Below are 57,671 nucleotides of genomic sequence, written 5' to 3' on the forward strand. Positions count from 1 at the left end.
CCGTGTGGGCGAAGTCATCACCCGCACGTGGCAGACTGCCGACAAAATGAAGAAGCAACGCGGCCCGCTGCCCGAAGATAGCCCGGGCAACGATAACTTCCGCGCCAAACGTTATATCGCCAAGTACACCATCAACCCGGCCATCACCCACGGCGTGAGCCATGAAGTGGGGTCGATCGAGGTGGGCAAGTGGGCCGACCTGGTGCTGTGGCGCCCGGCATTTTTTGGGGTCAAGCCGACGCTGATCCTCAAGGGCGGCGCGATTGCCGCCAGCCTGATGGGCGATGCCAACGCCTCCATCCCCACCCCGCAACCCGTGCATTACCGCCCGATGTTCGCAAGCTACGGGGGCTCGCGCCATGCCACCTGCCTGACCTTTATCAGCCAGGCCGCCTTTGACGCAGGCGTACCCGAAGCGCTGGGTTTGCAAAAGCAAATCGCGGTGGTCAAAGGCTGTCGCGATGTGCAAAAAACCGACCTGATTCATAACGGTTATTTGCCCAAGATCGAAGTCGACCCCCAGACCTATCAGGTCAAGGCCGACGGTGTGTTGCTGTGGTGTGAACCGGCTGATGTGTTGCCGATGGCACAGCGCTACTTTTTATTCTGATGCGCTGCGTTTGCAAGGGATTGGCGGTTGTATTGAAAAGCTGCGTTTGACGTTAAGATGCGTCACCTTCCAATACAGCCGCTCTTGCAGCGAGGTTTGTGGCCATGCGCCTATCTGAATTCATCGTGCACAATGTTGATCGTATCGTCGATGAATGGGAGCAGTTTGCCGAAACCATCACACCGGCTGCCGATTCCATGACCAGCCTGGCGTTGCGCGACCATGCCAAAGAGATCCTGCTGGCCGCATCGCGGGACATGGACACCGCGCAAACGGCCAGCGAGCAGCAGGCCAAGGCCGAGGGTGAGGGGCCCGAAACAAGCCCCGCTCTGGACGAAGCCGCCGCCAGCCACGGCGAACTGCGCCATACCGTGGGTTTTGATCTGGTACAGATGACTTCGGAGTTCCGTCATTTGCGCGCCTGCGTGATCCGCCTGTGGGTGGCCAGCATCGACTCTCCGGCCCTCTCGCACATGCAGGACATGATCCGCTTCAACGAGGCCATCGATCAGGCGCTGGCCGAATCAACGGCGGCCTACGCCGAACAGGTCAATCGCTCCCGGGACATCTTCCTCGCCATCCTTGGCCATGACCTGCGCGCACCGTTGCAGGCGGTGAGCATGTCCACTGAAATGCTGGAGCGCAAAGCACGGCTCGACGCCGATGCGTTGACCTATGTGCTGGCGATCAAAAATGGCACCCGCCACATGGGCTCGATGGTCAATGACCTGCTGGAGTTTGTGCGCAGCCGTCTGGGCAGCAATCTACCGATCGAACCCCTGGCCATGGACCTAGCCGTCGCCTGTCAGGCGGCGCTCGATGAAGCCTGTGCCGGTCAACCGGACCGTGCACCGAGCTTGCAGGTTGAGGGCGACGTGCAAGGCCATTGGGACCCGCGCAGGCTGGGGCAGCTGCTTCAGAACCTGATCGGCAATGCGCTGCAGCACGGTGCCCGCAAAGGTAACGTGACGCTGACCCTGAGCGGGGACATGAGCAACGTTACCTTGCGCATCCACAACCTTGGCCTGCCCATTGCCCAGGACGCCATAGGCACCCTGTTCGACCCGCTGGTACGCAGCCCGAGCGAAGACATCACCCAGCCGGGAACGTCGACCAGCCTTGGGCTTGGCCTGTTTATCATCAAGGAAGTGGTGGACGCCCATAAAGGCAGCATCGAAGTGACCTCAAGCGAAGCCGACGGCACGACGTTTACCGTGGTGCTGCCAAGAAACGCCTGAGCCATCTGCAAACGCCCTCTGTGGGAGCGGGCTTGCTCGCGATGCAGTCGCCGCGGTTCAACAGGAACACCGCGCCGATACCATCACAGGCAAGCCAGCTCCCACAAAGCCTGTGGGCATGCTTCATTTATTGCGTCACAAAGCGCCCCAACTGCTGCTTGAGCCGCTGATTTTCGGCCCGCAGTTGCTGCACTTCTTCGAGCAGGTCCAGCGCCAGGGCGACGCCTTCCCACTCTATTTGCAGATCATCACGCAGCTTGGCCGCACGCCTGGCGATGGCCAGTTCGTAGTCTTCAAAACGCCACACGTCAGGCGTGCGGCCCTGAGGTTCGATAATTCCGTGTTCGACAATCTCTATCACGTAAGTGGCCGGGATATTGGCCTCTTCGCAGAACCTTTCCATGTCCAGCTGAACGATCAGGGTGCTGCTCATGATCAGTTACTCCATTGTTCTCTCGGATCAAATGCTGCTTTGTCGGCGAGTTCTTGCCACAGTGCTTTAGTGGCCTCGTCGGTATGCTTGGGCATGACTACTTTCAATTGGGCATACAAATCACCACGCTGGCCTTGCTTGTCCGCCAAGCCGTGGCCCTTGATCCGCATGCGCTGACCGCTCTGACTGTCAGGGCGAATAGTCATCATCACCTTGCTGGTCAGGGTTGGTATCGCCACCTTGGTACCCAGCGCAGCTTCCCACGGGGCCAATGGCACCGTGATTACCAGGTCATGGCCTTCGACATCGAACTTGGGGTGCGGCGCAAAACGGATGATCAGGTACAGATCACCATTGGCTCCACCGCCCATGCCCGGCGCGCCCTGCCCTTTAAGGCGGATACGCTCGCCGTCGGTCACACCGGCAGGAATTTTCACACTCAGGGTCTTGCTGGTATCGCCGATCTGGAAGCTGATCTGCTTCGACTCACCAGACAGGGTTTCTTCAAGAAAAATCGGCAATTCCATTTCTACATCCTGCCCGCGACGGCCCGCACTGCGGCCCGACTGCCCACCAAATCCATTACCGCGCGAACCGAAGATCGAGCTGAAAAAGTCTGAAAAATCGCCGTTGTTCTCGAAACCACCACTGGAATGACCCTGCCAGCCTGGCGGCCCCTGGAATGGCTGACCATGCTGACCGTATTTACGAATCTCATCGTATTCGGCGCGTTTTTCGGCACTTTTAAGTGCTTCATACGCTTCGTTGACGTCCTTGAACTTGCTCTCGGCGTCCTTTTCCTTGCTCACATCCGGGTGATATTTGCGCGCCAGCTTGCGATAGGCGGTCTTGATCGCCTTGTCGTCGGCCGTGGGCTCAACACCCAGGATCTTGTAATAGTCTTTGAAGTCCATGTAAGGATCACCATCCGTTATCAATATCGCGCTGTTCCAGACCACCCAGAATGCTCTGGTTGACCGGCCTGTCAATTGACCGGTCTCAATCGTGTGACGGAACGCCGCTGCAAAAGTTTATCGGCAGCCTACGGGCTTCACTCAGTCGCCTGACAACTACCAAACCAATGTCTGGAAGTTTGGGGGTGAAGGATAGTCTTTCAAGTGGATTAAAACCTGCGAATTAGCGAATCGTCGCCCTTCGATTCTTCGACGGTCTGACATACACTGCGCGGCCGTTTTTTAACCGGAACACGAAAGACATGAAAAGCGCCTCTCCAGCCCGTGCCTGCGGCATCGACTTCGGCACGTCCAACTCCACCGTCGGCTGGCTTCGTCCAGGCGTGGAAACCCTCATCGCGCTGGAGGACGACAAGATCACCCTGCCCTCAGTGGTGTTCTTCAATATTGAAGAGCGCCGCCCGGTGTATGGCCGTCTGGCGCTGCATGAGTACCTGGAAGGCTACGAAGGCCGCCTGATGCGCTCGCTCAAGAGCCTGCTGGGTTCCAAGCTGATCAAGCACGACACCAGCGTCCTGGGGACGGCAATGCCGTTCAAGGACTTGCTGGGGCTGTTCATCGCGCAGCTCAAAAAGCGCGCTGAGGCGACCGCCGGTCGAGAATTTGAAGAAGTGGTGCTGGGTCGCCCGGTTTTTTTCGTCGATGACGATCCCCTGGCGGACCAGGAAGCCGAAAACACCCTGACCGACGTGGCTCGTGCCATCGGTTTCAAAGAAGTGTCTTTCCAGTACGAACCGATCGCAGCGGCATTCGATTACGAGTCCACTATCGAACGCGAAGAGCTGGTACTGATCGTCGACATCGGCGGTGGTACGTCCGACTTCTCGCTGGTGCGCCTGTCGCCAGAGCGTCGTGGCATGGACAACCGCCAGGACGACATCCTCGCCACCGGTGGTGTACACGTGGGCGGGACCGATTTCGACAAACAGCTGAGCCTGCAAGGCGTGATGCCGCTCTTCGGCTACGGTAGCCGCATGAAAAGCGGCGCCTATATGCCTACCAGCCATCACATGAATCTGGCGACCTGGCACACCATCAACTCGGTGTATTCGCAAAAATCCCAGCTGGCGCTGGGCAGCATGCGCTACGACATCGAAGACACCGGCGGCATCGACCGGCTGTTCAAGCTGATTGAACAGCGTGCCGGTCACTGGCTGGCGATGGAAATCGAAGAAACCAAGATCCAGCTGACCCATAACGACAGCCGCCACTTGCCCCTGGACCGGGTTGAAGCGGGACTGAGCGTTGACCTGAGCCGTGGGCTGTTCGAAGCGGCCATCGACAATCAGCTGGAACGTATCCGCAACAGCGTGACCCACTTGCTTACCAGCGCAGGCGTAGGTGTCGAGCAGGTCGACACGGTGTTCTTCACCGGCGGTTCGAGCGGCATTCCTGCATTGCGCCAGAGCGTTGCCGCCATGTTGCCCAATGCCCGTCATGTTGAAGGCAATATTTTCGGCAGCATCGGCAGCGGTTTGGCGATTGAGGCTAAAAAGCGTTACGGCTAATCCCGTAATACTCATTCCCCCGTAGCAGCTGCCGAAGGAACGAGGCTGCGTTCGGCGGCGTAGCCGTCGTAAAATCAGATCACGCGGTTTACAGATAAACCGCGCGTTCAGGATTTGCGTTAAACCAACCCCACCTGCTTCAACTCGCTTTTCAAATATGCGTAATAAATCGGTCCGGCCACCACACCCGGCAGGCCGAACGCTGCCTCAAATACCAGCATCGCGAGCAACAACTCCCACGATTTGGCGCTGATCTGCCCACCCACAATTCTGGCGTTAAGAAAGTATTCCAGCTTGTGGATAACGATCAGGTAGCCCAACGCACCTACCGCCACCCATATCGACAGTGACAAGCCAACAATGGTGATGAGCGTGTTGGAGATCAGGTTACCGATCACCGGCAACAAGCCCAGCAGGAAGGTCAGCACGATCAGGGTTTTGGTCAGCGGCAAGTGAACGCCCATCAGCGGCAGGATCACGGCCAGGAAAATCCCGGTAAACGCGGTGTTGAGCAGCGCAATCTTGATTTGCGCAAACACGATATTGCGAAACGCCTGTACCAGCAGGTGCAGTCGCTCGAACAGCGCGGCAGACAGCGGCTTGCGACGGCTGATATCAGGAATGGTCTGCAAGGCCATGATTGCCCCCAGCACCATGCCGATCAGCAGGGTCACGAACATGTGCGCCGCGTCTTTGCCCACCAGTTGCAGATCGCTGAGATGCTTGTTCATCCACTGCCCGATGGCCACCCGGAACTCAGCAGCGCTGGCAGGCAGGTAACTGTCCAGAAACGGCGGCAATTGACCCCGTGCCCGATCGACCACGGCCATGAACTTGTTCAGTGAAGCGCCTGGATTTTCGGCTTCATGCAGCAAAAAGCTGATGGCTCCGGCAAAAATCAGCGCCAGTACGCTGACAATCAGCGTCCCCAGCAATGCGACCGCCAGCCAGCGCGCACGGCGCCCGGCAATCAGACGCTGCAGTTGGGGGGTGAGCATGTTGACCAGTTCGAACACCAACAACCCAGCCAGCAGGCTGGGCAACAAACGCAACGGGAAAACCAGTAGCAGGCCGCCAGCAATGATGATGTAGCTGGCCAACACGATGTGACGCTGGGAAAACGATGGCATACAGCCTCAAAACTGACAGCGTGAAAGGAAAGGCAGTCTGCCAGCCTTCGGCGGGGAGCACTAGAATTTGTGACCGGCGAGTGCTGAAGCCACACCTCAATGCCCCTGTGGGAGCGAGCCTGCTCGCGAATGATCTTCGCAAGCAGGCTTGCTTCCACAGTTGAAGTGTCTCGTCAGCAGCGACAAGAGCCCGCTTTATTTTTTCTTCAGGCACTCGCTCATAAAGGCTTTGCGCGCATCACCCTTGAGTTCCTGGGTACCGGCGGTGGCGTTGCAGGTTTTCATTTTTTCTTGCTGCGTGGCCGGTTTCGCCTTGAGGCAGGTGCTCATAAAGGCTTTGCGCTCATCCCCCTTAAGGGCTTTGGCACTCGCGTCAGCGTTGCAGGTAGTCATTTTGTTTTGTTGGGCAGTGGCCGCAAAACCCTGGGAGCACAGCAGCAGACCTATCAGCAGCAGAGGAACACGCAGCATCTTCATGGAGTTTTCTCTTTGTTGACGCGCCACGTTTCAGCGCGGGTAAATGCAGTGTAGACAAACCTAGTTACAACACTGACTCACCACTTCAAAGATGACGTGCCTGGCGCCGATACTGCTCTGGCGTACACCCGGCCTGGCGCGCAAACATCGCGATAAACGCCGATGAGGTGCTGTAGCCCAGATCAAAGCCCACCTCCTGCACGCTACGCGAGGACTCCAGCGCCTCGATCGCCGCCAGAAAGCGCAGACGCTGACGCCACTCACCAAAGCTCATGCCCAGTTCGCGCACAAACAGCCGCGCCAGGGTGCGCTCGCTGACATGCACCTGCTGCGCCCACTGGCCCAGCGGCCGGTTATCGCCGGGGGACAGTTGCAGCGCCTCCAGCACCAGTAACAAGCCAGGATGGCTGGCATAGGGCAAGAAACACTGATGCATCGGCGCCTGACGCAATTGGTCGACCAGCACCTGCGCCAGTCGAACATCCGCCTCGCTCTGGGGGATATTGATATCGCGGCGGGCGAAATCACTGAGGATTGCCTTGAGAATATCGCTGATGGCCAGGGTGACCGGGGTGGTCGGCAGGTGCTGGCAGTGAACCGCATCCAGATACACCGAACGGTAAACAATGGCCTGCGCATTGCTGGCGCTGTGCTCGGTGTTGGGCGGGATCCAGACCGCGTATTGGGGCGGCGACATAAAGCGCCGACCATCGACTTCAAAGCGCATAACCCCGTGGGCCACGTAGTCCAGCGAGCCCCAGGCATGGACATGGGGTACGGCATGGCTGTGGGCCTGAAACTCGGCGTAGCGAAAGTAAACCGGTGCAGGCAAGCCGTCGAACTCGGGGACGCTGATCAGATTCTTGCGCATGCTGTCTGGATTCGGTGTGAGATTGGCCGGATCGCAGTATAGGCTTGCAGACAGACAGGCGGATAATCGTCGCTCATTGAATGTATGGTTGTCCTGATGCAATACGCTTACCCGCTACTGGCCATTTTTATCTGGGCCGGCAATACCGTAATCAACAAGTTGGCGGTCGGGGCGATCTTTCCGTCCGAGATCGGTTTCTACCGCTGGCTGCTGGCCGGTCTGCTGTTTACTCCCTTCATGCTCAAACCGGTCATGGCCAACTGGCCGGTCATCCGCCCGAACCTGGGCAAGATCTTCGTCCTTGGCGTGCTTGGCATGGCGATTTACCAAAGCCTGGCCTACTACGCGGCGGCCAGGACCTCAGCTACCAACATGGGCATTATCCTGTCGCTGATGCCATTGATGGTGCTTGCGATGTCCATCATCAGCCTGGGCCAGAGCCTGACGGCCGGAGCATTGGTGGGCGCCATCGTGTCATTTGTCGGGGTGCTGGTGGTGGTGTCGAGCGGCAGCCTCAGGGCTTTGCTCGATCACGGCCTGAACCTGGGCGACGCGATGATGCTGGTCGCGACGCTGGCCTATGCGATTTACAGCACGCTGCTGAAGAAATGGCAGTTGCGCCTGCCGCCGCTGCAAATGCTGTACCTGCAAGTCCTCGTGGCAATTGTGGTGTTATTCCCGCTGTACCTGGCCTCCCCCAAGGTGGGCCCGACCGTTCACAACATGGGGCTGGTGCTCTACGCCTGTGTGCTGGCGTCGATGATCGCGCCCTTGGCCTGGATGAAAGCCGTGGCCACCCTGGGTCCGAGCCGCACCACGCTGTTTTTCAATCTGCTGCCGCTGATTACGGCATTGATTGCTGCCGTGGTATTGAAGGAACAGTTGCATGCCTACCACCTGATGGGTGGCGCGCTGACTCTGGGCGGGGTGATTTTGTCCGAACGCTGGACTACGCCACTTCGCAAAGCCTGACAGCTCTGTCTCAACCTGTAGATACTCTGTTGCCAACCGGCCTGTTTAGAGAAATGTGCTTCGCTAAACAGGTCCGCCTGTAGGCCGCCTCGGCGGGCCGTTGATCTTGTTTTTGCACTGGTTTTTGATCTGCCTGCCCTTCGGGAGGCCGAGCGCAGGTTCTGCGTAGTGGGTCGACCGGCATGGATGCCGGGAGAGCCGTGTTGGGCCATGGATGGCCCGTCACGGCGTGCCCACGGAGCGGGACCGGAGTGAGGGACACCTGAGCGCAGCGAGGGCCGTACGCTGGGGCAAGGCCTTTTTGGTGGGCCTGTCTCCCTGCAGCGGACGCCTCGCCCAGGCTCGGTGGTTCCCTCACTCCGGCACTGTCATGGGCATTCGCGTCGTCTGGACATTCGTGTGGCTCCAGCAAAAGCAAAATGCATCGCAGGCGTCACAGAACCCTACGAAAAACGGTTTAGCGCCAACATACAAGCCGCTGCCGCAGGCTGCGATGGGCAGCGCAGCGGCCCGCTTTGGCATTCAAAGCAAAGGCCTTGCGGTGGCAGCGGCTACATCCGTTCTGCAGGGCTTATTTCACTGTTTTCGGCACTTTGCCCTGCTGCATTTGCTGCAGCAGAGGCGCGCACTGGTTGGGTTCGCCGCCGCTCGGCGCAACCAATGCCAGCAGCCCCGCCGCCGGACCGGCAATCACGCCCAGCGCCACCATACCGGCACCACGCAACAGCAGCGGTACGGCTTGCACACCCGCCGACGGGTTGGCAAAGGTGCCGCGTACATACAGCGGTGAACGCAGCGAGAACAATCGCAGGCCCTTGGACTCAGGGGTGATTTTCAAGTCGAGCTGTTCGGTGGCGAAATTGACCGTACCGTCAATGTAGATAATCGCGTTCTCGGTATCGAACACAAACAACCGGGTGCTGGCCAGACCACTCTTGATTCCAAAGTCTGCTGCGGCGCAGTTGATTTTGACGTCTTCGTCGCCAAAAATTTTGCCCACTACATAGTTGCCCACATTCAAACCGGCTATTTCCATCAGGCTGCGGCTGATGGCGCCGTCATTGATGATCATCTTCAAATCACCATTGGCGGTGCCCAACAACTTGGCAACCGAGTTGCCGGTCCCGGCAATCGTGGCATCGCCATTGAGCTCACCGAAGCTGGTTTTCATCGGTTCAAAGGTGGGGAACAGTTGCTTGAGCTTGAAGTTGCGCGCGGTCAATTTGGCGCTGCCCTTTAACGGCGTAGCACGGCCATTGAGACGAATCTGCGCATCCAGCTTGCCGCCCGCCACGCCAAAGCGCAGCGGTTCGAGGCTCAGTTCGCCGTCATCGAGCACCAGATGGGTGAAGAGGTCGGTAAACGGCAACTCGGCGCTCTGCACGATGCGCTTGCCGGTGAGTTCGACATCGGCGTCCATGTCGCGCCAGCGCTCGGTGCGGAACTCCTCGACCGGCAGCACTTTACCCGCAGGCTGTTTGCTTTCGCCGCCACGGGCCTTTTGCTCGGTGTTGGAGTCGGCGCCAATCAGCGGTGCCAGGTCAGCCATCAGCAGTTGGTTGGACACCAGCTTGCCGGACAACTTGGGCCGCGGCTGACTGGCCACGTATTTCAGGTCGCCGTGAATATCACTGCTACCGATTTTGCCGTTGAAGTTTTCATAGCTGAAGGTCGCGCCCCCTGGCTCTCGCAACGCGGCGATCAAATGACCGTCGGTCGAGTAGGGCGGCGAATCCGGCAAGGTCACGCCGGTCAACGGATAGAGGTTGCTCAGGCTGGTTCCGGCCAACTTCAGGCGCAGGTTCAGCGCGCCCAGATTCAGTGGATCGGTCAGGGTCCCGGCGAGCGCCACGCGGGTGTCGGCAATGCTGACCTGTGCTTGCAGCGGGAAGGGTCTGGTCGAGTCTTGCAACGCCAGCAGGCCGCCAATCTTGCCCGTGCCGTTGAGCTTTTGGTCGTGGTACTGACCTTTGACCTTGAGGGCGAAGGCATAGTCCTGCGCCTGGCTGCCTTTTTCCAGAGTCTTTTTCGCGTCTGCTTCGCCGACGATTTCGCTAAAAGGGATAGGTTTGCCCAACGGATCGATCAGCACATCCAGGCGGGCTTTGAGGGTTTGGTCATTAAGCGTGACATGCCCCTTGTCGAAACCGATGGCGCCTATATCAACCGTCCAGGCTGACGGCTCTGCGTTCGGGTCCTTGGGGTCGAACGTAAAATTCCAGTTCGCCCGGCCATCCGCCAGACGCTCAAGGTGGGCGCTGGGCTGCGTCAGGTTGATACGCGGGATATCCACCGTCCGGGTCAGCAGTGCCAGGGGCGAGAGGCGCAGCTCAACTTTTTTGAGGCTGGCCATTTGCGGAGTTTTCAACCACTCGGGGTTACCCAGGGTCAGGTCGTGGGCAATGACATGGGGCCAGGGCACCCAGGCGCGCCAGCCGCCCTCGTCCTCTTCGCGCTGCCAGCGCACGGCCAGATCACCGTTGATGGCAAACGGGCGATGAAGGATTTCGGACACTTGGGTGTTGATGGTCGGCTTGATGCGGTTCCAGTCGAAGGTAGCGAGGATTACCACCAGCACAGCCACCAGCAAGACGAAAATTGCGCCTATCCAGGCAAGGGTTTTACGGGTGCGCGTCATGTCACGGCTCCTTGATTACGACTGAACGTCCCAGTTACGACGCCTCTAAATGTACGACTGGCAAAGACGACTCAAGGTTTAACCCCGGTACGACTTTCGTGTAAAAAACCTCGGAAGCCTCAGGCTAGAGCCCCCGAATCTGAACAATCAATTCTGTCGATTATCACCATTGCCCGTATGAACTTTGATATCCGGTAGCCAAGCGTAGCATTGCCACAACACCTACTTAGTTGCACTGCTACGGAGCACACACCATGAAACGCCCATTACTGCTTGGCCTGACCCTTTCACTTTTCGCCGTCAACGCTTTTGCCCTGCCAGCCGACGACGAGCCAACCCCAATGGTACAACCTGCATCGAGCACGTTGAGCCAACCCCTCAACCCGGTGGCTGAAGATGGCGCGCAACGTACTCTGGATCAGCAAAATCGCGTCGCTGAAGATGGCTACGATCGCACCCCAAGCAATCAGTTTGTCGCCGAAGGTGGCGCTGAACGCCTGGCCGAGCGCAATCAACGTGCGAGCTAATGTTTTCGTAGCAGCTGGCGAAGGCTGCGTCCGGTTGCGAAGCAATCGTAGGTCCTGAGAACCCGGTTTACCTGATACATCTCAGCGTCTGACTTTGCGATGGCTACGCCATCGGACGCAGCCTGCGGCAGCTGCTACGAGAATATTGATACCTTCACCGTTCGACGTCATCAAAGCCGATTTGCTAGAGTGCGCCGCTGTACTTGTCTGGAATACCAGCCCCGATGCTGCCTCGCGCCGAACAGAAGCAACAAACCCGCCTTGCGCTGATGGATGCTGCCCGCCACTTGATGGAGTCGGGTCGCGGCTTTGGCAGCCTGAGCCTGCGCGAAGTCGCAAAAACGGCTGGCATCGTGCCTACCGGTTTTTATCGACATTTCAGCGACATGGACCAACTGGGCCTGGCATTGGTCAGTGAAGTCGGCCAAACCTTTCGCGAAACCATTCGCCTGGTGCGTCACAACGAACTGTTCATGGGCGGTGTGATCAACGCGTCGGTGCGCATCTTTCTCGACGTAGTGGAGGCCAATCGCTCGCAGTTTCTATTTTTGGCCCGCGAACAGTACGGCGGTTCCCAGCCGGTTCGCCAGGCCATTGGCGCACTGCGTGAAGACATCACCTCGGATCTGGCAGCAGACTTGAGTTCCAAGCCAAAACTGCAGCACCTGGACCATGCCGGCCTGACCGTGATCGCCGATCTGGTGGTCAAAAGCGTGTTTGCCGCCCTGCCCGATGTGATCGATCCGCCCGCGGACACCCTGCCCGACCATCTGCAACCCCAGGCCAAAATCAGTCAGCAACTGCGCTTTATCTTTATCGGGCTCAAGCACTGGAAAGGTCTGGGCAGCACTGAATAATCGCTAGCGCACTTTATTAGTGCGCCACTGCGTCCGCTGCGCACCTCTTTAGAACACCCTCAACTCCCTGCACCTTTTTTGGGCCTGTATTTGCGCCCTGCACCCGGGTTGGCAAGCCCCTTGCTCTGGCCTAGGTATTGTCCATTGCAGGAAGCCTTCCGATGTTGGTGATTCATCGCAGAATCCAGGCCCACCCCGTGTGGAGTGCAGAGTTACACCTCAACTTCGAAGCCCGAAGCAAAAGTCGCCTGCGCTGCTTCAGCAGCGGTGGCGAAGACGTCGGCCTGTTTCTTGATCGCGGCCAGCCCCCGTTGAATGACGGCGAATTTCTCCAGGCCCAGGACGGGCGAATCGTGCGCGTATGCGCCAGCGCCGAGAAACTGTTGCATGTCACCTGTCGTAATGCCTTTGAATTGACCCGTGCCGCCTATCACCTGGGCAATCGCCACGTCGCCCTGCAGGTCGGTGATGGCTGGTTGCGCCTGCTCGACGACTATGTGCTCAAGGCCATGCTGGAGCAGCTGGGTGCACACACCGAGGCCATTGAAGCGCCGTTTCAACCGGAACACGGCGCCTATGGCGGCGGTCACCATCACTCCCGTGCGGGTGAAGAAGACTTCAACTACGCCCCGCGCCTGCATCAATTTGGCGTGCGCCTGTGAATCCGGCCTGGGCGCTGTTGCGTTTGGCCAGTCCGCAACTGCCCATCGGCGGCTACAGCTATTCCCAGGGGCTGGAAATGGCCGTCGAAAATGGCCGCGTGGCTGACCCTGAGACAGCAACGCGCTGGATCAGCGATCAACTGCTGCTCAACCTGGCCCGCTTCGAAGCACCTTTGTTACTCGCCCACTGCCAGGCGGCAGCCGATCAGGACTGGAGCACGTTGCAGCGGTTGTGCGATGAACATCGCGCCAGCCGTGAAACCCGCGAACTGCATCAGGAAAGCCGGCAAATGGGCTATTCCTTGCAACAGTTGCTCAACGGCTTGCCGGAACTGGACGAGCCCTCTCGGTTGTTTCTCGCACAGCAATGCGAGCCACATCTGGCACTCGGCTGGGCATTGGCCTCCCGCGCTTGGGGCATCAGCCCTGCAGACGCACTGGCCGCCTGGCTCTGGAGCTGGCTGGAAAACCAATTGGCGGTGCTGATGAAAACCTTGCCCCTGGGCCAGCAAGCGGCCCAGCGCATGACCAGTCAGTTGTCGCCCACCTTGCAGCAGGCACAGCAACACGCCAGCACCATCGACTTATCCCACTTGGGCAGCGCCGCTTTCGGCCTGTCGTTGGCGAGCATGGCCCACGAGCGCCAGTACAGCCGCCTGTTTCGTTCCTAGGAGAATGTAATGAACACACAGCCTTTGCGTGTTGGCATCGGTGGCCCGGTGGGCTCCGGCAAAACCGCGCTTACCCTGGCCCTGTGCCTGGCGTTGCGCGAAAAGTACAACCTGGCTGTCGTCACCAACGACATCTACACCCGTGAAGATGCCGACTTTCTGGTGCGCAACGAAGCATTGGCCCCGGAGCGCATTATCGGGGTTGAAACCGGCGGTTGCCCGCACACGGCGATTCGTGAAGATGCGTCGATCAATCTGGAAGCCGTGGATCAGTTGAACCGTCGTTTTCCAGGGCTGGATTTGATCCTGGTGGAATCGGGTGGGGATAACTTGTCGGCCACCTTCAGCCCGGAACTGTCCGACCTGACGATCTACGTGATCGACGTGTCTGCCGGGGATAAATTACCGCGCAAGGGAGGGCCGGGGATCTGTAAATCGGACTTGCTGGTGATCAACAAGATCGATCTGGCGCCACTGGTGGGCGCATCGCTGGAGCTGATGGACAGCGACACGCGGCGGATGCGCGGTGAGAAGCCGTTTGTATTCAGCAACCAAAAGACCGGACTTGGCCTGGATGCCATCGTGGCGTTTATCGAGCGTCAGGGGTTGTTGATTTAACCTGTGGGAGCGAGCCTGCTCGCGATGGGAACGATGCGGTACTTCAGGCAAACCGCAGTGATGCCATCGCGAGCAGGCTCGCTCCCACATTCCCGACCCCACATCAGAGTTGAGTTCATCCAGCGAATCACGGTGTATCATGTCGCGCAAACGCCCCAGCCGTGACGACGCCCGCCGATGCCTGATGTAGCCAGCTCCGACTTCCCGCTTGAACTGACCGCCACGTTTGCGGCCGTTCAGCAGCATTTTCGCCAGGTCATTGTGCCGCTCTGGCAAGGCCCCGGCTGGAATGCCGAACTGGCGCTGCCCTTCGAGGCGCTCAGCCCCGAGCATCGGCCGTTGCCACCTCAGCGCTATCGCGCCATGGCCTGCGCGCGGCAACTGTATCTGTTCGCCAGCTTGATCGATGACCCGGCGTTCCCCGACGCCGCTGAACGCGCCGCGGCGCTGTTCCGCTCGCTGCACCAGCATTTTCACGACGCCGAACACGGTGGCTGGTTCTATAGCATCGACCCTGACGGCGCGCCGCTGGATCAACGCAAAGACCTCTACACCCACGCCTTTATCATCTTCGCCTGCGCCCATTACTGGGCCAAAGTGCGCGAACCACTGGTGGAGTCGGCGCTCAATGGGGCGCTGGAAGTGGTGGCCGAGCGCTTCAGTGATGGTAGCGGTCTGTACGAGGCCAGCCTGGATCGCGACTGGTCGTCACTGAATACCGGCCCCCTGCAAAACCCGTTGATGCACTTGGCTGAAGCATTTTTGGCCACCCTGTCGGTGCGCGACGATGCACCGGTGCATGGCGCTCTGCTCGCACTGGCCGATGCCATGCAGCAGCGTTTTATCGAGCCTGTGCATAACGTCATGCTCGAAAAACCGCGCGGGGCTGTGGATAACTGGTTTGAGCCGGGCCATCAGTTTGAGTGGTACTTTTTGCTGGAATCTTCGCCACTGCTGCGCCAGACACCGCTGCACGGGTCACTGGATCGTGCTTTCGGCTTTGCCGAGCAGGTGGGCGTCGACCCGCAGAGCGGTGCGGTCTGCGGCATGCTGGCTCCTGATGGCAGCCTGCGCGATGGCACCCAGCGCATCTGGGCGCAAGCCGAGTATCTGCGCGCCCTGACCTTGCGCCCGGACAGCCAGCCACGTCTGCAACGCCAGCTGCTGGCGCTGCAACAGCAGTTTTTACATGCCGGTGGCTGGTATGAATGTCGGGATGACGCGGGAAATGTCAGCCGCGAAGACATGCCGTCAACCACGCCGTATCACCTGGCGACGTGCTACAGCGGGTTGGCGCAGTATTTCGGTTGACGCTTTTGCCCTCCCCCTCTCCCTTCGGGAGAGGGGGTTTTCAAATCACGCAATCCACTTACGATCACCGGTAAAGCTGATGGTGAGCCAGCGAGCACTGTCAGCAGCCCCCAGTAACTCGGATATTTCCTCGCGCAACGCATCGAGCGTTTTCACGCTGGTCAGTGGATAACCCACTGGCAACACGATATGAATCTCGATAAACCGCGCCCGTCCATGCTTCTGCACGTAGGTTTTATAACCCTCAAAACCGTGGCGCGACGACATGTCTTCGAGCACGTCGCGTACTTTGTCATCGAGTTTATCCGGGGCTATCCCCAGTACATCTCGCAAGGCTGGCTTAAGGATTTTGAACGCCGGGGCCAACATGCTCAGCGCTAGCAAAATCAGGATCGCCGGGTCAACGTAAGCCGCCCACTGTGCATAACCTTGCTGCTTGAGCACCAGAGCCGTGATGAAACTTATCAACAGCCCCACCGACAGCATGGCGTCCACCAGCCAACTGATGTTGTCGAACTGGATCAGGGTGGACTTGAGCTTGCGGTTTTTGCGCCGCACCCAGAAGTAGTATGCAAACTCGATCACGGTAAACACCGCCGCGTAAACAATCACCATCCCCAGCTCGATATCGCGTCCACCATTGATGATGCCGAACACGCCGTTAAGAAAGGCATAGATCGCAATCAATAACAGGAAGCTGCCTTCAATCAACAGCACCATGGGTTCAAGGTGCCAGAAGCCGAACTGGAAACGCTGGTTGCTTTCCTTGGCGATCAGTTGCGCCGTAATCAGCATGAGTACTTTGATGAAGGTCGCGATCAAAGAGAAGAACCCATCGAACATGATGGATTCAGAACCCGAAATAAAACCCGTCGCAATGCCCGCAATGGCCACCGCGAACATTAAAAACGTCGATTGCTTGAGCAGTTTCTGCTCACCACGGTTACTCACAAAAACTCCTTTTCAGCCCGATTGGATGCGACCCCCTCAGGAGGTCGCAGGTGGGCTGCCAGGCGTGAGTTTACTACTTGGCGTGGCGTTCGATGGCAAAACCGCTCCAGGACTGCGTGACAGGCATCAGTTCAAGGCGGTTGATGTTGATGTGGGCCGGGGTATTGAGCACCCAGAAAATGGTCTCGGCGATGTCCTGGGGCTGAATCGGCTCAGCACCCTGGTAGGTGGCGTCGTAACGTTCCTTGTCACCGCCAAAGCGCACCATGGAGAACTCGCTCTCGCACAGGCCTGGCTCTACGTTGCTGACCCGTACACCCGTGCCTTGCAAGTCGCAACGCAGGTTCAGGGAGAACTGTTTTACGAACGCCTTGGTACCGCCATACACGTGGCTGCCAGGGTACGGGTAGCTGCCGGCGATGGAACCCAGGTTGACGATTCCGGCACCGCGACCGTAGGCAATCAGCCGTGGCAGCAGCAGGCGAGTCGTGTAGAGCAGCCCCTTGATGTTGGTGTCGACCATGGTTTCCCAGTCATCGAGGTCACACTTGGGCGCCGGATCGGTGCCCAGCGCCAGGCCGGCATTGTTGATAAGCCCACGCAACTTGCTGAACGAAGGTGGCAGATCGGCAATCGCCGCCTCCATCGCTGCACGGTCACGCACGTCCACTACCAAGCCGTGGACCTCGGTCTGCTTTGACAACTCTTCGCACAGTACTTTCAAACGATCTTCGCGTCGACCCGTCAGCACCAGTTTCCAGCCTGCTTGTGCAAACTTGCGCGCACACGCCTCACCAAATCCGGAAGTCGCGCCCGTAATAAACAGGGTGGAAGTCATCGTGTTCTCCTTGGCTGGCGGGCATCGGCCGCCATTGAATTGGACGTTGAGCAGAATGCCCCGGCTGGCGTTCAGCGGCAACCCGCTGTGTATTCACCTCAGTGCTGTACGAAAAATGATCATTCTTCGGCAAGCCACTGTGCATAAGGGCTGGAGCCATATGCACTCACCTTATCCACAGGCCCGTCCACAGTCTTTGGGTGTAAGTCGACAATGCTTAAAGCCGCGACTCACAAGGGATTGAGCGTAGGGAAAGGTGTTTTTGACTTGACCTGGACACGCCCCACATGCAGCCGCCCCAAAAAGGTGCAACCAAGGGAAACCCGGCAGATAGCCAGAAGCCAGCAATTACACCGCCTAGCGCATTCTTTCCAGAGTTTAACCACAGACTTATCCACAGGTTAGTCATTATTTCCAGACGCTCTTTATAAGCAAACAAACCTGTTGACAAATCACCCGGAGAGTCAGGGAAAAACCGCTGATCAGAAAACAACCACATCTCTACAGCCCTTGTAGGACGTGGCCTACAGCCAACTACTCCCACGTTACCCACAGCCACCTCCACAGCAAACGGGGACAAGTCAAAATGATGACAAAACAGGGATTTACAGCGGCTTTATGTCGCGGTTTCACAGAAGTGCAATATTGTTTTCCACAATTCAGGGCGGGGGTGATTCAGGGAGGGAATTGTCTGACAAAAGACATGTGGGAGCGGGCTTGCTCGCGAATGCATCGACGCGGTACTTCAGAAAAACCGCAGCGATACCATCGCGGGCAAGCCCGCTCCCACAGAGAGGTGTGAAATGCCTGCTAGTGCCCGCCCAGATAAGCGTTGCGCACTTCTTCGTTACTCAGCAGTTCCTTGCCGGTACCCGTCAGGCGGATTTCGCCGTTGACCATTACATAGGCACGATCCGATAAACGCAGGGCGTGGTTGGCGTTCTGCTCGACAAGGAAGATGGTCATCCCGGTGGTGGCGAGTTCGCGCAGGGTGGCAAAAATCTGCTTCACCACGATGGGCGCCAACCCCAGGCTGGGTTCATCCAGCAATAACAGCTTGGGCCGGCTCATCAGTGCGCGGGCGATGGCGAGCATTTGCTGCTCGCCGCCCGACATGGTCATGGCCCTCTGGTTACGCCGTTCCTTGAGCCTTGGGAACAACTCGAACATGCGCTGCATGTCCTCGTCAGCATGCTTGTCGCCAATGGGAATGGTGCCCATCAACAAGTTTTCTTCAACCGACATGTCTGGAAACACGCGGCGGCCCTCCGGCGACTGGGCGATACCGTTGGAGGCAATGTAGTGCGAGGATTTGTGGGTAATGTCCACGCCCTGGTAGATGATTTGTCCACCGCTGGCACGGGGCTGGCCAAAAATCGACATCAGCAGCGTAGATTTTCCCGCACCGTTGGAGCCGATCAGGCTCACGGTTTCACCCTCTTCAATGTGCATCGAGACTTTTTTCAACGCCTGGATCGGCCCGTAGTGAACGTCCAGCTCCTTGAGTTCGAGGATCGTGCTCGTCATATCAGCTCCTCTTCATCTGCGCCGAGGTAGGCAGCAATCACTTTGGGGTCGTTACGGATGGCTTCAGGCCCGCCCTCGGCGATCACGTTACCGTGGTCGAGCACCACGATGTGATCGGAAATACTCATGACCATGCCCATGTCGTGCTCAATCAGCACCACGGTCAGGTCGTGTTCATCGCGCAGCAGGCGAATCATCCCGCTCAGCGCTTCGGTTTCCTGCGGGTTGAGGCCTGCCGCAGGTTCGTCCAGACAGATGATTTGCGGACGGGTACACATGGCCCGGGCAATCTCCAGACGCCGCTGTTGGCCGTAGGACAATTCACCGGCCAAGCGGTTGGCGCAGTCCACCAGGTCGACCACCTCCAGCCAGTAGAACGCGTGGTCCAGCGCATCGCTTTCGGCCTTGCGATAGCCCTTGGTGTTGAGGATACCGGCGAGCATGTTGCGGTTGACCCACATGTGCTGGGCCACCAGCAGGTTTTCCAGTACCGACATTTCCTTGAACAGACGAATGTTCTGAAAGGTGCGGGCCAGGCCTGAGCGGTTGACCAGGTGGGTACCACCGAACATTTTGTAGTACAGACGGCTGGCGAACGCCTTGGGCGATACAAAGTCAGCCAGTTTGAAGGGCTCGCCCAACAACTTGATGACGTTGGTGCGAGTGCCTCGTGCATTGAGCTCGATCTTGCCGCCGCTGGCCTTGTAGAAGCCGGTCAGGCAGTTGAAGACGGTGGTTTTACCGGCACCGTTGGGGCCGATCAGGGCAAAGATCGAGTTGCGTTTGACCTTCAGGCTCACATCGCTCAGGGCCTTGATACCCCCGAAATGCATCATCAGTTTGTCGACCGAAAGCACAACGTCGTTATTCAGAATGGGCTCGTTCATGGCGCGACTCCCTTGCGTGGCGTAACACCGACACGGCTGATCCGGATCAGGCCTCGCGGTCGCCAGATCATCATCAACACCATCAAGACACCAAACAGCAACACCCGGTATTCGGCAAAGCTGCGCAGCAGTTCAGGAGCCACGGTCAGCACGAAGGCCGCGATCACCACACCCACCGTTGAGCCCATGCCGCCGAGCACCACAATCGCGAGGATCAAGGCCGACTCAAAGAAGGTAAACGAAGACGGGTTCACAAAACCTTGATAGCTGGCGAAGAACACCCCGGCCAGACCCGCCGTAGAAGCACCAATGGTGAACGCCGAAAGTTTGACCAGCACATGGTTCAGGCCCATGGAGCGGCAGGCGATTTCATCTTCGCGCAGCGCTTCCCAGGCGCGGCCAATCGGCATGCGGGTAAGACGGTGCTTGATGTACAGCACCAGCAGCACCACCAGGAACAACACAATATAGATAAACAGGAACTTGATATTGGGGTTGTATTCCAGGCCGAAGAACTCATGAAACGGCACCCCGCCATCTTTGGCGCGACGGCCGAACTCAAGCCCGAAGAAGGTCGGCGATGGCACCGGCATACCGTTTGGACCACCGGTAAACGACAGCCAGTTATTGAGGACCAGACGAATGATTTCACCAAAACCCAGGGTCACGATGGCCAGGTAGTCGCCATGCATTCGCAACACCGGGAACCCGAGAATGCACCCCGCCATCGCCGCCGCAATAGCCGCCAGCGGCAGCACCGTCCAGAAACCCAGCCCCAGATACTGATAGCCCAACGCCAAGCCATATGCACCAATCGCATAGAACGCGACATACCCCAGATCGAGCAAACCGGCCAGGCCGACTACGATGTTCAGCCCAAGCCCGAGCAGCACATAGATCAGGCCCAGGATCACCACGGTCAGCAGGTATTTGTTGGCGAAAAACGGGAACACGATAGCAATCACGATCAGCAGCGGCACAATCCAGCGCAGTCGGGACTTGTAGTCCGGCGCCAGCACATGCACGCCGGAGCCTGAGGACTCAAAGCCCTGAAGGATTTTCAGGCCCTTGGACGTCTGTAAAAACAGGCTCAGGGCAAAGCGCCCGATCATCACGATTGCCACCAGCCAGCCCACCCGGGCAGGCTGCAAGTTGAAGCTATAGCCGTCGAGCACTACCCCCACGATAGGGCCGAACACAATCAATGAAATCAACCCGGCCAGGATCGAATCGATGACGCTTTTTTTGATATCAATCGGTTTATTAATGGCTACAGACATACTTACACCTTCGCCACGAGAGGACGACCCAGCAGGCCTTGGGGACGGAAAATCAGAATCAGCACCAGCAGTGAGAAACTGAACACGTCCTTGTAATCCGAGTTAATCAACCCGGCAAAAAGCGACTCGGAAATACCCAGGATGATCCCGCCGAGCATGGCGCCGGGCAGTGATCCAATCCCGCCGAGTACCGCCGCGGTGAACGCCTTGATCCCGATGATGAAACCGGCATAGAAGTCGAACGTGCCGTAGTTCATGGTGATCAGCACACCGGCCAGTGCGGCCATGGCTGCACCTATCACAAACACGTAGGAGATCACCCGATCGGTGTTGATCCCAAGGATGGACGCCATCTTGCGGTCTTGTTGGGTGGCGCGGCACATGCGGCCCAGCTTGGTGTATTTGATGATGTAGGTCAGCAGGCCCATGCCCACGAAGGCCGCGAGCAGAATGAAGACTTTGGTGTAGGTCAGTTGTACAAAACCTGTGCCGATATCGACGCGCCAGGCGCCACTGAGCAACGTAGGAACACCCTGCTGGCGCGAGCCCTGGGCGATTTGTACATAGTTTTGCAGAATCAGGGAAATACCGATGGCGCTGATCAGCGGCGCCAGCCGTGTGGAGTTACGCAGGGGTTTGTAGGCCACGCGCTCAATCACCCAGCCATACACACCCGTGACCACAACCGTGAAAATCAGGGTGCCCAACATCAGCAGCGGGAAGGATTCAATACCGAAGTATGCCAACAGAGCCAGACTGATCGCCGCCAGGTAAGCAGAGATCATGTACACCTCGCCGTGGGCGAAGTTGATCATGCCGATGATGCCATAAACCATTGTGTAGCCGATGGCGATCAGGCCGTAGACAGACCCGAGGGTCAGGCCGTTCAGCAGTTGCTGTAGGAAAATACCGTCCATAACGCAATCTCACGCACTTGAGCCATTGCGCAGACGCACGCCAGCCACGCCGTCTGAGGACAACTTGGCTGGCAGGGTGCGCGCGACTCCTGGAAAAGAAGACAGGTGATGCAGATACATTCCCACCTGATGCCAGCCGAAGCTGGCGTCAGGTGAGTGATTCATCTCACTTCTGTTTTTCCAGTTGGTGATATTTGCCGTCCTTGTCCCACTGGTACACCACATAGTCGGAGACTTTGAGGTCACCTTTGCTGTCCCAGGACTTCTCGCCCATCACGGTTTTAACCGGGTTGGCCTTGAGCCACTTGGCGGCGTCTTCACCTTTATTGGACTTGGCACCATTGAAGGCGTCAGCCAGGGCTTGAACCGAAGCATAGGCGTACAGGGTGTAGCCCTCAGGCTCAGTGCCTGCCTTGCGGAACTCTTCAACCACGGCCTTGCTGTCTGGCAGCAGGCGCGGATCGGCGCCGAAGGTCATGTACACGCCGTCAACGTACTGAGGGCCGCCTGCAGTGGTGACCAGTTCATCGGTAACCACACCATCATCGGACATGAATTTCACGTCCTTGAGGCCCTGCTCACGCAGTTGGCGCACCAGGGGACCCGCTTCCGGGTGTAAACCACCGAAGTACACGACATCGGCGCCGTTTGAGCGAATTTTGGTGACGACGGCGCTGAAGTCTTTTTCGCCACGGGTCAGGCCTTCATACAACACGGGAGTCACGCCGCGTTTGACCAACTGTGCCTTGGTGGCATCCGCCAGGCCTTGGCCATAGGTGTCCTTGTCGTGCAGCACGGCCACTTTTTTGCCTTTGAGCACGTCGACAATGTAGTCCGCCGCCACAATGCCTTGCTGGTCATCACGCCCGCACATGCGGAACATGGCGCTCAAGCCACGCTCGGTCACTGCCGGGTTGGTTGAGCCCGGTGTAATCGCTATCACGCCAGCATCGGCGTACACCTCAGAGGCTGGGATGGTGGATGAAGAACAGAAGTGCCCTACTACACCGGCCACTTTGTCTTGATCGACCAATCGGTTGGCAACAGCAACGGCCTGTTTGGGCTCGCACGCGTCGTCCCCTGCGACCAGAACGATTTTCTCGCCATTAACACCGCCGGCTGCGTTGATCTTGTCCGCTGCCGCTTTTGCACCCTTCATGTACTGCTCGCCAAATGCCGCGTTAGCGCCAGTCATCGGCCCCGCTACACCGATCTTAAGATCCGCCTGAACAAACGAAGAAACACCCAGCGCTGCTGCCACTGCGAGGGCCAGAAAACCTTTCTTGTAGAACGTCTGCGACATGAGGTGGTGCTCCTGAGGTTTTATTAGATGGCACTTCGACTTCACGTAAAGCTCAGAGCAAGCCGCGTGCCATTGGCTTTTTATTCTTAAAAAAGTCGTTCTTTTGTTGTTTTATCGACTGTTTCGAGCCCATTTTCATTGGGCGTGCAACCGTCTAAACCGAGGAAGGTGAAACCGCTAAGTCATTGAAGGCGCAACCGGTCACGACAAACGTTGCAACCGGGTTGCCCTGCATTGTGCAACCCACTTGTAACCAGCTGCGTCACCGAACTGCACACTCTCGGTGCATGACTGCTACAAGCCGCACCACTAAAGGCTAGCTGCTGGCCAGCGAAACGCTGTGCCGCCCGAAAAAAAACCTCTTCAGATCACAATTCTCAAACATTGACCGGCGTGATACAGCGAGAAACCAGCTTCGTACAAACAGCTGCGCAACCCCGTCCCAGAGAGCGGCCGCATCGGCGCAAAAGGAATCGGCAAGGCCTTCGCATCGCCGTTGCACAGGTAGTCGGCAAACGCCTTTCCCACCACGCTGCCCGTGGTCACGCCACGGCCGTTGTATCCCGTCACCGCCACCAAACCGGGCGCTGGCTCGAATAAACGCATCAGGTGGTCAGGCGTAAAGGCGATGCAACCGGTCCAGGTGCACTCCCACTCCACGCCCTTGAGGTACGGAAAGTAATGCTGTTGAACGCGATCGGCCCAGGCCTTTAGAAACCACGCGGGTTTTTGATTGCCGTTACCCAGGCTGCCCAACAATAAACGGCCATCTGCATCGCGGCGGATGCTGCTCAATACCTGACGCGTGTCCCACGAGCCCTGGCCACCGGGCAGGATGCGTTCGGCGGTGGCATCGGTCAGTGGTTTGGAGGCGACCTGATAGTAGTAACCAGGGAAGAAGTTACGTCGCAGGTCAGTCCATTCACCTTCGGTGTAGGCATTGGACGCCAGCACCACCTGTTCAGCACTGACCGCACCCTGAGCAGTCTCTACTGACCAGCGTGTGCCCTGGCGCTCTAACCCGGTGACTGGCGAATGGTCAAACAGACGCCCGCCCAGATCACTGGCAGCCTTGGCCAGGCCCGAGGTGTAAGCCATCGGGTTGAGTGTCCCCGCACGCCGGTCGAGCAAGGCCGCGGCGATTTTCGGGGTGCCGGTGGCAGCTTCGCACGCAGCACCGGTGAGCAGTTCAACCGGTGCTCCGCGCCGCTTCCATTGCGCTTCGCGGCTGCGCAAATCGGCTTCGCCCCGGGCGTTATGGGCCATGTGCAACGTGCCTTCGCGGCGCAACTGGCAGTCGATCCGGTATTTGTCGATCAGGCTGAACACCAGCGCAGGCGCTGCCCCGAGCATGCGATTGAGCTGGCTGCCCACGGCTTCGCCGAAGCCCGCCTCAATGTCATCCGGCGGGATCCACATCCCGGCATTGACCAACCCCACGTTACGCCCCGAACCACCGTGACCGGTGCGATGCGCTTCCAGCACACAGACGCTTTTGCCCTGTTCGAGCAAATGTATGGCGGCGGATAAGCCGGTGATCCCGGCACCAATCACACACACGTCAACATTCAGTTCGCCCTTGAAAGTGGGCGCCTGGGGACGTTGTGGGGTGAGGTTTTCCCACAAACACTGTTCGAGTAAAGGCATTGCCAAGCTCCAGAAATGAAACCTAACGGTGATGCAATCATGGGCGCAACGGGTGTGGGAGCGGGCTTGCTCGCGATGCAGACAACCCGGTCTGGCTGGCAGACCGCAGCGATGCTATCGCGAGCAAGCCCGCTCCCACCGTATCCTCCCACCACAGGTGACTCAGGGCTTACCTCAATCGAAGGTAATCCCCTGGGCCAACGGCAGTTCCAGCGAGTAATTGACGGTATTGGTCTGGCGACGCATGTAGCCGCGCCACGCATCAGAACCCGACTCGCGACCGCCACCCGTTTCTTTCTCGCCACCGAAAGCACCGCCAATCTCCGCGCCACTTGGGCCGATGTTGACGTTGGCAATCCCGCAGTCACTGCCGGTGGCAGACATGAATTGCTCGGCCTCACGCACGTCGGTGGTGAAGATGCATGACGACAAGCCCTGGGGTACGGCGTTATTCAGGCGCAAAGCCTCGGCAAAGTCGCGGTAACCAACCACGTACAAAATCGGGGCGAAGGTTTCGTCGCATACCACATCGCTCTGCTCCGGCATTTCAACAATGGCCGGGGCTACGTAGTAAGCGCCGGGATACTGGCCGGCCAGTTGACGCTCACCACCAAACACTCGCCCGCCTTCGCTCAGGGCCTGCTCCAGTGCGTCCTGCATGTTTTCAAAGCTGTGCTTGTCGATCAGCGGCCCCACCAGGTTGCCTTGCAGCGGGTGGCCGATACGGACTTTGGAATAGGCGGCCTTGAGCCGAGTGACGATTTCTTCCTTGACCGATTCGTGGGCAATCAGGCGGCGCAAGCTGGTGCAACGCTGGCCGGCGGTACCCACGGCACTGAACAGAATGGCGCGTACGGCCATATCCAGATCGGCGCTCGGGGCCAGGATCATTGCGTTGTTACCGCCCAGCTCCAGAATGCTGCGGGCAAAGCGGGCCGCGACTATGGGCGCCACTTCACGCCCCATGCGCGTGCTGCCGGTAGCGCTGATCAGTGCCACACGCGGGTCTTCCACCAGGGCCTGACCCGCATCACGACCGCCGATAATCACTTGAGCCAGGTACTTGGGAGCGTCGGTGAATGAATTCAGGACCCGATCAAACAATGCCTGGCAAGCCAGCGCGGTGAGCGGAGTTTTCTCGGACGGTTTCCAGATCACCGCGTTTCCGCATACCAGCGCCAGAGCGGTATTCCAGGCCCAGACAGCCACGGGGAAGTTGAATGCACTGATCACCCCGACCACGCCCAGCGGGTGCCAGGTCTCACGCATATGATGGCCTGGGCGCTCGGAAGCGATGGTCAAACCGTAAAGCTGACGCGACAGGCCGACGGCGAAGTCGCAAATGTCGATCATTTCCTGCACTTCGCCCAGACCTTCCTGGGTGATTTTGCCCGCTTCCCACGACACCAGCTCACCCAGATCAGCCTTGTATTCACGCAGCAAATCACCGAATTGACGGACCAGCTCTCCACGGCGCGGAGCCGGCACCTTGCGCCAGGCCTCGAATGCGTGCTCGGCGCGGGTCACGTGCTGCTCGGTTTCGGCAGCACCTTCCCAGTGCACAGCGCCTATCTGGCTGCCATCAACCGGCGTGTAAACCGGCTGAGTGCCCTGTTGGTACAGCGCGGGGTTCACACCCAGACGATCCAGTAATGCAGCAACCATTGAAGACACTCCTTGAGCAGAAAAATGTTTCACAGGCCTTTAGTTGTAGCTGGCCGGCATTGCTGCAACAAACGACCTTTAAGCGAGATATCATTCCGAAAATTCATGCTGCGTTGGTAACCTTGCCTGACAACAAGAATTAGGGGCCTTTCATGCTCAACAAGCGCCATTTACCCTCGATCACGGCGTTGCAGTGTTTTGAAGCCGTCACTCGCCATTTGAGCTTCACCCGCGCGGCCGAAGAGCTGAACCTGACCCAAAGTGCTGTCAGCAAACAGGTCGCGCAGCTGGAGGAACTGTTGCAGCACTTGCTGTTTCGCCGGGTGCGACGCCGCTTGCAGCTGACGCCCGCGGGTGATTTGTATCTGGTAGAAGTCCGAAAAATCCTGACCCAGATCGAAATGTCGACTCATACCCTGCGCTCCTATGGCGGCGAAACGGAGGTCCTGCGGGTTTCGACGCCTTCAACCTTCGGTGCACGCTGGCTGGTACCGCGACTCAAGGGTTGGGGCATACGCCATCCGCATATCCACCTGGACCTGTGCAACGAGCAGCAAGGCGACGACCTGCTGCAAGGGCGCAGCGATCTGGCGTTTTATTTTGGCCAGGGCTCACGACCCGGCACCGAAAGCCTGAAGCTGTTTGGCGAAGAACTGGTCGCGGTGTGCGCGCCCGCGAGCCTGCCCCGCACTACGTTCACCGACCCGACCCAACTCACCGATCTGGTGCTGTTGCAAAACGCCTCGCGGCCGCAGGCATGGCACGAATGGTTTGAGCATCAGGGCTTTTGCACCGACCACAGCTATCACGGGCCGCGCTTTGATACCTTTTATATGTGCATCCGTGCGGCACAAGTGGGGTGTGGCGTAGCCTTGCTACCCAGGTTTCTGGTGGAAGAGGAATTGGCCGACGGCAAACTGGTCATCGCCTGGCAGCACCTGATGCCGAGTCATGACTCGTATTACCTGGCGTATCCTGAGCATTCGGCAGGCGTGCCAAAGGTGCGCGCGTTTGTGAGCTGGATGATGGAGCAACTGAATGACCCGCTCCCCGAGGGTAGAAACAGGCTTCAACCCTAAAAACCGCTGGCATAACCGCCTGCGGATATGCGCCACTAGCGCCATTCATTGAAAAAGCTGAACACCGTGGCAATAAGGCACGGGCAGCATGGAGATTGCCGCTATGAGCGAGAGTGTATTTGCCGATCGCATCGTGCAGAACCTGCTCGACACCGACTTCTACAAATTGACCATGATGCAGGCGGTGCTGCACAACTACCCCAACGTTGAAGTCGAGTGGGAATTCCGCTGCCGCAACAGTGAGGATTTACGACCTTACCTCAACGAGATTCGCCACCAGATCGAACGCCTGGGCGAGCTGAGCATGACTCAGGACCAGTTGGGGTTCCTGGAACGAATCACGTTTATGAAGCCCGACTTCATACGCTTTCTGGGCCTGTTTCGCTTCAATATGCGCTACGTGCACACCGCTATCGAAAACGGCGAGCTGGTTATCCGCCTGCGAGGGCCGTGGCTGCATGTGATTTTGTTTGAAGTACCAATGCTGGCGATTGTCAGCGAAGTACGTAACCGCTCGCGCTATGCAGACACGGTGCTGTCCCAGGCCCGCGAACAGCTGTACCGCAAGTTTGACTGGTTGCAGGCCAACGCCAGTGCTGAAGAATTGTCCGAGTTGCAGGTCGCCGATTTCGGCACTCGCCGACGTTTTTCGTATCGCGTGCAGGAAGAAGTGGTCAGCGTGCTCAAGCATGACTTCCCCGGACGCTTTGTCGGCACCAGCAACGTCAACCTGTCCCGCGAGCTGGACATGAAGCCCTTGGGCACCATGGCCCACGAATGGATCATGGCCCACCAGCAACTGGGCCCCCGGCTGATCGACAGTCAGAGCGCAGCGCTCGATTGCTGGGTGCGTGAGTACCGTGGGCTGCTGGGCATTGCCCTGACGGACTGCATCACCACCGACGCCTTTCTGAAAGACTTTGATCTGTACTTTGCCAAGCTGTTCGACGGCTTGCGCCACGACTCGGGTGACCCGGTTGTATGGGCTGAAAAATGCATAGCCCACTACCACAAGCTGGGCATTGATCCGATGAGCAAGACCCTGGTGTTCTCCGACAGCCTGACCCTGCCCCGCGCGCTGGAGATTTTCCGGGCACTGCGCGGCAGGATCAACGTCAGCTTCGGTATCGGCACCAACCTGACCTGCGACATTCCGGGTGTTGAGCCGATGAGCATCGTGCTTAAAATGACTGCCTGTAATGGCTCGCCAGTGGCCAAGATCTCGGATGAGCCGGGCAAGACCCATTGCTCGGACCCAAACTTCGCCGCCTACTTGCGCCACGTTTTCCAAGTTCCTGAACAGTCTTCCAAGGAGTGAATCATGCAGGCCGTACAGCGTCAGATTGCTGAAGACCTCAAAGTCCAGCCGCCGTTTAAAGACCTCTCGGCCCTTGAGGCAGAGGTCGCCCGACGCATCACTTTTATTCAGTGTTGCCTGCACAATGCCAGGCTCAAGACCCTGGTACTGGGCATCAGCGGCGGGGTCGATTCACTGACCGCAGGGCTGATGGCACAACGGGCAGTCCAGCAGTTGCGCGAGCAGACCGGCGACCCGTCCTATCGATTCATTGCCGTGCGCTTGCCGTACGGCGTGCAGCACGACGAAGTCGACGCCACGGCGGCTGTGGACTTCATCAATCCGGACGAGCGCCAGACCGTCAACATCGGCCCTGCGGTCAAGGCCCTGGCGGCTGAAGTCACGGCCTTTGAAGGCAAGCCCCCGGCCACCGTTGATTTTGTGCTGGGCAATACCAAGGCGCGGATGCGCATGGTGGCGCAGTACACCATCGCCGGCGCAACGGGCGGGCTGGTGATCGGCACTGACCATGCAGCGGAAGCGGTCATGGGTTTCTTCACCAAATTCGGTGATGGTTCCTGCGATCTGGCGCCGCTCAGTGGCCTGGTGAAGCATCAGGTGCGGGCAATTGCCCGGCATTTTGGCGCCCCGGAATCGTTGGTGGAAAAAGTCCCGACTGCTGACCTTGAAGACCTGGAGCCGGGCAAGCCTGATGAAGCGTCACACGGTGTGACCTATGCCGAGATCGATGCTTTTTTACATGGCCAACCGGTGAGCGAAGAGGCCTTCAGGATCATCAGCAGTACGTACGAAAAGACTCACCACAAACGTGAGATGCCGTTCGCGCCTTGAGCACCTTGGGCACACTTAACCCCCACCCTAGCCCTCTCCTGGAACGCTAGGGCGGGGGCTTTCGGCGACCCGGAAAAAACGGAATGAACCCCGCATTTTTTTTCGCTTGTCGCTCCCGCACTCAAAGGCTTTGATAGGCGTCTATTTCGTCGCCTGAGCCCTGCCCCATGTCTTCTTTCGATGGTTTGTTCTCACTTGTCGATTCCTTGCTCGGTCAATCGGCATCCGGTTGGTTGCGCAAGCATGTCGAGGTACCTGAAAGCCTGCTGCGCTTCAGTTGGCATGATCAGGCGCTGCACCGGGTCTGGCTGGCCGAAGCACTGAACCTGTGCCTGCTGCACAAGCTGGTAGAAGCCGTGCCGGATGGCCGTCGTTATGTAGAAGAACAGGCCCGGCAAGGTCGCAAAGTGGTATTTGACCACGGTGCCATTCGCACGGTGGACTGGCCCGTTAACGGTGAGTTACCCCGTGGCCGTCAGGCGTTTTCGCGCTTGCTCGAGCCGTTGGGTTTTACTGACGTGCGAACTTATCCACTGACCAAGCTGAACATGACCGGTTGGGGCTACAGACAAATGGACCTGCCCGAGGACATCGCTCAGTTCTTTGTCTCGGAACTGCACCCCGGCCGTTTCAGCGAGGCCTTTGCGCAGGCCGTCTCTCGCGTAGTCGGTTCCAGCGTGGACCCGCTGCAGCCGGAACATGAAAGCATCCTCAGACGCTTGAGCCTCACCCGTCATTGCAGCCTGAGCGAAGCAAAAACGTTGTTGCCGGCGCTGTATCAAGCATTCGGGCGCCAACATGGGGTGGTGCAGGAAACGGACTACCAGTGCCTGCTCAATGAAAGCGCCGAAATGGCCTGGATTGCCACTGAGGGCAACAGTTTCAACCACCTGACCGACCGGGTTCTGGACCTGGAAGCATGCGTCGCACAACAACGCGACCTGCAGCGACCGATGAAGGACAGCATTGAAGTTTCGGCCTCTGGCCGAGTGATGCAAACCGCGTATCGCGCCAGTACGGTCAGCCGTGGCCTGATCGATGCCGCAGGGGTGTACCGCGAACACGCCGTGCCTGGCTCGTTTGTGGAGTTTATCCAGCGCGAGGTCGACCCCGATACCGGTCTGATAGACCTGAACTTTGACAGCAGTAACGCCCAGGGCATTTTCAAGATGACCGACTCAAAGGCCTGAATGCAAACAGCCCTGACGGCGCATGGCACGTCAGGGCTGCTGGAGGGCTCGCGGGGTCTTATTTAAGAACCACAGCGCCTTTCATCATCGAGTTGTGGCCCGGGAAGGTGCAGAAGAACTCATATTCTTCGCCCGCCTTGAGCTTGGCCACGTCGAAGGTCACGGAGTCTTTCTCGCCAGCGCCGATCACTTTGGTGTGGGCAATGACGCGCTCGTCACCGTCCTTGAGGTAGTTTTTATCCAGACCGGCAGCAATACCGTCGGTGGAAACTGCCTGCATGTCTGCCTTTTTGCTCAAGACCCAGTTATGGCCCATGACGTTTTTCGGCAAGTTGCCGGAGTGCGTCAGGTTAACGGTGAACGTCTTGCAGGATTTGTCGATGACGATCTCTTTCGTGTTGTAAGACATTTGGTCAGTCGAATCGACAGTCACAGCGCACTCTGCCGCCAGCAAATGGCCGCTGGCCAGGGTCAAAAGGGATACCGCAACAACTTTGGCAAACATGGTCTATCTCCAAGGCAGGGTATGAAAAACTAAAATCTGTATACAGATTGCCTGAAAATTGTCTCGATTCATATGATCTGCGTCATGGTCTATCGCCGCGATCGAGAGAATCCATCCCAAAATGGACTTCAGGCCTATAACCTTAGGTCATCATTTTGATAATTGGGGGAATAAGTAATGGGACTTCCTGCATTGATGACCTGTTTGCTTGCCACGTATGCCTGCGGTGCTTGTGGTCATGACCGCCTTCGGTCAGAGATTTAATCCACAACGGTCTTTTGGGTGGGTGTAGAGTCGTATTTTTAGCGCAAAGTACAACCTTGCAAAAACCCAGCTAACGGCTAAGCACTAATACAGGGCAGAATACGCGCCGCTTAACCTCACCTTCGACCCCAAGAGGATCGCCCATGGCCAAACCAAACTATAACTTCGCTAAGCGTCAAAGAGACTTGGCTAAAGAGCAGAAGAAAGAGGAAAAGCTCGCCCGCAAGAAAGCAGCTGCTGAAGGCGGCATCGTAGACACAGAGCTGGACCAGGACGTCGACACCGAAAATGAAGGCGCCGCAGAAGATACCGGTGCCACAGAAGATAAAGCTCCAACCGCTTGAGCCCCACCTAGGCCCGGTTATCCACAACCCGGCCCACAGGATCTGTGATCAGGATCAGCAGCCCGGCTGTTGATCCTCGCAGTCAGCCTGTCGCCCTCTCAGACGCTTCAAACCTCATCCCCTTACTCTGCGACAGCGAACAGCCTACAAACCCGTGGCAGGCTTCTCAGCGCGCAGAAAGCACAACGCCAGCCCGAAGGCTGGCGTTGTAGGTGAATACTGCGCGGTTTCTTGTGGGAGCGAGCCCGCTCGCGAAGGTCTCATCACGTAACGCCGAGACTATCCAGCAACCCCGTATTATCGTGAACCATCTTCGCGAGCAGGCTCGCTCCCACAAAGTATCCCTAGCGCGGCACTACCGGCTTGCGGGTCGGCTTTTGGCTTTTTCCGCCCTTGGCTGCTTCGTGACGCTCTTTGGCAGCCTGTTTGTTACGAGCGAATGCGGCGGCCTTGGCCTGTTCACGCTTGTCCCACGGGTTGCCGCCATCGCTGGCACGCGGCGGCAGGCCGGTATGCTGGGTCAGGATTTTGGTAGTCTTCTCCCCTGCTACCTTATGGCTGCCAGCAGGCGTCGAGTTTTTGCGACGCGCACTCTGGTAGCTGTCAGTGGCAGGCTGGTGCAACGGGATCAGTTGATCCTTGCCCGAACCGATCAGGTCGGCGCGACCCATACGGGTCAACGCTTCACGCAGCATTGGCCAGCCTTTCGGGTCGTGGTAACGCAAGAACGCCTTGTGCAGACGGCGCTGCTCTTCGCTCTTGACGATGGTCACCGAGTCGCTCTTGTACGTAACCTTGCGCAGCGGGTTCTTGCCCGAGTGATACATCGCGGTGGCAGTGGCCATCGGCGACGGGTAGAACGCCTGGACCTGGTCGGCACGGAAACCGTTGGTCTTGAGCCAGATCGCCAGGTTCATCATGTCTTCGTCTTTGGTGCCCGGGTGAGCCGCAATGAAGTACGGAATCAGGTACTGCTCTTTGCCCGCTTCCTTGGTGTACTTCTCGAACATGCGCTTGAACTTGTCATAGCTGCCAATGCCCGGCTTCATCATCTGGTTGAGCGGACCTTCCTCGGTGTGTTCCGGGGCGATCTTCAAGTAACCACCAACGTGGTGGGTGACCAGTTCTTTAACGTATTCCGGAGACTCGACCGCAAGGTCGTAGCGCAGACCGGAAGCGATCAGGATCTTTTTCACGCCCGGCAAGGCACGGGCACTGCGGTACAGCTGAATCAGCGACGAGTGGTCGGTATTCAGGTTCGGGCAAATACCCGGGAACACACAGGACGGCTTGCGGCACGCGGATTCGATTTCCGGCGTTTTGCAGGCAATGCGGTACATGTTCGCGGTCGGGCCACCGAGGTCGGAAATAACACCGGTAAAGCCAGGCACCTTGTCGCGGATCTCTTCGATCTCACGAATGATCGACTCTTCGGAGCGGTTCTGGATGATCCGGCCTTCGTGCTCGGTGATCGAGCAGAAGGTGCAGCCGCCGAAGCAGCCACGCATGATGTTCACCGAGAAGCGAATCATGTCGTAGGCAGGGATCTTTTCCTTACCGTACGCAGGATGCGGGATACGTGCGTATGGCATGCCAAACACGTAGTCCATTTCTTCGGTGGTCATCGGGATCGGTGGCGGGTTGAACCACACATCCACTTCGCCGTGCTTCTGTACCAGCGCGCGGGCGTTGCCCGGGTTGGTTTCAAGGTGCAAAACGCGGTTGGCGTGAGCGTACAGAACCGAGTCGCCACGTACTTTCTCAACCGATGGCAAGCGGATAACCGTCTTGTCGCGGGTCATGCGCGGGCTGGCCAGGATCTCCACGACCTTGGCTTCATTCGGGTCTTCAACCGGACCTTTTTCCTGCTCGATGGCGCAGGCCTGGGTGTCCTGGGTGTTCACGTACGGGTTGATGATCTTGTCGATCTTGCCCGGACGGTCGATACGCGTGGAGTCGACTTCGTACCAGTCTTTTGGCGTATCGCGACGGATGAACGCGGTACCGCGAACATCGGTGATGTCTTCGATCTTGTGACCGTAGGACAGACGCTGGGCCACTTCAACAATGGCGCGCTCGGCGTTGCCGTACAGCAGAATGTCGGCGCAGGCGTCGATCAGGATCGAGTTGCGGACGCGGTCCTGCCAGTAGTCGTAATGCGCAATACGGCGCAGGGACGCTTCGATGCCGCCCAGTACAATCGGCACATTCTTGTAGGCTTCCTTGCAGCGCTGGCTGTAGACCAGACTGGCGCGATCCGGACGTTTGCCAGCCAGGCCACCAGGGGTGTAGGCGTCATCGGAACGAATCTTTTTGTCTGCGGTGTAACGGTTGATCATCGAGTCCATGTTGCCGGCTGCAACACCGAAGAACAGGTTCGGCTCGCCCAGCTTCATGAAATCGTCTTTTGACTGCCAGTTCGGCTGGGCAATGATGCCCACGCGAAAGCCCTGGGACTCCAGCAGGCGACCGATGATGGCCATGCCGAACGACGGGTGATCGACATAGGCATCACCGGTGACGATGATGATGTCGCATGAATCCCAGCCAAGCTGATCCATCTCCTCCCTGCTCATAGGCAGGAATGGCGCTGGACCGAAACATTCGGCCCAGTACTTCGGATAGTCAAATAGAGGCTTGGCTGCTTGCATGTCGATGACCGGTGTTGAGTACAGAAAATTGGGGCGCGTCATTTACTAAGAAATTCGCGGGCGCGGAATATAGCACAAAAAATGATCAATTCCGACGGCGATGGTCGGAATTGATTGGCGCACGTCGATTACCTGTGGGAGCCAGCCTTCTGGCGATGGCATCATCACGGTGTGCCTGAAACGCCTCACCGCTTGAATGGCGGGCAAGCCCGCTCCCACAGAGAAGCGCCGGGTGCTTAATCGTCGTCGAAGTTGTAACTGCCTGGCGCCAGGTTTTCGAAGCGGGTGTACTTGCCGATAAACGCCAGGCGCGTGGTGCCGATAGGGCCGTTACGCTGCTTGCCGATAATGATCTCGGCAATGCCCTTGTGCTCGGTCTCGGGGTGGTACACCTCGTCGCGGTACACGAACATGATGACGTCAGCATCCTGCTCGATGGCTCCGGATTCACGCAAGTCGGAGTTGATCGGGCGCTTGTTGGGCCGCTGTTCAAGGGAACGGTTGAGCTGCGACAACGCCACTACCGGGCAATTGAATTCCTTGGCCAGGGCCTTGAGGGATCGCGAAATCTCGGAAATCTCGTTGGTACGGTTGTCACCGCCCGAACCCGGGATCTGCATCAATTGCAGGTAGTCGATCATGATCAGGCCGATATCGCCGTGCTCACGTACCAGTCGTCGGGTACGGGCGCGCATTTCCGATGGGCTGATGCCCGCCGTGTCATCGATAAACAGCTTGCGGTCATTGAGCAGATTGACCGCCGACGTCAGGCGTGGCCAATCGTCGTCTTCGAGGCGACCGGCACGGACCTTGGTCTGGTCGATGCGCCCCAACGAGGACAACATACGCATGATCAGCGATTCGCCTGGCATCTCGAGGGAGTAAACCAGTACCGCTTTTTCGCTGCGCAAAACCGCATTCTCGACGAGGTTCATCGCAAAGGTGGTTTTACCCATCGATGGACGACCCGCAACGATGATCAGGTCCGATGGCTGCAAGCCGCTGGTCATACCATCAAGGTCGGTGTAGCCGGTAGACAGGCCAGTGATGGCGTTGTCGGTATTGAACAGGGTGTCGATACGGTCGATGGCCTTGGTCAACAGATCGTTAACGCTGACCGGGCCGCCGGTTTTTGGCCGGGCCTCGGCAATCGCAAAGATCTGGCGCTCGGCCTCATCGAGAATTTCGGCAGCATTGCGACCTTCGGGGTTGAAGGCGCTGTCGGCGATCTCGGTGCTGATGCCGATCAACTGACGCAAGGTGGCGCGCTCGCGAACGATCTGCGCATAGGCCTTGATGTTGGCGACCGACGGCGTGTTTTTTGCCAGTTCACCCAGGTAACCCAGCCCGCCGACTTGCGAGGTCTGACCTTCCTTGTCCAATTGCTCGGCAAGGGTCACGACGTCAATCGGGGAGTTTTGGTCCGCCAGTTTGGCGATGGCCCGGAAGATCAGGCGGTGGTCATGTCGATAGAAATCGCCGTCCGAAACCTGATCCAGCACGCGTTCCCAGGCGTTGTTATCCAGCATCAAACCACCGAGCACGGCCTGTTCGGCCTCGATGGAATGCGGAGGCACCTTCAGGGCTGCGGTTTGTAGATCGTATTGCTCAGGAGCGGAGATATCGTTCATGGCCACTTGAGTTGTTTATAAAAGCAGGGGGTTTGAAAATCAGAAACTGCAGAAAGACAAAGGGCACGACCTGTAAACAGGATCGTGCCCGATGTTAACCGTCCAGCACACAAGGTGCCAGTCAGTTAAGACTGCTTAAGCAGCTACCACAACAACGCGTACGGTTGCTTCAACTTCGGCGTGCAGGTGCACAGCCACGTCGAATTCGCCAACGTTGCGGATAGTGCCGTTCGGCAGACGAACTTCGCTTTTAGCAACTTCAACGCCAGAGGCGGTCAGTGCATCAGCGATGTCGTGAGTACCGATCGAACCGAACAGCTTGCCTTCGTCGCCAGCGGTGGCAGTGATAGTCACTTCCAGCTCAGCCAGTTGGGCAGCGCGTGTTTCAGCCGAAGCTTTTTTGTCTGCAGCAGCTTGTTCCAGCTCAGCACGACGCTCTTCAAACGCAGCCAGGTTGGCAGCGGTTGCAGCGGTAGCTTTGCCGTACGGCAGCAGGTAGTTACGACCGTAACCGGCCTTAACATTTACTTTGTCGCCCAGGTTGCCCAGGTTCGCGACTTTTTCCAGAAGGATCAGTTGCATGTGAAAATCCTCTTAACTTTTAACCTTCACCGTCCGCAGAGTCTTTATCGGCACTTTTCGGTGCCAGACGTCCGCGAAAATCAATCAGGCTGTCGACAATGGCCAAAACCACGAGCAACGGATAGATCAGCTGCATAAACAGCAACAGCGTGACGTACAACCCCACCAGCCAAAACCTGGCCAGTCGCTTTTGCGCCACCAGCCCATGAATCAGGGCTAGCCCGGCGAAGAACAACGCTACGCTGCACAACGGCGTGAGCATGGCCATTTCAGGACCGAAGTTCGGTCCTACAAGCATGCACGCCAGCAATACGAGCGCTGGTCCCAGCGGTAGGCGGATGCTGCGAAACTCGCTCGCAAAACCGCCCGGGTTGTACAACAACGCCTGCCAATAACGCCCAAGCATCAGGCTAAGCACGCTGACGACCTGCATCAAAGCTGCAATTAGTCCGGTGAGGACGGGTGCAATCAGTGCTCCAAGGCGCGCTCGCTCTACGTCAGATAACTTGTCGTAGAGACCATTGAGGACCTGCGGCAGAAGTTTTTCCAACTCCTGCGCCATCGCACCAATGGGTTCGCGGAAAACCGTACCCAGGATCACGCCATACACCACACCCAGCGCTACGCTGACCAGCAGCACGCGGTTCCAGGACTGGCCAGCGCGTAACATCAACGCTAACCCCAGAGTTCCCAGCAGCACCATAAGGGTGCGAGGTTCTCCAATAAACCACCAGACCAAGGCCGGCAGTAAAGCCCATGAGAGGATGCTCAAGGCATCTCTCGGACCGCGCCGCAGGAGCACAAGGCAACCTGCAGCAGCACTCAACCAGAACAAGAACGGCAATGCCGCACATCCGGCCACGATTAACGTGGCCTGCACACGGCCTCGCATGATGAACTCAGCTAAGGCGCGCATGCTTTCAATCCTTTACTACTTGTCGACTGCCCGGTCTCAGCGGCCGTGGCTGTCGGTGTAGGCCAGCAGGGCCAGGAAGCGGGCGCGCTTGATAGCGGTGGCCAGCTGACGCTGATAACGAGCTTTAGTACCGGTGATGCGGCTTGGAACAATTTTGCCGGTCTCGGATACGTAAGCTTTCAGAGTGTTGAGATCCTTGTAATCGATCTCTTTCACTTCTTCTGCTGTGAAGCGGCAGAATTTACGACGACGGAAGAAACGTGCCATGTAATTGGCTCCTCAAAAGGTCCGTGGATTACTCGTCAGCGTTATCGCTGGCGTCGCTGTTATCGCTGTCATCGCCATCGGCGCTGTCAGAATGCTCAGGACGGTCACGACGCTCACGGCGCTCACTGCGGTTTTCTTCAGCCTTGAGCATCTCGGACTGGCCAGTTACGGCTTCGTCGCGACGGATGACCAGGTTACGGATCACAGCATCGTTGTAACGGAAGTTGTCTTCCAGCTCAGCCAGGGCTTTGCCAGTGCACTCAACGTTCAGCATCACGTAGTGAGCCTTGTGAACATTGTTGATTGCGTAGGCCAGTTGACGACGGCCCCAATCTTCCAGACGGTGGATTTTGCCGCCGTCTTCTTCGATCAGCTTGGTGTAACGCTCTACCATGCCGCCGACTTGTTCGCTTTGATCCGGGTGGACCAAAAAGATGATTTCGTAATGACGCATGAATGCTCCTTACGGGTTGTAGCCTGCCGCTAACTAAAAAGCGGTCAGACAAGGAGTGAATGACACTTGTGTGTCTTGCCTAGAGAGGCACATATGCGCCCGCCATGACGGCAAGGGGCGCAATTGTAGAGAAGGGACAACAGAGGCGCAAGGCAATTGGCGATTATTTGAACAATCCCGACCACCTACATACAAATACAACTGTGGGAGCCAGCCTGCTGGCGAAGCATGCAACGCAGCCTGCCAGACAGACCGTATCGATACCTTCGCCAGCAGGCTGGCTCCCACAGGGGATGTTGCTTACTTCTTCTTGGAAGAAGTCTTGGCTTTGACGCTGCGCTGACGCAAGGCTTCGAACAGGCATACGCCCGTCGCTACCGAAACGTTCAAGCTGCTGACACTGCCCGCCATCGGCAGGCGTACCAGGTAATCGCAATGCTCACGCGTCAGGCGACGCATGCCTTTGCCTTCAGCACCCATAATCAGGATGGTCGGGCCAGTCAGGTCTTGCTCGTACAGCTCCTGCTCGGCTTCGCCGGCAGTACCAACGATCCACAGGCCGCGCTGCTGAAGCTTTTTCAGAGTGGCCGCAAGGTTGGTAACGGCAACCAACGGAATCACTTCAGCTGCGCCACAGGCTACTTTTCGCACTGTTGGCGTCAAGGTTGCAGACTTGTCCTTCGGCACGATAACTGCCAAGGCGCCGGCAGCATCAGCGGTACGCAGGCAAGCACCCAGGTTGTGCGGATCGGTCACACCGTCCAGCACCAGAATCAGCGGAGCACCTTCGGTGCGGTCCAGCAATTCGTTGAGCATGGCCTCGCCCCACACCTGGCTCGGGCTTACGTCAGCCACAACACCCTGGTGCACGCCCTCAACCCAAACATCCATCTCGCGACGCTCGGCATTACCCACCGGCACCCGGCTTTCATCAGCCAATGCGATCAGGGTCTGAACGCGAGGATCGCTACGACCCTCGGCCAACCACACTTGCTTTACGCGCTTGGGATGATGACGAAGCAACGCTTCTACGGCGTGGATACCGTAGATTTTTTCCAACTGACTCATGACTTGGCCTTAGGTTTGCGCGACCCGCCGCTTTTTGCAGCAGGAGCGGCGCCCGATTTTGGCGGGCCTTTACGATGTTTACTCGGTTTTGAAGGCTTGCCTGCATCTTTAGCAGGTGCTGCCCTACCCGACTTTCCCGGCTCCGATGTCCGACCGCCGCTCTTCGATTCGGCCAACAGCGCCTGTTTCAATTCGCGACTCTTGCGAAGCTCGGCATTTTTTGCGGCAGCATCGCCAGGGCGATAGGCATCGTCGGTCGTTTTTTTGACGGCCTTGGCCGGAGCACTGCGTCGTGCAGCAGGCGCTGGCTCGACCGGCTTTTCAGTGGCCTTGGTGCCCGACTTGCCAGCATTTTTGGTTTTTGGCGCGTCAGTAGTGCGATTTTTACGACCAATCGGTGCACTGAGGGTTTTTTCCGCCATTTCGAAGTCGATTTTGCGCTCGTCGAGATCGACGCGCATAACTCGTACTTCAACGGTGTCGCCCAAGCGGAAGCTGCGACCGGTGCGTTCGCCCGCAAGACGGTGATGCACAGGATCGAAATGGTAGTAGTCACCCGGCAAGGCGGTCACGTGGACCAGACCTTCGACATAGATGTCGGTCAACTCCACGAACAGGCCGAAACCAGTCACCGCCGTCACCACGCCCGGGAACGACTCGCCGACACGGTCCTTCATGAACTCGCACTTGAGCCAGTTGGTCACGTCACGCGTGGCTTCGTCAGCACGGCGCTCGCTCATCGAGCACTGCTCGCCGAGCTGCTCCAGAATCGCTTCGTCGTACGGATAGATACGCGCTTTCGGAATGGTCATCGCGCCAGCACGGCGAACGTGCGGAGTGTCCATTTTGGAATGGATCACGCTGCGAATTGCACGGTGCGTCAACAGATCCGGGTAACGGCGGATCGGCGAAGTGAAGTGGGTATAGGCTTCATAGTTCAGGCCGAAGTGGCCCTGGTTATCAGCGCTGTACACCGCTTGACTCAACGAACGCAGCATCACGGTCTGAATCAGGTGGAAGTCAGGACGATCCTTGATGGTTTCAAGCAGCGCCTGGTAATCCTTAGGCGACGGACCATCCTTGCCTTTGTGCAGGCTCAGGCCCAGCTCACCCAGGAAGGCACGCAGTTTTTCCAGGCGCTCCGGCGGCGGACCATCATGAACGCGGTACAACGCAGGAATTTCGTGCTTCTTGAGGAATTCAGCAGTGGCCACGTTGGCTGCCAGCATGCACTCTTCGATCAGCTTGTGTGCGTCGTTACGAGTAGTTGGACGAATTTCAGCGATTTTGCGCTCGGTACCGAAGATAATCCGGGTTTCCTGCGTTTCAAAATCAATCGCGCCACGGGTATGACGAGCGGCCAGCAACACTTTGTACAGCGAGTAAAGCTGCTTGAGGTGCGGCACCACATCAGCGTATTCGCTGCGCAGCTGCTTGGCTTCAGTGGTTTTCGGCTGCTCCAGAATGGTGCTGACTTTGTTGTAGGTCAGACGCGCCTGGGAGTGAATCACCGCCTCATAGAACTGATAGTCAGTCATTTCGCCGGTTTTGGAGATGGTCATCTCGCAAACCATGGCCAAACGGTCGACTTTCGGGTTCAGGGAGCAGAGACCGTTGGACAGCTGCTCAGGCAGCATCGGGATCACACGCTCAGGGAAGTACACCGAGTTACCGCGAACCTGCGCTTCGGTATCCAGAGCCGAACCGATTTTCACATAGCTGGAAACGTCGGCAATCGCCACGTACAACTTCCAGCCACCGGAGAACAGGCGCAGCTTGCCTGGCTTGGCTTCGCAGAAAACCGCGTCATCGAAGTCGCGAGCATCTTCGCCATCAATGGTGACGAACGGCAGATGACGCAGGTCGATGCGCTTCTCTTTGTCTTTTTCTTCGACTTCCGGCTTCAACCGGGCCGCTTCCTTAAGGACGCCTTCAGGCCAGACGTGCGGAATGTCGTAAGTGCGCAGGGCAATGTCGATTTCCATACCCGGGGCCATGTAGTTGCCTACGACCTCAAGCACATCACCTTGCGGCTGGAAGCGCGGCGTCGGCCAGTGAGTGATCTTCACTTCGACGAACTGGCCAATTTTTGCGCCAGCGTTGCGACCCGGCGTCACCAGCACTTCCTGCTGGATCTTTGGGTTGTCGGCCACGACAAAGCCAATGCCGCCTTCTTCGAAGTAACGACCCACGATGGTTTCGTGAGCACGCGAGACCACTTCGACGATCACGCCTTCACGGCGACCACGGCGGTCCAGCCCCGAAACACGGGCCAGCGCACGGTCGCCATCGAACACCAGCCGCATTTGCGACGGGCTCATGAACAGGTCGTCACTACCATCATCCGGGATCAGGAAGCCGAAGCCATCACGGTGACCACTGATGCGGCCGAGAATCAGGTCGAGCTTGTCCACCGGTGCATAAGTGCCACGACGGGTGTAAATCAGCTGGGCATCGCGCTCCATCGCACGCAGGCGACGGCGCAAGGCCTCGATTTGGTCTTCTGTAGTCAGACCGAACTCTTCCACCAACTGTTCGCGAGCAGCAGGCGAGCCACGCTCGGCCAGATGCTTAAGGATCAGTTCGCGGCTAGGGATAGGGTTTTCGTATTTTTCCGCTTCACGTGCGGCCTCGGGATCGAGGGTCTGCCAATCGGCCATTAGATAGTTTTCACCTTGTCTATATGCGGGTTAGTTTGGCATACGCGTATTGAAACGGGAAATTTCAGGCACACACTGGGCCTTAATAGTCCTTTCTGACGCGCTTTAACGCTACCAACCAACCGTTCGCGAAAAATTTTCAATATTTTTAATCACAACGCTTTACAGGTCAAAGGGTCATCCGTATAGTGCGCGCCATCGACAACGGCAACGTTGAAGATGCTGCCCAGATGGTGAAATTGGTAGACACGCCAGCTTCAGGTGCTGGTGATCGCAAGGTCGTGGAAGTTCGAGTCTTCTTCTGGGCACCAATTCAGAGATTCAGAGTAGTACAACTCTGAGCCTCACACAAAAACCCGCGAAAGCGGGTTTTTGCATTTAAGAACTTCATAAGCCCCTGATTTAATAAAACTAAAACAGGGGTTTACAGATTCAAAAGCGCTCCGTATAGTGCGCCACATCAACAGCGGCAACGTTGCTGATACTGCCCAGATGGTGAAATTGGTAGACACGCCAGCTTCAGGTGCTGGTGACCGCAAGGTCGTGGAAGTTCGAGTCTTCTTCTGGGCACCAATTCAGGTTTACAGATTCATTCTGTATAACCACTCAAAAAGCCCGCGAAAGCGGGCTTTTTAGTTTCCGGGATTGCTTACCCTCCCCTTCAAGATTTCTTTATCAGCGATCCCAAAGTCGCATTTGATAATTAATCTCATCCGCATTAATATCCGACCACCTTCAGATTGCTAGCGCGTCCACCTGGATTCTCGTGCCCGATACCAACGACAGGCTCCAGCTCTACCTCACGCATCGCCTTGCCCTGGTCGATTACGCCGCACCTATCGTGGGCTGTCGAGCCAAGGCCGAAGACGTGGTTCAAGACGCCTGGCTGCGCTTCAGCCAGGGCGCGGACAACCTCATGCCGTTGACACAGCCCGTCGGCTACCTTTATCGCATCGTGCGCAATCTGGCGTTTGACCTCAATCGCCGGGCGACCCTTGAAAACCGCCACACCAGTCGCAGTGAATCACTGGACGAGCACATTTCCAGCACCCCATCACCCGAACAGCAAGCCCTGCATCTGGACGAACTGCGCAAATTGCAACATGCTTTGTCGCGCCTGCCAGAGCGTACGCGACAGGCATTTGTGCTGCATCGACTGAAAGGTCTCACGTTCCAGCAAATCGGCACACAACTTGGAATCTCCGTGAGCCTGGCCCACCAATTGGTCCGCGACGCCCTGACCTACTGCGCGGAACAACTGAGTAATGACTGACAATCCGAACCCGATCTGGGAAACCGCGCTGGACTGGCTGTTGCTGATCCAGGAGAACCCCCACGATCCCGAGCTGACCGAACGCCTGAATAACTGGCGAGCCAGCGCCCCCGAACATGACGCGGCTTACCGCAAGGCACTCAAGGTATGGAGCCTGAGCGGCGAAGCCCTGACCCTGCCGGCTGAGGCCGCGCCAGCCCCACGGGCTCCACGCCCTCCCCCGCGCCTGAGCCGGCGCAAACGCGCACTGGTCGGTGCTGCCGTGGCCGCGAGTGCCTTGCTGATGTGGGGCCCCGACTGGCAAGCAATGCAAGCCGACTACCGCAGCCCTGCCGCCGAACACCGCACCGTCGCGCTCAGCGATGGCAGCCAGATGCTCCTCGACAGCAACACCCTTGCCGACATTCAGTTCAACCCCGAACAACGCGAAGTCACATTGCTGCGCGGCCAGGCATTTTTCTCGGTGAAGCCGGATGCCGATCGCGCCTTTTATGTGAACGCCGGTGATGTACGCGTTCGAGTCACCGGAACCGCATTTGCCGTAAGCCTGGGCGAAAACGGCGTCGACGTCAGCGTCGAGAGCGGTACGGTTGCCGTGCAAACACCCCAGGCGTCCGCTTCGGCCATGCACCTGTTGGGCCACGGCGATCAACTGCACTTCACCGCTAACGACCGACATACCCGTATCGTGCAATTGCCCATTGAGCAAATCGCACCCTGGCGCCAGTGGCAACTGGTGGCCGTCGATCAGTCCCTCGACGACGTAATCATGCAGTTACGCCGCTATCAGCCCGGTCTGATTTTGCTGACAGACAAGGCACTGGGCCAACGCCGCATCACCGCCGCCTTGAACCTGCGCGACCCCAAAAGCGCATTGCAGGCCGCCATTGTTCCACTGGGCGGACGCCTGCATGACAGCGTGCCGTACACCCTGATTGTCTCGGCAAAGCCCTAAGCTCTGATCGCCTTCGCAGCAGTCCTGAAGTGGGAGCGAGACTTTATCTGTCTTCGAGAGCACGCTCTCTACCACGATTGAAGTCATGTAAACCCTGAGCAATTGGCACATCGCTCTCAGCCAGCCGAAACTTTTTTCAATTATTTCTGGAAATCCGTTTAGCCCGAGAGTCTTTACCTACGAACGTCACTGATAAAGATTCGCATTAGTGACTATGGCGTTTTATTTCGTAGGTCACTTCATGCCTTCTTTGCGTTTGCAATGCGTCAGCCTCCCCCGTTGCCGATCGCTGTCCATCATCCTGCTGCTTGGGTTGCCAGCAATGGTCATCGGCGCCAGCCCTGTGTCTGCCGCACAAACAAAACAGCAACAGCTGCATTTCCAGATCCCGGCCCAGCCACTGGCCAATGCACTGATTGCGTTTTCCCGGCAGTCGGGCTGGCAGGTCAGCGCGGAAAGCGCATTGCTCACTGGCTTGAGTGGCTCATCGGTCGAAGGCAGCATGAGCCCCGAGAAAGCCCTGGCCCGCCTGCTACGCGGCAGCGGCCTGCAATGGGAGGCCACCTCCGCCGACAGCGCCTCCATCCTGCCGCCCACTGAAAGTGATGTGATGCTGATCAAAAGCACGCCCATCACTGCCATGGCCCCAGTGTTTCAAGGCGAACAGACCATTGACCGGCACATGATAGAAAGCCTGCCTTCAGGCAATGGCGATATCACCAGCCTTCTACGCACCAACCCCAATGTACAGTTCGATAACAACCAGCAGAGCAGTAAAACCCCAGGGGAAATTGCGCCTGCCACTATCAGCATCAACGGAGCAAGGCCCTGGCAAAACCTGTTTATCGTTGACGGCATGAGCATGAACAACGACCTGGACCCCGGGGGTACCAACGATGACTTCGATGAAATGCCGGGCCGCAGTCAGGGGCTGGCGCTGGATACCGACCTGCTGGAGGACATCAAGGTCTACGACAGCAACGTGCCCGTGGAATTTGGCGGCTTTAACGGCGGCGTGGTCCAGGCCAATACCCGCGACCCCAAGACGGACTTCCACGGCAAGCTCTCGGTACAGATGTCACGCTCCGAGTGGACCCGCTATCACCTGAATGAAGATGATCCGGACCTCGAAAATTTCAAAGCCGGGTTTGGCAACAGTAGCCAGCCCGACTTTAAAAAATTCATCACCCGCGCCACCCTCGAAGGGCACCTGAGCGAAAACTTCGGTTTGATGGGCAGCTTTTCACGCAAGGACTCGACGATGCCCACCCGCGTGTTTGCCGTGTCCAACCAGACGGATACCGCCAACATGACTGAGGTACAGACCCGGCGTATCGACAACTACTTTCTCAAGGCTGTCTGGCAGGTTAACGAGGACTGGAAGCTGGACGTGAGCCTGACCCACGCCCCGGAAACTGCAAAAACATTTGGCCCCAGCGCCATTTTCTCCGCCCGCGAAATGGAGGCCGGCGGCGATAGCCTCAGTACACGGCTGGTGTGGAATGCTCCAATGGCCCGGGTTGAGCAAAACCTGAGCTGGAGCAAACTGAACACGTCCCGCTATTCCGACAGCGACTACATGATTTTTTGGCGCACCTCCACGACCAAAAACTGGAGCACCTCGGGGGCGGCTACCGAGGGCGGCTTTGGTGATCTAGAAGAAACCCAGAAAAGCCTGGCTTACAAGCTCAAGGCCGACTGGAACAGCTTCAACTGGCTAGGCGTCAACCATGCCTTGCAAACCGGCTTGGAGCTGTCACAAAACACCGCCAGCTATGAGCGCAACACACCCTACAACAGCTACACCGTCGCCGAGGCAAGCTCTTGCGCGGGCAATGACCCCTTCTGTTCGATGGGTCCTGTCCTCAATGAAGGCTGGGACGGCCAGTACGCCAAAAAGAGGACCCTGAGCCAGGGTAAAACCAGCTTCGACACCCGCACCTGGGCTTTGTACTTGCAAGACGAAATGCGCTACAAACGCCTGACCGTGAGGCCCGGCGTGCGGATCGACGGTGATGACTACATGAAACAAACCACCGTGGCACCGCGGCTGGCGATTGAGCTGGACGTCTTTGGCGACAGCAAAACCCGCATCACCGGCGGCGCCAACCGCTACTACGGACGCAACCTGTACACCTACCGCCTGCGTGACGGTGTAGCGGCCATGGGCACCGAATACACCCGTGCCGGCCAGACTTCCGATTGGGTTTTGAACAAGCGAGTGGCCAACGACAGTAAATTCAACCAGCTCAAAGTGCCTTACGACGACGAACTGACCTTGGGCCTGAGCCATGTGCAATGGAACACCGAGTTCGCCGTCAAATACGTAAAACGCATGGGCCGCGAGCAAGTCAGCCGCGCCTGGGGCTCGCAAATCGGCGAACCGTCCGAAGACATCGGCACCTTGGCGACCAATTACTACACCTACTACAACGGCGGCAAAAGCGACGCCGACATCTACACCTTGACCATCACCCCGCTGCAAGCCTTTACCCTGGGCAGCACCCGCACCTCAGGCCAGTTCGCCATGGACTGGAGCAAAATCCACAACACCGGGCTGTCGAGCTACACCGCCAATATTGGCGCCACCTACGTCGAAGACCCAACGATCCAGTACGACGGCAAATTCATGAAGTACTCCGACATGCCAGCGGCCAACTACAACCGCCCGTGGACTGCGCGCCTGACCACCGTCACCGAAATCGAGCCGCTGCATATCACCTGGAGCAACTTTTTGCGTTATCGCGACGGCTATCGCCGCATCGCCGCCACGGGCAAGAAAATCCAGCACGAGGGCAAGGACGCTTATATCTGGGCAGAAACCCCGTTTTCCGGGGCGCTGACCTGGGACACACGCGTGGCCTGGGAGCTGCCCACCGCCAAGGATCAGGCCGTTTTCGTCAACCTCGACGTGACCAACCTGCTGGACAAAAAGATCGTCGGCGCCACCGAAACCAGTGGCCTGGCCACCTATGAAGTCGGTCGTCAATTCATGCTGGAAGTGGGATACAAATTTTGAAGCGCATGACTTTCTGCATCAGTCTGGCCACAGCTTTGAGCGCGGCTGCGGCAACCGCCTGCGATCAAAAGGCTGCCGATTACCCGACCTGCATCGCCCAGCAGTACCGCCAGCCCGTCACCCAATGGCCCGCCCCCCAGGTGGATGCCGATGTGAACTGGCAAGAAATGGCCGCCTTGCCCGCCCACGCCCCCGCGCCACCCGAGAACCCGTTCAGCGAAACCAAGGCCGCGCTGGGGAAAAAGCTGTTTAACGACCCCAAATTGTCGCGCTCCGGACAAATCGCCTGCGCGTCATGCCATGAGGCTGATATGGCCTTTGCCGATGGCCGCCGAGTGTCCTTCGGTCACGATCGCCAAAGCGGTCGGCGAAATGCACCAAGCCTGGTAATGAGCGGCTACAGCTCGGCGCTGTTTTGGGATGGTCGGGGCGCCAGCCTTGAACAACAAGCCATGCATCCGATCATCGACCCACTGGAAATGGCCTTCGACATTCCCCAACTGCTGCAACAGCTAAACGCCGACCCGACCTACCGCACAGAGTTTGTCCAGGCATTCGGGCCAGGCCCGATCACCCAGGTGCAGACCGCCCAGGCCCTGGCCACCTTTCAGCGCACACTCGTCAGCGCCACGCGCAATACCCCCTTTGAGCAATTGCTGCGCGGGCGCTCCCAACGCATGAGCGATGAACAGCTTTATGGCCTGCACCTGTTTCGCACCAAGGCGCGCTGCATGAACTGCCACTTTGGCCCGGCGCTAAGCGACGATCAGTTTCATAACCTCGGCCTGACGTACTACGGGCGTAAATATGAAGACCTGGGGCGCTACGAAGTGTCACGTAAACCTGAAGACGTGGGCGCATTCCGCACCCCGTCATTGCGACTGGTGATGAAAACCGCCCCCTGGATGCACAACGGACTGTTCGTCAACATGGAAGGCACGCTGGCGTTCTACAACATGGGCATGCCCCGTCCGCGCCCCAACGCACAACAGGTCGATGATCCGCTGTTTCCACGCACCAGCGACCGGCTTAAGGCCCTGAATATGAACAAGGACGAATTGCGGGCCTTGCGCAGCTTTCTGGACACGCTCTAAACCCTGGGGCAAACACAGTTCGTCGTACTGGCACAATTGGACGCTGGGTCAAGCGCACTTGAGAAACAATATCGTTTATTATTGTTACAAGTTTTGTAGTACCCAGCGAGGAACCCAGCGAATGATGCTCCGAAATACCCGGCTTGCGACATCTCTACTGCGCGGTCTGACTCTCTCCATCCTAGGTCTTGCACTGACCTCTCCCGCCCACGCTGCCGACCCTGTGTCGCTGACGCTTTACAACGGTCAGCACAAGGAAGTCGGCGACAACCTCGCCAAGGCCTTTGAAGCCAAAACCGGCATTCACGTCAACGTGCGCAAAGGCAGCAGCAACCAGCTGGCCAGTCAGATCATGGAAGAAGGCGACCGCTCGCCTGCGGATGTGTTCTACGCAGAAGAATCGCCACCTCTGAACAACCTGGGCGAGCAAGGTTTTCTGGCCAAGGCCGATGACAGCACGCTGCAAGTGTTGCCCAAGGAATACGTGGCTGCCAACGGCACCTGGATCGGCGTGACGGCACGCACCCGAGTCGTCGCGTTCAATCCCAAGAAGATCAGCGAAGACCAGTTGCCCAAGTCGGTACTGGAATTCGCCGAGCCTCAATGGCAAGGCAAGATCGGCTTTGTACCCACCAGCGGCGCGTTCCAGGAACAGGCCGTTGCAATCATCAAGCTGCACGGGCGAGAAGCTGCTGAAGAATGGCTGACCGGCCTGCGTGCCTTCGGCAAGACCTACACCAACAACATGGTGGCGCTCAAAGCGGTAGAAAACGGTGAAGTGGCCGCAGTTCTGGTCAACAACTACTACTGGTTTGCGTTGCAGCGCGAGAAGGGTCAATTGGACTCCAAACTGTATTACTTCACCGATGGCGATGCGGGCGGCTTGGTGACCGTGTCCAGCGCTGGTGTATTGAAGGCCAGCAAGCATCCCAAAGAAGCCCAGCAATTGCTGGCTTACATGGCCAGTGAAGAAGGCCAGCGCGTGATCACCAACACCACCGCGGAATACCCGATGCGCAAAGGCATGGTGTCCGAGCGCGGCCTCAAGCCATTTGAAGAGCTGCAACCGCCAAAAGTGACGCCTGCCGACTTGGGCAACGCTGAAGAAGCGCTCGACCTTGAACGTGATGTAGGCCTGCTCTGATGCTGTCTGGCGCCCAACCTGCACGCTTTACGCCCACCCGCAAAAGACCTTCGATCTGGCTCTTGTTGCCCGTCCTGCTACTGGTGGGCCTGAGCCTGTTGCCGTTGTTGTATGTCGGCACCAAGGCCTGGCAAGCCGGATGGGCTGAAGCGCTGCACCTGTTGTGGCGCCCTTATGTATTTGGCCTGATGCGCAACACGTTGCTGCTGATGGTCGGCGTCACCGTCACCTGCGCGCTGATCGGTCTGTCCCTGGCCTGGCTGCTTGAACGCAGCAACCTGCCCGGCCGGCGCTTGTGGGGCGTGATTCTATGCCTGCCGTTCGCCGTTCCGGCGTTCGTCAGCAGCTTCACCTGGGTCTCACTGAGCGCAAGCTTTGAGGGCCTTGGCGGCGCGATTCTGGTGATGAGCCTGTCCAAGTACCCGCTGATTTTTCTACCGGTCGCGGCCACCCTGCGCAACCTAGACCCGGCTCTTGAAGAATCGGCCCGCACTCTGGGCCAGAATCGTTGGGGGGTGTTTTACACCATCACTCTGCCACTGCTCTGGCCTTCGCTGCTGGCCGGCTCGCTGCTGATTGCCCTGCATATGCTGGTGGAGTTCGGTGCCCTGTCGATCATTGGCCTGCAAACCTTCACGACGGCGATTTATCAGCAGTTCGAACTGGAATTCAGCAACGCCAATGCGGCGATGCTTTCTGCGGTACTGCTGGTGATGTGCCTGAGCCTGTTATGGCTGGAGCTTAAAGTGCGCGGCAAGGGTCGCCACATTCGCATCGGCCAGGGCGCTGCGCGGCGTGCCGAACAAGTGCGACTGGGCAAATGGTCAGTGCCGGGGCAGTTGTATTGCCTGGCTCTGGCGGTGGTCGGCAGCGGTATTCCTTTGGGCATGCTGGTGTATTGGCTGGTCAAGGGCAGCTCGGCAGCATTCCCGATGGCCGAGATTGGCGAGGCTCTGTTCTCGTCGCTGTCACTGGCGCTGGGCGGGGCTGCGCTGTGCCTGGTGCTGGCCGTACCGGTCGGGTTGCTGGTGGTGCGTTATAAAGGCTCGCTGGCGATCTGGGCGGAACGCCTGCCCTACTTGCTGCATGCGCTGCCGGGGCTGGTGATTGCCTTGGCCCTGGTGTATTTCGCCCTGCATTACGTTCCGGCGCTGTATCAGACTTCGGCCTTGCTGCTGATTGCCTATGCCCTGCTGTTTTTGCCGTTGGCGCAGGCACCGATCCGCACAGCCCTGAACAAGGCAGCACCGCAACTGGAAGAAGCGGCCCGCACGTTGGGTGCCACATCGTTTTCGGCATTTTTCCGGGTAACGCTGCCGATCATCTTCCCGGCCCTGGGGGCAGCGTTTGCCCTGGTGTTTCTGGATGCCATGAAGGAACTGACCGCCACCTTGCTGCTGAGCCCCACCGGGCTTAACACCTTGGCGACGCAGGTTTGGTCCCATACCTCGAATATAGAATTTGCAGCGGCGGCGCCTTATGCGGCGTTGTTGATTCTAGTGTCGGGGCTACCCGTGTACTTGCTCACCACGAAGATGTATTTGAGCCGCTAAACGCCAAGAGGCTCGTAGCAGTTGCCGAGCCTGCGAGGCTACGCCCGATTGCGAAGCGATCGTAAAACCTGAGCACGCGGTTTAACCGTTACACCGAGCACTCTGACTTTACGACGGCTGCGCCGCCGAACGCAGCCGTCGTCCCTCGGCAGCTGCTACCCAGACATGCTGTGTCATTAAGCCCTGAACTGCCCCAGGCTCGCCTTGAGCTGCGCCGCCAACCCATCCAGCACCTTGCCGCTGGCCGTGGTTTGGGTCACCGCCTCGGCCGCACGTTCAGCCTGAGCATGAATCACTTCAACCCGCCCGCGCACCGCATATGCACCTTGTGCCTGGTGCTCTGCCGCCTTGGTGGCCTCGCCGATGGCGGTATGGACCTGCTCAACCGAGGTCTGCACGGTTTTTTGCAACTGCACGCTGCCACGCAGTACCGCCAACCCCTCGTTCGCCTGACGCCCCGCCAGACCAATCGCCGCAACGGCCTCTTTGGCGCCCTGCTGCAACGCCACGATATGCGCCTGAATGTCACCGGTTGAGCTCTGGGTTTTGCTGGCCAGTGCCCGCACCTCATCGGCCACCACAGCAAAACCGCGCCCGGTCTCTCCCGCCCGCGCTGCCTCGATGGCCGCGTTGAGCGCCAGCAAGTTGGTTTGCTCGGCAATGCCATGAATCACGGTCAGGACGACTTCGATCTGTTCGCTTTGTTGTGCCAGTCGCTCAATAACCTTGGCCCCCTCGCCCACCTGCCCCGCCAGCGCCTCGATCAGGCCGCCCACCTTGGCCGAAGTACGGGTGTTTTCATCGGTGGCCTGGCGAATATCGACCACCTGTTTAAGCGCGGCCTGCATGGCCTGACTTTCGGATTGAGCCGCATCCGCCATGGTCGATAGCGCGTGAAGGCTTTGCGCTACTTCATCACGCTGCAACTGCGCGGCAGCATCCGCCCCGGCGTTGCGCAGCGTCATGACGCCGATTTCGACTCCGGTGCGCTGCGCCACATCCCCCGCCTCACGCACGATAGGCTGCAGCTTATCGATAAAGCGATTGACCGCCGCCGCCATATCGCCAATTTCGTCCTTGCTGTTAAGTCCCACGCGCTTGGTCAGATCCCCCTCACCCGCCGCCAAATCATTCAGCGCCGCAATCAGCAGCAGCAACTTGTTGACCACACGCCGCCCCAGCACCACGGCCAGCAACAGCAATACGCCCAGGCCGACAATTGCCAGGCCCATGCCAATACGCCAGCGCAAGGTATCTGCCGCCTCGCGCACGGTTTGCGCGGTGTTTGCCTGCATCTGTGCCGCAGCAGCCTGCGCCGATTCCAGACGCGCACTCAATGCTGCTGAACTGTCGCTCGCAGCGCCCTGCAGGCTTTCGCCGACCAACTGCTCGCTGTTTACAATCAAGGTTGCAAAACGCTTGTCGAGGGCCGCCAGGTCCTGCTCAACAGAGGCGGTAGAAACCCCCATCAATACTTTGCCGATCTCGACCCCATTAGGGTTGATGGAAGCTTCGAGGTAATACACCGACGGGTCGTGGCGTGCGGCGTCCAGAACTTTATCCAGCGCTCGCTCTCCCTTGCCCTTGGCCAAAAGTGCCTGGTTGATCGGGTTATCGCGATTGAGGTAACGCGTCAGATGCTGCCCAGTGGCGTCGTCATACACCACGAACAACACATTGGGATTGCGTTGCGCACGACGGGCGAAATCAGACAGCGTAGGCACGTCACTGTCCCAGATTGCACGCGGCGCCACGGCAGCCAGCAATTGGGCCATGTCGTTGGCCGAGTCCTGCAGGTTCTTTTCCAGCGCTTCGCGCAGTTGCATTTGCTCGTCTTTCAAGCGTGGCTCGAGGCCCGCCGTCAGGCGCTGGCGAGTGCTGCCGGAGAGAGCTTCAAGGTTGCCCTTTACTTCACGCCCGGCCTGTTCCAGTTCTGCAGTGAGCTTTTGACTGTCAGCTCCAAGACGAGTGTCCAGATCAGACTCCAGGGCAGTCACCGTGCTCCGCGTCAGTGCGACAGCCACCAGCACTTGCACCAAAAGAGCGATACCTAGGGTAACGAATACTGGCCGCAGCAGACGGCTTTGTAACAGTGAGAGAACGGCAGACACAGAAAACCCTCCACTTAAGTGCCATTATTTTGATAGCACCCTTATTGGCGGTTATCACAGCAAGGGTCGTGCCGCACACCCGGCAGAAACAACAAAAGGCCCCGAGGGGCCTTTTGTTTTACATCAACAGCGACTTAAGCGAACGGGTGACGCAGAACGATGGTTTCGTTACGGTCCGGGCCAGTCGAGATAATGTCGATCGGCGCGCCGATCAGTGCTTCAACGCGCTTGATGTAAGCACGTGCGTTCTCTGGCAGCTCTTCCAGGGTTTTTGCACCCACGGTCGATTCAGTCCAGCCCGGAACTTCTTCGTACACAGGCTGAAGACCTACGTAGCTGTCAGCATCGGTCGGAGCAATTTCAACACCATTTGCGTCTGTGTAACCGACGCAGATGTTGATGGTTTCCAGACCGTCGAGTACGTCCAGCTTGGTCAGGCAAATGCCCGAAATACTGTTCACATCGATAGCGCGACGCAAGATAACGGCGTCAAACCAGCCACAACGACGAGCACGGCCGGTGGTAGCACCGAACTCGTGACCTTGTTTGGCCAGGTGAGCGCCGACGTCGTCGAACAGCTCAGTCGGGAACGGGCCCGAACCTACGCGAGTGGTGTAAGCCTTGGTGATGCCCAGGATGTAGTCCAGGAACATCGGGCCAACGCCCGAACCGGTCGCAACGCCGCCAGCAGTGGTGTTGGAGCTGGTCACGTACGGATAAGTACCGTGGTCGATGTCCAGCAACGAACCTTGGGCGCCTTCGAACATGATGTCTTTGCCAGCGCGACGCAGGTCGTGCAGCTCGGCAGTCACGTCCAGCATCAGCGGCTTAAGCAGCTCGGCGTATTCCTTGCACTCGGCCAGGGTCTTGTCGAAGTCGATGGCTGGCTCTTTGTAGAAACCCACCAGCATGAAGTTGTGGTAGTCCACCAGTTCACGCAGTTTGGCTTCAAAGCGCGGCATGTTCAGCAGATCGCCAACACGCAGGCCACGACGAGCAACCTTGTCTTCGTAAGCCGGGCCGATGCCACGACCGGTAGTACCGATCTTCAGCTCGCCACGGGCCTTTTCACGCGCCTGGTCCAGCGCAACGTGGAAGGACAGGATCAGCGGGCAGGACGGGCTGATACGCAGGCGCTCGCGCACCGGTACGCCTTTCTCTTCCAGCTTGATGATTTCACGCAGCAGGGCGTCGGGAGCAACCACGACACCGTTGCCGATCAGGCATTGCACGCCTTCGCGCAACACGCCCGACGGAATCAGGTGCAATACGGTTTTTTCGCCGTCGATTACCAGCGTGTGGCCAGCGTTGTGGCCACCTTGGTAACGCACTACAGCGGCAGCATGTTCGGTCAGCAGATCAACGATCTTGCCTTTGCCCTCATCACCCCATTGGGTGCCCAGGACTACGACATTCTTACCCATAACACTTGTCCTCATTCGCGCAAACTTGGTGCCGGCAGCCGCCGGCAGGAAAACTCAAGAAACCAGCGGCACTACTTGCCACAGGCCGTTCTGCTGAATCAATTGGCGGTCGCAGTCTGCCTCTTGGGCACCAGCCTGCTGTTGCCCAGGCAACGCCTGAACCACACGCTGACCTTCACTGCGAAGCTGGCAAACCTGCTGCCAGAGTGCCGCATCTGTGCTGTCAGGCATCCAGATACCGCCAGACGGTAGCTCGACTTCAGCACGCCCCAGGGTCACCAGGGTTTTCAAATCGGTCGAAAAACCGGTAGCCGGACGGGCACGTCCGAAAACAGCACCTATATCGTCATAACGACCGCCCTGGGCGATGGAGTCCCCAACGCCCGGTACAAAGACCGCAAACACCACACCTGTGTGGTAGTGATAACCACGCAACTCACCCAGGTCAAAATACAGCGGCAACTGCGGGAAACGCACAGACAACCGCTCGGCAATCGCCAGCAAGTCATCCAGAGCAGCCATGACCTGGGCCGGAGCCTTGGCCAGACGCTCACGCGCAGCAACCAGCACTTCGCGGCCGCCACACAAACTAACCAATGCCTGCAGCATGCCTGCCAAATCAGCCGGCAAACCTTCGGTCAAGGCCGTTACTTCGTCGATCGCCTTGCGTTGCAGGGCGTCGAACAATTGTTGTTCCACTTCAACCGACAGGTTGGCCGCACGGGCCAGACCACGGTAAATACCAACATGCCCCAGGTCCATGTGCACATCCGGCACATCGGCCAGTTGCAGCATCGCCAACATCAGGCTGATGACTTCAACGTCGCTGCTCGGGCTTGCATCGCCATACAACTCGGCACCCAACTGGATCGGGCTGCGCGAGGATGACAACGCACGCGGCTGCGCATGGAGCACGCTACCGGCGTAGCACAGACGGCTCGGGCCTTCGCGACGCAGGGTATGCGCATCGATGCGCGCCACTTGCGGCGTGATGTCGGCACGAAAACCCATCTGGCGACCCGTTTGCGGGTCAATAACCTTGAAGGTACGCAAGTCGAGATCCTGGCCAGCCCCTGTCAGCAAAGACTCCAGGTATTCGATATGCGGGGTGACGACGAACTCATAGCCCCAGCTCTGGAACAGATCCAACACCTGACGGCGCGCCACTTCAATGCGGGCTGCCTCTGGTGGAAGTACTTCTTCGATGCCATCTGGCAAGAGCCAGCGGTCTACCGTTGCCATTACGCCATTCCCCTATGATCCGGGCGGCCAGCCAGCAGGCGAGCCTTGAGTAAAGCAGAACGTGGCTGCGTCTTGAACGCGCACAGCAAAAAAGCCCAAGCGACAGGCTTACACAGCACATTCCTCGAAAAATCTGCCGAAGCTGTAACAGCCATTCGGTCAATCAAACATGCAGACGCAAAAAAGCCGGGAATTTCCCGGCTGCCGCATCATACACCCGTTTTCTAAAAGGATCACCCCGCCAGGCAATTTGACCGCCAAGCGGAGTGAATGCAGCCTCCTAAAGAGAGGCCCTTTCAGTTGAGAGCGAGCCTGCTCTCGATGTAATCAACTCGGCCTGCCTGACAAATCAAGTCGACCGCATCGCGAGCAGGCTCACTCCCACCCACAGGCTTCAAGCGTTTTTACTGTTGCGCAGGCTTGGATTTTTCCAGGTAGCGGAAGAAATCGCTGCTTGGGTCAAGAACCAGTACATCGCTCTTGTTCGCAAAGCTTTCGCGGTAAGCGCGCAGGCTGCGATAGAACTTGTAGAACTCCTGATCCTGGCCATAAGCCTTGGAGTAAATCGCAGCAGCCTGGGCATCACCATCACCGCGCGACTCTTCGGACTGACGATACGCCTCAGCCAACAGCACGCGGGCTTGACGATCGGCGTCAGCACGAATGCCTTCTGCCAGTTCGTTACCCTTGGCGCGGTGCTCACGAGCTTCACGCTCACGCTCACTGCTCATACGTTCGAAAACGCTGCGGTTAACTTCTTTCGGCAGGTCGATGGCCTTGACCCGAACATCGAGAACTTCGATACCCAGCTCTTTTTCAGCCATTTTGTTCAGCGATGCAGTCAGTTCAGCCATCAGCGCATCGCGCTCACCGGACACCACTTCATGCAGCGTGCGCTTACCGAACTGGTCACGCAGCCCCGATTCGAGACGACGCGACAGGCGCTCGTCAGCAACTTGCTTAAGACCCGACGTCGCAGCGTAGAAGCGACCCGCATCTTTCACACGCCACTTGGCGAATGCATCAACCATTACTGCTTTCTTTTCCAGCGTCAGAAAACGCTGAGTCGGAGCGTCCAACGTCATCAAGCGGCCATCAAACTTGCGCACCTGGTTGACGTAAGGAATCTTCACATGCAGACCCGGCGGAACATCGTCCTGCACCACACGACCAAAGCGCAGCATAACGGCACGTTCGGTTTGCGAAACGATGTAGAAGCTGTTCCAGGCAACAATCGCCACGACAACGGCAACAATAAGGGCGATCAGCGATTTATTGCTCATCAGCGACTCTCCCTGGTACGCGGTGGTGTCGGCATGTCCGACTTGGCATGGGATGCCGAGTCGTTATTGCCCGCCGCAGCTGCCGAACCCGTTGCCGGGTTGCTGCCATTACGGCCTTCAATCATTTTGTCCAATGGCAAGTACAGCAAGTTGCTCTGGCCGTTTTTGTTGCCGGTCACGAGTACTTTGCTGGTGTTGCTGAAGACATCCTGCATGGTGTCCAGGTACAGACGATCACGCGTTACATCCGGAGCCTTGCGATACTCGGCAACCAGCTTGGTAAAGCGGTCGGCTTCACCCT

At 58.1% G+C, this 57,671-nt stretch carries 51 protein-coding genes, 2 tRNA genes and 1 pseudogene (2 of these 54 running past the window's edge); 23 read left to right on the plus strand and 31 right to left on the minus strand.

All coding sequences use genetic code 11. The annotated features are described in order from the left end of the window. Positions 1–610, plus strand: partial view of an urease subunit alpha gene (ureC, locus tag TU76_RS17445; RefSeq protein WP_048352212.1) — the 3' end only. 1,091 nt of this gene lie to the left of the window's left edge; the window shows 610 of its 1,701 coding nt (coding positions 1,092–1,701); its start codon lies beyond the left edge, outside the window; it ends in the stop codon at positions 608–610. 104 nt (positions 611–714) lie between these two features. Further along, on the plus strand, positions 715–1,848 hold the full coding sequence (locus TU76_RS17450) for a sensor histidine kinase (RefSeq protein ID WP_019826814.1): 1,134 nt from the start codon (positions 715–717) through the stop codon (positions 1,846–1,848). Positions 1,849–1,975: 127 nt separating this feature from the next. Here TU76_RS17450 and TU76_RS17455 read toward each other — a convergent pair whose 3' ends face one another. Together TU76_RS17455 and cbpA are read right to left on the minus strand one after the other, a co-directional pair. Further along, positions 1,976–2,281 carry a chaperone modulator CbpM gene (locus TU76_RS17455; RefSeq protein WP_019826812.1) on the minus strand — a complete coding sequence of 102 codons (306 nt, stop codon included), beginning with the start codon at positions 2,279–2,281 and terminating at the stop codon, positions 1,976–1,978. 2 nt (positions 2,282–2,283) lie between these two features. Then, on the minus strand, positions 2,284–3,195 hold the full coding sequence (gene cbpA, locus TU76_RS17460) for a curved DNA-binding protein (protein WP_019826810.1): 912 nt from the start codon (positions 3,193–3,195) through the stop codon (positions 2,284–2,286). Between the two features lie 302 nt (positions 3,196–3,497). On the opposite strand from cbpA, the gene TU76_RS17465 reads away from it, so the two are divergent. Then, positions 3,498–4,763, plus strand: a complete 1,266-nt coding sequence (locus TU76_RS17465; protein WP_019826808.1) for an Hsp70 family protein — start codon at positions 3,498–3,500, stop codon at positions 4,761–4,763. 119 nt (positions 4,764–4,882) lie between these two features. Here TU76_RS17465 and TU76_RS17470 read toward each other — a convergent pair whose 3' ends face one another. From TU76_RS17470 to TU76_RS17480, 3 genes are all read right to left on the minus strand, one after another. Beyond that, positions 4,883–5,893, minus strand: a complete 1,011-nt coding sequence (locus TU76_RS17470) for an AI-2E family transporter (RefSeq protein WP_019826807.1) — start codon at positions 5,891–5,893, stop codon at positions 4,883–4,885. Between the two features lie 195 nt (positions 5,894–6,088). Continuing rightward, positions 6,089–6,370: a PsiF family protein gene (locus TU76_RS17475; protein ID WP_046810036.1), complete on the minus strand. Its 282-nt coding sequence runs from the start codon at positions 6,368–6,370 to the stop codon at positions 6,089–6,091. 85 nt (positions 6,371–6,455) lie between these two features. Continuing rightward, positions 6,456–7,241, minus strand: coding sequence for an AraC family transcriptional regulator (locus TU76_RS17480; RefSeq protein WP_048352213.1), 786 nt, complete (start codon positions 7,239–7,241; stop codon positions 6,456–6,458). A gap of 96 nt (positions 7,242–7,337) precedes the next feature. Between TU76_RS17480 and TU76_RS17485 the strand changes: the two genes are divergently transcribed. Continuing rightward, positions 7,338–8,213: a DMT family transporter gene (locus tag TU76_RS17485; RefSeq protein WP_048352228.1), complete on the plus strand. Its 876-nt coding sequence runs from the start codon at positions 7,338–7,340 to the stop codon at positions 8,211–8,213. A 571-nt stretch (positions 8,214–8,784) separates the two neighbouring features. On the opposite strand, the gene TU76_RS17490 is transcribed toward TU76_RS17485, so the two are convergent. Further along, positions 8,785–10,851: an AsmA family protein gene (locus TU76_RS17490; protein WP_019826181.1), complete on the minus strand. Its 2,067-nt coding sequence runs from the start codon at positions 10,849–10,851 to the stop codon at positions 8,785–8,787. 254 nt (positions 10,852–11,105) lie between these two features. On the opposite strand from TU76_RS17490, the gene TU76_RS17495 reads away from it, so the two are divergent. The 6 genes from TU76_RS17495 to TU76_RS17520 all read left to right on the plus strand — a co-directional run bounded on the left by TU76_RS17495 (position 11,106) and on the right by TU76_RS17520 (position 15,497). Further along, entirely contained in the window at positions 11,106–11,378 is a 273-nt protein-coding gene (locus TU76_RS17495; protein WP_019826183.1) for a hypothetical protein, read from the plus strand. A gap of 224 nt (positions 11,379–11,602) precedes the next feature. Beyond that, positions 11,603–12,235, plus strand: a complete 633-nt coding sequence (locus tag TU76_RS17500; RefSeq protein WP_019826184.1) for a TetR family transcriptional regulator — start codon at positions 11,603–11,605, stop codon at positions 12,233–12,235. 161 nt (positions 12,236–12,396) lie between these two features. After that, positions 12,397–12,897 (plus strand): urease accessory protein UreE, encoded by a 501-nt coding sequence (gene ureE / locus TU76_RS17505; RefSeq protein WP_019826186.1) that lies wholly within the window; start codon positions 12,397–12,399, stop codon positions 12,895–12,897. Then, positions 12,894–13,568 (plus strand): urease accessory protein UreF, encoded by a 675-nt coding sequence (locus TU76_RS17510; RefSeq protein WP_019826188.1) that lies wholly within the window; start codon positions 12,894–12,896, stop codon positions 13,566–13,568. The genes ureE and TU76_RS17510 overlap by 4 nt, the downstream gene beginning before the upstream one ends. A gap of 9 nt (positions 13,569–13,577) precedes the next feature. Continuing rightward, a complete protein-coding gene (ureG, locus tag TU76_RS17515; RefSeq protein ID WP_019826189.1) occupies positions 13,578–14,186 on the plus strand; it encodes an urease accessory protein UreG in 609 nt (202 codons plus the stop codon). 177 nt (positions 14,187–14,363) lie between these two features. After that, a complete protein-coding gene (locus TU76_RS17520; protein WP_048352214.1) occupies positions 14,364–15,497 on the plus strand; it encodes an AGE family epimerase/isomerase in 1,134 nt (377 codons plus the stop codon). A gap of 45 nt (positions 15,498–15,542) precedes the next feature. Here the strand turns inward: TU76_RS17520 and TU76_RS17525 are convergent, their stop codons facing one another. The 10 genes from TU76_RS17525 to amaB all read right to left on the minus strand — a co-directional run bounded on the left by TU76_RS17525 (position 15,543) and on the right by amaB (position 26,512). Further along, positions 15,543–16,448: a cation diffusion facilitator family transporter gene (locus tag TU76_RS17525; RefSeq protein ID WP_019826192.1), complete on the minus strand. Its 906-nt coding sequence runs from the start codon at positions 16,446–16,448 to the stop codon at positions 15,543–15,545. A gap of 73 nt (positions 16,449–16,521) precedes the next feature. After that, entirely contained in the window at positions 16,522–17,286 is a 765-nt protein-coding gene (locus tag TU76_RS17530) for an SDR family oxidoreductase (protein ID WP_048352215.1), read from the minus strand. Positions 17,287–18,096: 810 nt separating this feature from the next. After that, positions 18,097–18,813, minus strand: a complete 717-nt coding sequence (locus TU76_RS17535; protein ID WP_019826195.1) for an ABC transporter ATP-binding protein — start codon at positions 18,811–18,813, stop codon at positions 18,097–18,099. After that, positions 18,810–19,700, minus strand: coding sequence for an ABC transporter ATP-binding protein (locus TU76_RS17540; RefSeq protein ID WP_019826196.1), 891 nt, complete (start codon positions 19,698–19,700; stop codon positions 18,810–18,812). The genes TU76_RS17535 and TU76_RS17540 overlap by 4 nt, the downstream gene beginning before the upstream one ends. Beyond that, positions 19,697–20,980: a high-affinity branched-chain amino acid ABC transporter permease LivM gene (livM, locus tag TU76_RS17545; protein ID WP_019826197.1), complete on the minus strand. Its 1,284-nt coding sequence runs from the start codon at positions 20,978–20,980 to the stop codon at positions 19,697–19,699. The genes TU76_RS17540 and livM overlap by 4 nt, the downstream gene beginning before the upstream one ends. A 2-nt stretch (positions 20,981–20,982) precedes the next feature. Continuing rightward, positions 20,983–21,897, minus strand: a complete 915-nt coding sequence (locus TU76_RS17550; protein WP_019826198.1) for an ABC transporter permease subunit — start codon at positions 21,895–21,897, stop codon at positions 20,983–20,985. A gap of 9 nt (positions 21,898–21,906) precedes the next feature. Further along, a complete protein-coding gene (locus tag TU76_RS25270; protein ID WP_019826199.1) occupies positions 21,907–22,062 on the minus strand; it encodes a hypothetical protein in 156 nt (51 codons plus the stop codon). A gap of 1 nt (position 22,063) precedes the next feature. Then, entirely contained in the window at positions 22,064–23,200 is a 1,137-nt protein-coding gene (locus TU76_RS17555; protein ID WP_019826201.1) for a branched-chain amino acid ABC transporter substrate-binding protein, read from the minus strand. Between the two features lie 363 nt (positions 23,201–23,563). Continuing rightward, complete coding sequence (gene amaA, locus TU76_RS17560) at positions 23,564–24,847, minus strand: L-pipecolate oxidase (RefSeq protein WP_019826202.1); 1,284 nt, start codon at positions 24,845–24,847, stop codon at positions 23,564–23,566. Between the two features lie 174 nt (positions 24,848–25,021). Beyond that, complete coding sequence (gene amaB / locus TU76_RS17565) at positions 25,022–26,512, minus strand: L-piperidine-6-carboxylate dehydrogenase (protein ID WP_046809181.1); 1,491 nt, start codon at positions 26,510–26,512, stop codon at positions 25,022–25,024. 152 nt (positions 26,513–26,664) lie between these two features. Here amaB and TU76_RS17570 point away from each other — a divergent pair, with 152 nt between their 5' ends. The 4 genes from TU76_RS17570 (at position 26,665) to TU76_RS17585 (ending at position 30,930) form a co-directional block, all read left to right on the plus strand. Continuing rightward, positions 26,665–27,591, plus strand: coding sequence for a LysR family transcriptional regulator (locus tag TU76_RS17570; RefSeq protein WP_019826206.1), 927 nt, complete (start codon positions 26,665–26,667; stop codon positions 27,589–27,591). Between the two features lie 103 nt (positions 27,592–27,694). Further along, positions 27,695–28,909: a nicotinate phosphoribosyltransferase gene (pncB, locus tag TU76_RS17575; RefSeq protein WP_019826208.1), complete on the plus strand. Its 1,215-nt coding sequence runs from the start codon at positions 27,695–27,697 to the stop codon at positions 28,907–28,909. 3 nt (positions 28,910–28,912) lie between these two features. Further along, the gene (nadE, locus tag TU76_RS17580; protein WP_019826210.1) at positions 28,913–29,740 is read left to right on the plus strand and encodes an ammonia-dependent NAD(+) synthetase; all 828 of its coding nucleotides are present in this window, start codon (positions 28,913–28,915) and stop codon (positions 29,738–29,740) included. A gap of 167 nt (positions 29,741–29,907) precedes the next feature. Further along, entirely contained in the window at positions 29,908–30,930 is a 1,023-nt protein-coding gene (locus TU76_RS17585; protein WP_019826212.1) for a DUF1338 domain-containing protein, read from the plus strand. A gap of 58 nt (positions 30,931–30,988) precedes the next feature. On the opposite strand, the gene azu is transcribed toward TU76_RS17585, so the two are convergent. Next, on the minus strand, positions 30,989–31,435 hold the full coding sequence (azu, locus tag TU76_RS17590) for an azurin (protein WP_016783322.1): 447 nt from the start codon (positions 31,433–31,435) through the stop codon (positions 30,989–30,991). A 407-nt stretch (positions 31,436–31,842) separates the two neighbouring features. On the opposite strand from azu, the gene TU76_RS17595 reads away from it, so the two are divergent. Then, positions 31,843–32,043, plus strand: a complete 201-nt coding sequence (locus TU76_RS17595) for a hypothetical protein (protein ID WP_019826214.1) — start codon at positions 31,843–31,845, stop codon at positions 32,041–32,043. 344 nt (positions 32,044–32,387) lie between these two features. On the opposite strand, the gene TU76_RS17600 is transcribed toward TU76_RS17595, so the two are convergent. The 8 genes from TU76_RS17600 to rnr all read right to left on the minus strand — a co-directional run bounded on the left by TU76_RS17600 (position 32,388) and on the right by rnr (position 42,272). Then, complete coding sequence (locus tag TU76_RS17600; protein ID WP_037032431.1) at positions 32,388–34,694, minus strand: YgiQ family radical SAM protein; 2,307 nt, start codon at positions 34,692–34,694, stop codon at positions 32,388–32,390. A 236-nt stretch (positions 34,695–34,930) separates the two neighbouring features. Continuing rightward, complete coding sequence (gene dnaB, locus TU76_RS17605; RefSeq protein WP_019826218.1) at positions 34,931–36,325, minus strand: replicative DNA helicase; 1,395 nt, start codon at positions 36,323–36,325, stop codon at positions 34,931–34,933. A gap of 135 nt (positions 36,326–36,460) precedes the next feature. After that, entirely contained in the window at positions 36,461–36,907 is a 447-nt protein-coding gene (gene rplI, locus TU76_RS17610) for a 50S ribosomal protein L9 (protein WP_003439047.1), read from the minus strand. Positions 36,908–36,926: 19 nt separating this feature from the next. After that, the gene (locus tag TU76_RS17615) at positions 36,927–37,823 is read right to left on the minus strand and encodes a YybS family protein (RefSeq protein ID WP_019826222.1); all 897 of its coding nucleotides are present in this window, start codon (positions 37,821–37,823) and stop codon (positions 36,927–36,929) included. Positions 37,824–37,859: 36 nt separating this feature from the next. Continuing rightward, positions 37,860–38,090: a 30S ribosomal protein S18 gene (gene rpsR, locus TU76_RS17620; RefSeq protein ID WP_003171373.1), complete on the minus strand. Its 231-nt coding sequence runs from the start codon at positions 38,088–38,090 to the stop codon at positions 37,860–37,862. A gap of 28 nt (positions 38,091–38,118) precedes the next feature. Continuing rightward, positions 38,119–38,544 (minus strand): 30S ribosomal protein S6, encoded by a 426-nt coding sequence (gene rpsF, locus TU76_RS17625; protein WP_003439045.1) that lies wholly within the window; start codon positions 38,542–38,544, stop codon positions 38,119–38,121. 300 nt (positions 38,545–38,844) lie between these two features. After that, on the minus strand, positions 38,845–39,612 hold the full coding sequence (gene rlmB, locus TU76_RS17630; protein ID WP_046809179.1) for a 23S rRNA (guanosine(2251)-2'-O)-methyltransferase RlmB: 768 nt from the start codon (positions 39,610–39,612) through the stop codon (positions 38,845–38,847). Beyond that, positions 39,609–42,272, minus strand: coding sequence for a ribonuclease R (rnr, locus tag TU76_RS17635; RefSeq protein ID WP_048352216.1), 2,664 nt, complete (start codon positions 42,270–42,272; stop codon positions 39,609–39,611). The genes rlmB and rnr overlap by 4 nt, the downstream gene beginning before the upstream one ends. Positions 42,273–42,496: 224 nt before the next feature. On the opposite strand from rnr, the gene TU76_RS17640 reads away from it, so the two are divergent. The 8 genes from TU76_RS17640 (at position 42,497) to TU76_RS17675 (ending at position 51,310) form a co-directional block, all read left to right on the plus strand. Then, positions 42,497–42,583, plus strand: a tRNA-Leu gene (locus TU76_RS17640). Positions 42,584–42,758: 175 nt separating this feature from the next. After that, positions 42,759–42,845, plus strand: a tRNA-Leu gene (locus TU76_RS17645). 193 nt (positions 42,846–43,038) lie between these two features. Further along, positions 43,039–43,545: a sigma-70 family RNA polymerase sigma factor gene (locus TU76_RS17650; RefSeq protein WP_019826229.1), complete on the plus strand. Its 507-nt coding sequence runs from the start codon at positions 43,039–43,041 to the stop codon at positions 43,543–43,545. Further along, positions 43,538–44,500, plus strand: a complete 963-nt coding sequence (locus TU76_RS17655; protein ID WP_048654709.1) for a FecR family protein — start codon at positions 43,538–43,540, stop codon at positions 44,498–44,500. Before TU76_RS17650 ends, TU76_RS17655 begins: the two co-directional genes overlap by 8 nt. 241 nt (positions 44,501–44,741) lie before the next feature. Continuing rightward, positions 44,742–47,519 carry a TonB-dependent receptor gene (locus TU76_RS17660; RefSeq protein ID WP_231984120.1) on the plus strand — a complete coding sequence of 926 codons (2,778 nt, stop codon included), beginning with the start codon at positions 44,742–44,744 and terminating at the stop codon, positions 47,517–47,519. 5 nt (positions 47,520–47,524) lie between these two features. After that, entirely contained in the window at positions 47,525–48,613 is a 1,089-nt protein-coding gene (locus tag TU76_RS17665) for a cytochrome-c peroxidase (protein ID WP_048352217.1), read from the plus strand. A 121-nt stretch (positions 48,614–48,734) separates the two neighbouring features. Then, positions 48,735–49,757, plus strand: coding sequence for an iron ABC transporter substrate-binding protein (locus TU76_RS17670; RefSeq protein ID WP_046809177.1), 1,023 nt, complete (start codon positions 48,735–48,737; stop codon positions 49,755–49,757). Beyond that, positions 49,757–51,310 carry an ABC transporter permease gene (locus TU76_RS17675; protein ID WP_019826235.1) on the plus strand — a complete coding sequence of 518 codons (1,554 nt, stop codon included), beginning with the start codon at positions 49,757–49,759 and terminating at the stop codon, positions 51,308–51,310. The genes TU76_RS17670 and TU76_RS17675 overlap by 1 nt, the downstream gene beginning before the upstream one ends. Before the next feature lie 176 nt (positions 51,311–51,486). Here the strand turns inward: TU76_RS17675 and TU76_RS25900 are convergent, their stop codons facing one another. From TU76_RS25900 to hflK, 6 genes and pseudogenes are all read right to left on the minus strand, one after another. Then, positions 51,487–52,371: a methyl-accepting chemotaxis protein gene (locus TU76_RS25900; RefSeq protein WP_401015696.1), complete on the minus strand. Its 885-nt coding sequence runs from the start codon at positions 52,369–52,371 to the stop codon at positions 51,487–51,489. A gap of 21 nt (positions 52,372–52,392) precedes the next feature. Further along, a pseudogene (locus tag TU76_RS25905) lies at positions 52,393–53,136 on the minus strand (methyl-accepting chemotaxis protein); the annotation flags it as partial. Positions 53,137–53,555: 419 nt separating this feature from the next. Then, positions 53,556–54,845, minus strand: a complete 1,290-nt coding sequence (locus tag TU76_RS17685) for an adenylosuccinate synthase (RefSeq protein WP_019826237.1) — start codon at positions 54,843–54,845, stop codon at positions 53,556–53,558. Positions 54,846–54,899: 54 nt separating this feature from the next. Beyond that, complete coding sequence (locus tag TU76_RS17690) at positions 54,900–56,087, minus strand: ATP phosphoribosyltransferase regulatory subunit (RefSeq protein WP_019826238.1); 1,188 nt, start codon at positions 56,085–56,087, stop codon at positions 54,900–54,902. A gap of 404 nt (positions 56,088–56,491) precedes the next feature. Continuing rightward, the gene (hflC, locus tag TU76_RS17695; protein ID WP_019826240.1) at positions 56,492–57,370 is read right to left on the minus strand and encodes a protease modulator HflC; all 879 of its coding nucleotides are present in this window, start codon (positions 57,368–57,370) and stop codon (positions 56,492–56,494) included. After that, positions 57,370–57,671, minus strand: the end of a protein-coding gene (gene hflK, locus TU76_RS17700) for an FtsH protease activity modulator HflK (RefSeq protein ID WP_019826241.1). Its footprint extends 880 nt past the window's final position; the window shows 302 of its 1,182 coding nt (coding positions 881–1,182); its start codon lies beyond the right edge, outside the window; the stop codon is at positions 57,370–57,372. The genes hflC and hflK overlap by 1 nt, the downstream gene beginning before the upstream one ends.

It is taken from the genome of Pseudomonas psychrophila (assembly GCF_001043005.1).
GTDB classification, from domain to species: Bacteria; Pseudomonadota; Gammaproteobacteria; order Pseudomonadales; family Pseudomonadaceae; genus Aquipseudomonas; species Aquipseudomonas psychrophila.

What these genes read in the sequence shown, in the direction of transcription:
- TU76_RS17615 (WP_019826222.1), bottom strand. Translation starts at nt 37,823, where the DNA reads ATGCGCGCCTTAGCTGAGTTCATCATGCGAGGCCGTGTGCAGGCCACG.
- pncB (WP_019826208.1), top strand. Translation starts at nt 27,695, where the DNA reads ATGAGCGAGAGTGTATTTGCCGATCGCATCGTGCAGAACCTGCTCGAC.
- TU76_RS17455 (WP_019826812.1), bottom strand. Translation starts at nt 2,281, where the DNA reads ATGAGCAGCACCCTGATCGTTCAGCTGGACATGGAAAGGTTCTGCGAA.
- TU76_RS17570 (WP_019826206.1), top strand. Translation starts at nt 26,665, where the DNA reads ATGCTCAACAAGCGCCATTTACCCTCGATCACGGCGTTGCAGTGTTTT.
- ureG (WP_019826189.1), top strand. Translation starts at nt 13,578, where the DNA reads ATGAACACACAGCCTTTGCGTGTTGGCATCGGTGGCCCGGTGGGCTCC.
- TU76_RS25270 (WP_019826199.1), bottom strand. Translation starts at nt 22,062, where the DNA reads ATGAATCACTCACCTGACGCCAGCTTCGGCTGGCATCAGGTGGGAATG.
- rpsF (WP_003439045.1), bottom strand. Translation starts at nt 38,544, where the DNA reads ATGCGTCATTACGAAATCATCTTTTTGGTCCACCCGGATCAAAGCGAA.
- TU76_RS17450 (WP_019826814.1), top strand. Translation starts at nt 715, where the DNA reads ATGCGCCTATCTGAATTCATCGTGCACAATGTTGATCGTATCGTCGAT.
- rpsR (WP_003171373.1), bottom strand. Translation starts at nt 38,090, where the DNA reads ATGGCACGTTTCTTCCGTCGTCGTAAATTCTGCCGCTTCACAGCAGAA.
- TU76_RS17600 (WP_037032431.1), bottom strand. Translation starts at nt 34,694, where the DNA reads ATGCAAGCAGCCAAGCCTCTATTTGACTATCCGAAGTACTGGGCCGAA.
- TU76_RS17520 (WP_048352214.1), top strand. Translation starts at nt 14,364, where the DNA reads ATGCCTGATGTAGCCAGCTCCGACTTCCCGCTTGAACTGACCGCCACG.
- hflC (WP_019826240.1), bottom strand. Translation starts at nt 57,370, where the DNA reads ATGAGCAATAAATCGCTGATCGCCCTTATTGTTGCCGTTGTCGTGGCG.
- TU76_RS17490 (WP_019826181.1), bottom strand. Translation starts at nt 10,851, where the DNA reads ATGACGCGCACCCGTAAAACCCTTGCCTGGATAGGCGCAATTTTCGTC.
- TU76_RS17480 (WP_048352213.1), bottom strand. Translation starts at nt 7,241, where the DNA reads ATGCGCAAGAATCTGATCAGCGTCCCCGAGTTCGACGGCTTGCCTGCA.
- TU76_RS17585 (WP_019826212.1), top strand. Translation starts at nt 29,908, where the DNA reads ATGTCTTCTTTCGATGGTTTGTTCTCACTTGTCGATTCCTTGCTCGGT.
- TU76_RS17550 (WP_019826198.1), bottom strand. Translation starts at nt 21,897, where the DNA reads ATGGACGGTATTTTCCTACAGCAACTGCTGAACGGCCTGACCCTCGGG.
- amaB (WP_046809181.1), bottom strand. Translation starts at nt 26,512, where the DNA reads ATGGTTGCTGCATTACTGGATCGTCTGGGTGTGAACCCCGCGCTGTAC.
- livM (WP_019826197.1), bottom strand. Translation starts at nt 20,980, where the DNA reads ATGTCTGTAGCCATTAATAAACCGATTGATATCAAAAAAAGCGTCATC.
- TU76_RS17495 (WP_019826183.1), top strand. Translation starts at nt 11,106, where the DNA reads ATGAAACGCCCATTACTGCTTGGCCTGACCCTTTCACTTTTCGCCGTC.
- TU76_RS17670 (WP_046809177.1), top strand. Translation starts at nt 48,735, where the DNA reads ATGATGCTCCGAAATACCCGGCTTGCGACATCTCTACTGCGCGGTCTG.
- TU76_RS17595 (WP_019826214.1), top strand. Translation starts at nt 31,843, where the DNA reads ATGGCCAAACCAAACTATAACTTCGCTAAGCGTCAAAGAGACTTGGCT.
- TU76_RS17530 (WP_048352215.1), bottom strand. Translation starts at nt 17,286, where the DNA reads ATGACTTCCACCCTGTTTATTACGGGCGCGACTTCCGGATTTGGTGAG.
- cbpA (WP_019826810.1), bottom strand. Translation starts at nt 3,195, where the DNA reads ATGGACTTCAAAGACTATTACAAGATCCTGGGTGTTGAGCCCACGGCC.
- TU76_RS17470 (WP_019826807.1), bottom strand. Translation starts at nt 5,893, where the DNA reads ATGCCATCGTTTTCCCAGCGTCACATCGTGTTGGCCAGCTACATCATC.
- TU76_RS17655 (WP_048654709.1), top strand. Translation starts at nt 43,538, where the DNA reads ATGACTGACAATCCGAACCCGATCTGGGAAACCGCGCTGGACTGGCTG.
- TU76_RS17500 (WP_019826184.1), top strand. Translation starts at nt 11,603, where the DNA reads ATGCTGCCTCGCGCCGAACAGAAGCAACAAACCCGCCTTGCGCTGATG.
- TU76_RS17665 (WP_048352217.1), top strand. Translation starts at nt 47,525, where the DNA reads ATGACTTTCTGCATCAGTCTGGCCACAGCTTTGAGCGCGGCTGCGGCA.
- TU76_RS17465 (WP_019826808.1), top strand. Translation starts at nt 3,498, where the DNA reads ATGAAAAGCGCCTCTCCAGCCCGTGCCTGCGGCATCGACTTCGGCACG.
- nadE (WP_019826210.1), top strand. Translation starts at nt 28,913, where the DNA reads ATGCAGGCCGTACAGCGTCAGATTGCTGAAGACCTCAAAGTCCAGCCG.
- TU76_RS17685 (WP_019826237.1), bottom strand. Translation starts at nt 54,845, where the DNA reads ATGGGTAAGAATGTCGTAGTCCTGGGCACCCAATGGGGTGATGAGGGC.
- TU76_RS17485 (WP_048352228.1), top strand. Translation starts at nt 7,338, where the DNA reads ATGCAATACGCTTACCCGCTACTGGCCATTTTTATCTGGGCCGGCAAT.
- ureE (WP_019826186.1), top strand. Translation starts at nt 12,397, where the DNA reads ATGTTGGTGATTCATCGCAGAATCCAGGCCCACCCCGTGTGGAGTGCA.
- rplI (WP_003439047.1), bottom strand. Translation starts at nt 36,907, where the DNA reads ATGCAACTGATCCTTCTGGAAAAAGTCGCGAACCTGGGCAACCTGGGC.
- TU76_RS17475 (WP_046810036.1), bottom strand. Translation starts at nt 6,370, where the DNA reads ATGAAGATGCTGCGTGTTCCTCTGCTGCTGATAGGTCTGCTGCTGTGC.
- azu (WP_016783322.1), bottom strand. Translation starts at nt 31,435, where the DNA reads ATGTTTGCCAAAGTTGTTGCGGTATCCCTTTTGACCCTGGCCAGCGGC.
- TU76_RS17675 (WP_019826235.1), top strand. Translation starts at nt 49,757, where the DNA reads ATGCTGTCTGGCGCCCAACCTGCACGCTTTACGCCCACCCGCAAAAGA.
- TU76_RS17555 (WP_019826201.1), bottom strand. Translation starts at nt 23,200, where the DNA reads ATGTCGCAGACGTTCTACAAGAAAGGTTTTCTGGCCCTCGCAGTGGCA.
- rlmB (WP_046809179.1), bottom strand. Translation starts at nt 39,612, where the DNA reads ATGAGTCAGTTGGAAAAAATCTACGGTATCCACGCCGTAGAAGCGTTG.
- TU76_RS17540 (WP_019826196.1), bottom strand. Translation starts at nt 19,700, where the DNA reads ATGAACGAGCCCATTCTGAATAACGACGTTGTGCTTTCGGTCGACAAA.
- rnr (WP_048352216.1), bottom strand. Translation starts at nt 42,272, where the DNA reads ATGGCCGATTGGCAGACCCTCGATCCCGAGGCCGCACGTGAAGCGGAA.
- amaA (WP_019826202.1), bottom strand. Translation starts at nt 24,847, where the DNA reads ATGCCTTTACTCGAACAGTGTTTGTGGGAAAACCTCACCCCACAACGT.
- TU76_RS17690 (WP_019826238.1), bottom strand. Translation starts at nt 56,087, where the DNA reads ATGGCAACGGTAGACCGCTGGCTCTTGCCAGATGGCATCGAAGAAGTA.
- dnaB (WP_019826218.1), bottom strand. Translation starts at nt 36,325, where the DNA reads ATGAACGATATCTCCGCTCCTGAGCAATACGATCTACAAACCGCAGCC.
- TU76_RS25900 (WP_401015696.1), bottom strand. Translation starts at nt 52,371, where the DNA reads ATGGCGGCGGCGGTCAATCGCTTTATCGATAAGCTGCAGCCTATCGTG.
- TU76_RS17660 (WP_231984120.1), top strand. Translation starts at nt 44,742, where the DNA reads ATGCCTTCTTTGCGTTTGCAATGCGTCAGCCTCCCCCGTTGCCGATCG.
- TU76_RS17535 (WP_019826195.1), bottom strand. Translation starts at nt 18,813, where the DNA reads ATGACGAGCACGATCCTCGAACTCAAGGAGCTGGACGTTCACTACGGG.